Origin of the sequence: Nostoc sp. (assembly GCF_036919815.1) — a bacterium.
Taxonomy (GTDB): Bacteria; Cyanobacteriota; Cyanobacteriia; order Cyanobacteriales; family Nostocaceae; genus Nostoc.
Genome location: NZ_JBALCE010000023.1, coordinates 56,695 through 114,365, shown reverse-complemented (window position 1 = coordinate 114,365; position 57,671 = coordinate 56,695). Strand labels below are relative to the sequence as shown.

Sequence of the window (57,671 nt, the reverse complement as noted above, 5' to 3'; positions counted from 1 at the left end):
GGCCAAGCACTTAAACCAAGCTGGCTCAAATAGGCATCATCCCCATTAAACACTTGCAACTCAGACTGATGCAATAGCTTGGCTTTGATGTTGTAATAGTTCTCTAAAGTCTGATGGCGACTAAGATGATCCGGTGTAAAAGTCGTCCAAACACCAATACGAGGAGCAAGAGAAACAGAAGATTCTATTTGATAGCTGCTAACTTCCGCAATCACCCAATCAATACAATTCTGGATTTTAGGTCGCACCTTTAGTGCGCTTCCAGCGCAACTTAGATTTTGGATTGCAGTTTCCCTCCCCGGCTGAGATAGGGCAACTTCACAAGCGGCGTAGCCAATATTACCGCAGGCGGGTGCATCTAATTCTGCTGCTTGGAAAATCGCAGCAATTAAAGCTGTGGTAGTAGTTTTGCCGTTAGTACCAGTAATTCCTACCCAAGGTAGCGAGCGCAAATTTCGCCAAGCGAGCTCCATTTCTCCAATGGTTTCAATACCTAACTGGCGTGCCTCAACTAATACCGGAATATCCCAAGGCACGCCAGGACTAACAACTATTAATTGGGGTAAATTATCACCATTCAATTCTAGGGATTGGCCTAGTTTAACGGTTATTTGCTCGGTGCCGAGTTCTTGTTGTTGTTGTAGGAGGGTTTCGGAGGTGTTGCCATCACTCAGCACTACCTCCCAACCTTCCCGTTTCAACAATCTCGCCGCAGCAACACCGGACTTTCCCAATCCAATCACAGAAGCTCTAGGCATAGATTGCAGCAGAAATCCCTGGTTAAGCATTCCCTATATTAGCGTTTGTTGGCAAAAATTAGACAACTTTTTGCTAACAAACGCTACAGATTTTTGACGATCGCCCCAAAATCAGCTAAAACACGGGCATGATTGCGAACTAGTCCCAACAGATGTAATCGATTACGCTTGACTTCTGGATCGGAGTCCATAACTAAAACGCTATCTGGGCCATCAAAGAAGTTACTAACTGTCGGAGCAATTTTTGTAAGTGCTGCTACTAACAGTTGATAATTTCGTGTCTGCTGTGCTGCTTGAGTTTGCGGTACTGATTCGATTAGGGCATTATACAAAGCTACCTCAGAGGGCTTTTGGAATAGTTCTGGACGCACTACGGTTGTGGGTTCTAGTTGTTTTGTATCCAAATCACCTTGGGCGGCTAATCGTGTGGAACGGTTAACAGTTTCGTAGATGTTATCTAAGGTACTATCGTTACGGATTTGTTGTAAGTATAAGGCGCGATCGCGTACATCCAATAAATCCTTTAATGTCCGTTCTGTGTATTCTGGATCATTTTCTCCCAAAACTGCATTTACCAAGTCGTAATCAATCTGTTTTTCTTCTTGCAGTTGACTACGGAGGCGCTGCAAAAAAAAGTCTTGCAAGGCTGTAATTAATAATTTTTTATCTTTGTGAAAAGCTTCTGAAAAATCTGTTACTACTTGCTCCAATAAAGTTGCTAAATCAAGTTTCAATCCACCATAGTTTTGCTCATTTATTCTCAAAGTCTTTGACCAAATAATCTTAATTACCGCATTGGCTGCCCGCTTCAAGGCGAAAGGATCAGAGGAACCGGAGGGAATTAAACCTAAACCAAAGATACTCACCAAAGTATCTAATCTATCTGCCAATCCGACAACCTGGCCAGTGAGTGTTCCAGGTGGGTTTCCGTCTGCTGTTGCTGGCAAGTAATGTTCAGAAATTGCCTTTGCTACTTCGGCATCTTCACCACTGGCTAAGGCATATTTTTCTCCCATGATACCTTGCAATTCTGGGAATTCATACACCATTTGTGTAACCAAATCTGCTTTACATAATAAAGCAGCACGTTGGATTCTTTGACTTTGATTTTCCTCTAATTCTAATTGACTGCTAATTTGCTCGGCAATGTTAACTACTCTATCTACCTTGGCACGCACCGAACCCAATTCTTCTTGGAAAGTGACTTTTTCTAACTGGGGTAAAAAGCTTTCTAAAGGCTTAGTTAAATCAGCTTCGTAGAAAAATCTCCCATCAGCTAATCTGGCACGAATTACCCTTTCATTCCCCACAGCAACAATTTCTGATTTATTGGGATCACCATTAGATATAGTGAGAAAATTGGGTAATAATTCTTGTTCAAGACTACCTGTTTTAAATACAGGGAAATAACGCTGATGAGTTACCATAACTTCCGTAATTACCTCAGTTGGTAATTCCAAAAATTCTGCTTCAAATTTACCGACAACTGCGGAAGGATATTCTACAAGGTTGGTTACTTCCGCTAACAAATCGGGATAAATTACTGTATATCCGCCTAAATTCTCTGCTACTGCATTTACTTGCTCTTTGATCAGATTTTTCCGTTCTTCTGGGTCAACGGTGACATAAGCAGACTTGAGGGCGGTAACATAATCAGTAGCTTGGGCAATTGTCACAGGTTCAGGATGTAAGACACGATGACCTTGGGAAATGCGATCGCTATTAATCGTTTTAGAACCATTCACTAATTCTAGAGGCAGCACTGTCTCATCTAACAAAGCTACCAGCCAGCGAATTGGTCGGGAAAACCTCGCATCCCCATTCCCCCAACGCATCAACCGCTTACCTTCTAAACCCCAAATCCACTGGGGAACAAGTTCTGTCAAAATTTCCGCCACAGGACGACCAGGAATTCTTTTTTGCACAAATACAAATTCCCCTTTGTCAGTGGGGCGAACAAACAGTGCATCCAGTTCCACACCTTGCTTTTTGGCAAAACCGGCTGCTGCTGCTGTTGGCTGACCATCTTTAAAGGCAGCTTGGGCTGGGGGGCCTTTAATTTCTTCTTCTCGATCTGGTTGCTGAGATGGTAGACCTTTAATTACTACCGCCAGCCGCCGGGGAGTACCGTACACCTCGACACTTTCACCCTTGAGGCTATTTGTTTCCAGGCTTTGGGGAATGCGCTGGTGCCATTGCACTAAAGCATCACTGAGAAAACTTGCAGGTAGTTCTTCTGTACCAACTTCTAATAGAAACCCAGGCATAGGATACTGTTTTCAACTTTGCGTAGCTCAACTTTATCAGTTATTATCTGGCGATCGCTCGTGATTTTTAGTCAGCCTTGCCAGATACACCTTTATCGATATAGTCGAGCTTAGATTTGTTAGATAAACTTGACATCTTATCCAAAAATTCACAAAAAAGTGTTTCTCTTCATTCATTTTTTACATTTACTACCGTAGTTTCATGCAGTATTTACTTATACATATTTGTATCGTAAATTTAGTGTTGTTTATAGATTGATATCTGCATGATTTCAATCAACTTTGGAGTTATAACAATGAAAAACATTTTTGCCAAAATTGCTACGATCGCAGCAACCAGTACTGCTCTTAGTGTAGGCATCGCTGCTGGTGCTAACAACCCAGCCCAAGCTGTTGATTTAAACTTTAACTGGCTAGGTAATGCCGGTTATTCAGCAGTAGGTTCATTCAGCTACGACGAGGCTACAGCACCGACAATTATTTCTGAAAGCGGTAGTGGAGCCACCAAATTTTTACAATCCTTGAATGTCTCCTTCTTAGACCCATCTAAAAATCTTCTGGGAACTTATAACACCGTTAATGGTGGGGTGTCACAATCTAATTTCTTCACTTTCAACTTTGATACTTCCACTCAGAAATTGTTTGGCCCCTTTGATATAGCTGGAGGAACGGGTGTAATTGGAGAATATTTCTTGCAGGGAAAGGTTGGCGACTCTTTGGCATTACGTCAGGATGTGAATCAACAGGGAACGTCAACACTAGTAGATCAAAATTCTGGTTCCATTCAAGTATCCAAAGTCCCTGAACCTGCTTCTATCGTCGGCTTACTGGCATTTGGGATGTTGGGTTTAGGTTCAACTTTGAAGAAAAAGCAAGCCTCTTGCTAGAAGGTAGGGCTTCCTAGTTAGAGGTTGCCAAATTTAGTTTAATGAATTTCTATTCTAGCCCCAATAGTTCAGTGAACTGGTGAGTTGCTCATTCAACCTTATCGGTTTGCGATCGCTCGAATACTTATTAACACAAGTATTCGAGTGATCAGAATCAAAAACATTTTCGCCAAAATCGCCCTTACCATTGCCTAGTCGTAGCCCGCACAACGGCCGCGCTCTGTTACCACCGCAGGCATCGCTAGGCAATAGCCCAGATCAAGCTATTGATTTCAAGTATAAAAAGGCAATATAACAGCTTCAAATACGAAGCTATACAGGACACTAGTCTTGAAAAGTTCGTGCTTTTGAACTGCTCAAAAAAGTAGGATGCTCACCATTGAATCCAATACTGATGAATTGGTTAAAAATACTTCATGTGCCACTTTACAAGCTGGAATGTGGGTTTCATACACGAGATTAAATATGATGCTAGAATCGCCTAAGTGTAAATTTAAGCATTAGATTCCCTTTTAAATTAGTGAAAACTTATCATGCGTATGGTAAGAAACTTAAATCAGTCAACAGTTGTCAGTGAACACTGGTAATTGGTAACTGATAACTAAATAATTAACGCGATGTGCAACTTATTCTTAGAACCCGACTTCCATTGCTCTTTCGCGGTGGGGAGAGGCTTTGATTCTTGCTCCCATTCCCTTATAGGTAAGAGGTTTGGCGTTAGGTTTGAGAGAAAGTTGCACACGGCGTTAATTAATAACTGATAACTGTTAAAATCCACCGATAAAAGTCTTAAATAGTCTTCATTGCAATTGTGATTTCAAAAAATCATAATCTGCTCACAACCTAAATTAAATAATAAAACTAGCAGCGTCTACTGAAATTAGCAATAAATCCGCTCATCTCAGGCTGTCTTCACAAAATTTACAAATAGCTCATGCACATTCTGATTTATTCCTACAACTATCATCCAGAACCGATTGGAATTGCTCCCTTAATGACTGAATTGGCAGAAGGCTTAGTAAAGCGAGGTCATCAAGTGCGGGTGATTACCGGAATGCCCAACTATCCTCAGCGTCAGATTTACGATGAATATCGGGGGAAATGGTACGTTAATGAACAAAAAAATGGCGTCACCATTCAACGAAGTTACCTGCGGATTCAGTCTAAACCCAACCTCGTGGATCGGCTTTTATTGGAGTTGAGTTTTGTTTTTACGAGCTTACCCCAAGCTTTTAAAGGCAGACGCCCTGACGTGATTATCTTAACAGTTCCCCCTCTATTAGGTACGTTGCCAGCAACAATATTTGGTTGGTTATATAACTGCCCAGTAGTTCTGAATGTGCAAGATATTCTACCAGAAGCTGCCGTGCGTATGGGGCTATTGAAAAATAAGTGGATGATCCAAACTCTTGCAGCCCTAGAGAAATTTGCATATCGGACTGCACACACTATTAGCGTCATCGCCGATGGGTTTCGGGAGAATTTAGTGAATAAGGGAGTACCTATTAATAAAATCGTTTGTATTCCCAATTGGGTGAATGTAAATTTCATCCGCCCCTTAGCGAAAGAGAACAACTCCTGGATATCTAGCCATCAACTCGATGGGAAATTTGTAGTACTTTATTCGGGTAACATTGCTCTAACCCAAGGTTTAGAGACAGTAATAGAAGCAGCTGTTTGCTTACGTCATATCAAAGATATTGTCTTTGTGATTGTTGGCGAATCAATAGCATTGCAAAGATTGCACGAATATTGTCTATTAAATAGAGCAGATAATGTTTTGCTGCTACCGTTGCAGCCGCGAGAAAAACTACCCGAAATGCTAGCAGCAGCTGATATCGGGCTAATTGTGCAAAAGCGCAATGTGATTTCGTTCAATATGCCTTCAAAAATACCACTGCTGTTGGCGAGTGGTAGCCCAATTGTGGGTTCAGTTCCCGCCACTGGTACTGCTGCTAAAGCAATCCAACTCAGTGGTGGTGGGATAATTGTTGAGCCAGAATCACCCGATGCAATGGCTGCTGCGGTGCATGATTTATATGTTAATCCTGCTTTAGGGGCGAGGCTAGGTAAGACAGGAAGACAGTTTGCTGAAGAAAACTATTCCTTAGAACAAGCACTTGATCGGTATGAGTGGCTATTTTCTGATATTGTTGCTAACCGAAAATCAACTGTGGGTATTTTACCGAAATTGAATTCTCAAAAATCAGTTGTGGATGGTTGAAGAGATTGGGGATTGCTGACTCGGCGACACAGACAAAACCCTGATTGGGATAAATTAAATCACCCATTCGGGTGAGTTAAAAATCAACCGATCGGATGACCTAAGTGTAGGAAGTTGAGAGTGCTCAAAAATACGACTCTAGAGAATACTGATTGATGATTGCACGTCGTTTTTGGTGAGGATAAATGAAACTCGCAACCTTAATTAATAAAGTAGTTCTCCTACCATGCGAGTACTCCGTTGGAGAACTCGTAGAGTAGCCGCTACGCGACTGGCTCCTGTATTCGATGCAATTGAGAACCACCATACAGCTATTAATCAGCTCCGGCGTAGCGTCTGTCCTTCTCCCAAAGGGAGAGGCTAGCGCCAAGGGAGAAAAGAAGGCATCGCTCCATAGGCTTTTCTTTCCTAAAATCACTATTCAGTACTACTCAAGAGGGATAAACTCATCTGTAATTTATACTAAGCTTTTCTCCTATGTGGTTATAATGCAAGTAAGCGCTTACAAACGCTCATGGAAAACTTAGGATCAAGGACGGTACAAACTCGTGTCCGGTTGATAAAGCCAGCAACCGCAGGTTTAAACGGAGAAATAGCTCGTGTTGCTGCGGTCAATGAGATGATATTATTTGGTGATTTGCAGAATAAAGAGCAACTACTAGCTGCTGTGATTACCGAAGCGATCGCTTTACAAAACCAAGCTTTAGCCCGTGACAACGAGTGGACTCAAAATCTATACACTGACCTTTTTCTCGGCTCTAAGTCCTGGGTTTATACTGACTAAAAAGGTTTTATAAATTACAATTTAAAAAATGCTCGGAGTTAAGGAATGTACAAATTAACCATAATGTGCTGAACGAGATGTGTGCGTTTGAGGTGGTAGACATTGTGAGCGATCGCCCGAATACCCAAATATATTTGTCACCAATATAGAGAAAAAAGGCTAAAAAACTATTCAAATAATGCTTTTTTAGCCAAAAAAAGTAGATTGCCCAAGTTTAAATCCACAAAACCAGAAAATGATGACCCATTCTGAGTTCCCTGACTCTCGTGTTCCCGTTGAAATAGAACAGCCTGCTGTTACCGATTCTAGTCAAGAGTTGCAACCATTACCACAGCGATCGCCTAAGCGACCTCAAAAGCGGCCTTGGCCTCTAATCTTGGGAATCATCCTGTTAATTGCAGGTGTTGGTTTTGGTTGGCGCTGGTGGCAAACTAGTAATGATAGCAAAGCAGCCGATGCTGCTGGAGGAGCTGCTCAACCGGCAATTCCCGTCAAGCTAGCAACTGTGGAAACTCAAACTGTGCAGGAGAGTTCGGAGTTTATTGGCTCCTTAGAGGCATCACTATCTGTACCAATCAAGCCACAGGTTGAAGGGCGCATTACCCAGATTCTCATCAAAGAGGGCACCCGTGTTCAACAAGGGCAAGTCATTATTAGCCTGCAAAGTGATGATGTCCAAGCCCAGCTACGACAAAAACAAGCAGGACTAGAACAAGCACAGGCAAATCTTGCCGAACTCAAAGCCGGGACTCGAAGAGAAGTAGTTTTGCAAGCCAAAGCCCAGTTAGATCAAGCCCAAGCAAAATATCAAGATGCCGTATCTGGATCGCTACCACAGCAAATTCAGCAGGCTGAAGCTCAAGTTAATTCCGCCCAATCCGATTTAGTATTAGCACAAGCACGAGCAACGCGATACCAACAATTAACAAAAGAAGGGGCAACTTCCCAAGATAGCCTAGATGAATATGTCAAAAACAAAGGTAGTGCTCAAGCGGCGCTGGTTGCAGCTCAGAAAAACTTAGAGCAACTTCGCAAAAGCAGAACTGCTAATATCCAGCAGTTAGGTGCTGCCTTAGAACAACAGAAACAAAACTATCGGCAGCAGGTGAACGGCAACCGCTCAGAAGATATTGCCCAAGGGCGATCGCAAGTCAGCCAAGCAGCAGCTCAAGTCCAGTCGGCTCAAGTTCAAGTGCAATACACAAAAGTCCTAGCTCCATTCACAGGTATTGTTGGTAACATCCCAGTCAGGGTAGGACAGTATGTGGGACAAGGGGATCAACTGACCACATTGACCAAAAACGACTCTTTAGAACTGAATATATCCATTCCGCTAAATCAAGCCAGAAAGTTGCGCTTGGGATTACCTGTGCAAATACTGGATGTCCAAGGGAAACCCACAGCAACGGGTAAGATCAGTTTTATCTCCCCAAATGCTAGTTCAGATTCGCAGACAGTTTTGGTGAAAGCCAACTTTGGCAATTCCAGAAATCGACTACTTAATCTTCAGTCACTGCAAACCAAAGTGATCTGGAACGAACATCCGGGAATCTTAATTCCAGTTACAGCAGTATCTCGTTTGGGTGGGGAGACTTTTGTATTTGTGGCTGGAGCGCCGACGGAAAAGCCTAAATCTGAAGCGCCACAGGAAAAGCTTAAAGCTGGAGCGCCAGCACAAAACGCTAAAGCTGGAGCGCCATCTTTAGTAGCTCAACAAAAGTCCGTGAAATTGGGAGTGATTGAGGGAAATAATTATCAAGTTATCGAAGGACTAAAAACTGGGGACAAAATTGTTGTTTCCGGTATTCTCAGCCTCACCAATGGCGCTGCCATCACTCCTGCACCTAATGAAGCGGATAGTCCGAAGTCTTGACGTTTGTACCAATCGATAAGCTGTTCGTCATCTAGTTTTACAAGGCAATCTAAAGCAGCAAACAGTTTCAGTGCGCTAAATTATCAAATTTAGATGCGCGTCAGCTGAACTACTAATACTCAGGTTCTATCTAGCTTTTTTCTAATGATGTTTACTGTCAAATAGACATAGGAGTGAAAAAGAATTGTTTTGACGTAGCAGTGCCACGTCAAGACAAGGGTTCTGGGTAACGCATATTTAATTTCACCAGATCAGGACTTACGCAAAAAAGTTCTGAAGTAGCGGTAATACCCTGCGGGTTCGCGTAGCGTTCCGTAGGAAAGCTAAAGCTACATGAATTACCGCTACGACAAATAAGGTTTTTGAGACAATTTTGCGTAAGTCCTACAGATGTCAAATTGATTAGGTAATTTGGTCAAACAAATTAATGCAGTTGTCTGTACTAGGCTAATGTACTTTTAATTTGCATAACTAGGGCGGGCTTTTCGGCCCACCCCACAAGAGTTTTACTTCTAGGTAATATGCAACTTTTATCTCCAACAGCTTATCGCCAAGGAGAATCAATGCTTAGTTCACCTGGAACCAAAGCTTAATAAATGAAGGCCGAGGGATTAACCACGACCCCAGTCGCGCTCGCGCTCATAGCGGCGATTATTCTCGCGTTCATAGCGGCGATTATTCTCGCGCTCATAGCGGCGATTATTTTCGCGCTCATAGCGGCGATTATTCTCACGCTCATAGCGGCGATTATTTTCGCGCTCATAGCGGCGATTATTCTCACGCTCATAGCGGCGGTTATTGTCATCAATGTTACGAAGCTCATAATTAGCATCTCTGTAATGACGACTCTCACGTTCGTAGTTATCATCATCGTTGCGATGATAGCTGTAGTTATCTGACTCAGCAAGATAAGACACTGGTGCATCTGCATCAGCTTTTAGAGAAATAGCCAAAGCTGATGCAGATGCTATCAAGCCGGCCAGAAAAATAGAGGTAAAGCGGTTCATGATGTGAGTCGAAAATTGTTGATAGTAATTTATGCAAGTCCAGTCTGTTTAGGAAGAGCAGATTCCACAAGTCTTTGAATCAATCCTATCAGTATTGAGTAACTCAAAAAGTTTTCTTGGGTGCGGTGATTGAGAAAAGTTTTGTCGTCTGTGATACTTTTTCACTTTCCACAGGGAGCATCTCAATGAGTGTAAAAAGCCTTGTACAACCTCACCCCAACCCTCTCCTTGGTAAGGAGAGGGAGCAAGAATCTTGTTTATAAGAAAAGAACCTTACCCCGGCGAAATTTATCAACTCATCGAAAGATAGCCCGAAATACTATCCTGATATTGATAATAATATTTACTCTAGAATGTTAGAATTCTGTAGGCAAGGAGATGCTTATGCAGTGGTTTATTTGAGCAATCTTAGTCCACTGAGGGTAACTAAGACTGTGGAACCTTCATGTCCAATAACGCCAATGGGTAGGTTAATATTTCCTAAAAAGTTGCCCACCAAAAGCAACATAATGAAACCCAACGCTACGACTATATTCTGTTTGACTATGGATTGCGATCGCCTACCCAAATGCATCGCCACGGCAATTTTTTCTAACCTGTCTGCCATCAGTACTATATCTGCGGTTTCCAATGCCACATCACTTCCAGATATTCCCATCGCTATACCTACAGATGCTTGCGCTAAGGCTGGTGCATCATTAATCCCATCGCCTACCATTGCCACAGTTTGATATTGTTGCTGTAGACGGCGGATCACATCCAGCTTATCTTCTGGTAGAAGTTGAGCATATACCCGAGCAATTCCGACTGCTTTGGCGACACTGTGAGCAGTTTCCTGGTTATCCCCAGTTAACATGACAATTTGCTCAATTCCCAGTTTCTTTAAGCGGGTAATAGTTGCGGCTGCTTGCGATCTTACATGATCTGCGATCGCAATTACACCCATCACCTCAAATTCGGCTCCCCTCGTCGCTTGCGGGGTGGGGTTCTTCGCTACCCAAACTACAGTTTTACCTTCTTGCTCTAAAGATTGAGCCATTTCTCGCAATTCTTCAGGTAAATTTGCGACATACTTTTGCACAAAAACGGCATTCCCCACAATTATCTGTTGTTCTTGGGCGATTCCGACAATTCCTTGTCCCGCTATGGCTTGCACTTGAACTGCACCAACCCAATTTAAATTACCAGCCGCCTGTACAATTGCCTTACCGATGGGATGTTCTGAAGATGATTCCACACTAGCTGCGGCTTTTAATACATCATCTCTAGTGTATCCACTAGCTGAAATTACCTGAAATACCTGCAACTGTCCTGTTGTGAGAGTACCAGTTTTATCAAATGCGATCGCTCTAACTTTGCCAATCTTCTCCAACTGCGCCCCATTTTTAAACAAAATCCCCTGTCTTGCACCATTGGCGATTCCTGAAAGCAGCGTGGGCATAATTGCCGCCATCAGCGCACAGGGAGAAGCTACCACCAGGAAGGTAAGGGCACGATAAATCGTTATTTCCCAATCCCAACCCCAAAGAAATGGCGGTAAAGTTGCCAGTAATATCCCAGCTACTACAATGACTTTGGCATATCCCTTCTCAAAGCGATCGATAAACTCTTGCGAAGGAGGGGCTTCTGTCTGCGCTTGTTCTACTAAGCGAATCACACGCTGAATTAAACTGCTTTGGGCTGGTTTGTGTACCTTAATTTGCAACGCACCATAGCCGTTGAGTGTGCCGGCAAATACTTCTGCACCGATTGTTTTCTCTACAGGTAAAGACTCGCCTGTAATCGCAGCTTGATTGAGGGTGCTGTAACCTGATAAAATTATCCCATCAGTAGGAATTAGCTCTCCCGGTTTGACGACAATCTCATCACCCACTTTTAGCTGACTGATGGAAACTTCCTCTTCTCTTCCCTGATCCCAAACCCTTGCTGTATCGGGTGTCAAACTCATCAAACTGCGAATACTCCGCTCAGTTCGCTGCATTGCATAGCCTTCTAATGCGCCACTGATGGCAAATATCAGAATTAAAATTGCCCCATCAATAATTAAATGATATTCTCTTCGCCATAAGCCCAGGCTAGCTGCACCAATCGCCGCCACAATCATCAGCAAATCTACATCGAGTTCTTTTTCTTTGAAGAGGGTAGTTAATCCTTCTCGCGCACTTTCGTAACCACCAATTACATAAGCAGCAGGTAGCAGTAGCAACGCCAATCCCAAAGCACCGAGATGTAAGGCGAACCATCCGAGAAATAGCAGTAAGCCACACAAAAGGGCGGCTACGGTATCTGCGTGTTCTCTGGTGAATTGGGTGAAACGTTGGGGGTAGAGCATCAGAGGTGATTTAACAGGGACTCTTTCAGGATAAACCTTGACATTGATGTTAATGTCAAGGTTTATAATGATTTTTAAACGCAGAGGGGCGCTGAGGGAAGCGCAAAGGTACGCGAAGTTAAATATTTATCTGGGTTTTTGGAGTATTTTTCAGGAGCGGGATGTGGGTAAATGGGAGGATTTAACTGTTAGCTTTAAAATTGCACTAGGAGAAAAAAATCTATGTTAAAGCGAATTTATATTGATAACTTTCGTGGCTTGGTAAATTTTGAGATGAATTTTGACTCGATTAACCTGTTTCTTGGTGGTAATGGGACAGGTAAATCATCTGTTTTTGAAGTCTTGCGGAAAATTCAACTTTTTATAAGTGGTGACGACAAAGTAGAAGGAATTTTTAAATCTGCTGACTGTACTCGCTGGCAGACTTCGCCAGTTCAGCGTTTTGAGCTAGAAATTGCTGGAAATGGTGGTAGTTATAAATATGAATTTGCTATTAGACATAATCAAGAGAAAAGTCATGTTGAATATGAGCGTCTCTGGTTTAATAATCAAGCTTTGCTGAAGTCTGAGGAAGGCGAAATTAAAATTTTCCAAGATGATTATGAAGAAGTAGTGAAAACCTCATTACCTTCACGATTCCAATTAGTAGGATCTTTACTATACTTATTTACGGTAGATAGTGCTACAAAGTTGGACTGGTTCACAAAACGTATGCAGCGATTCATTATTGTACAAATTATTCCTAGTCTTATGCTTAATCGAGGGAGTTTAGATGAAAATGCGCCGCCATCTCTCCAGGCGGCTTGTGAAGAGTTACAAAGACTTTTGCCGTTATTAAATAACTTATGAATGCTGGTTGCTTAACTATTAAAGAACTTACTGATGCAGTTGGCGGCAGTTTAACTCCGCGCATGGTGCGACATTACCATCAATTGGGACTACTACCGCAACCAGTGCGATCGCCTAGCAATTATCGTCTCTACAACCAAAAAGATGTCCTTCGCTTGCAACGGATTGTCGCACTCAAGCAACAAGGCTTTCAGCTAAACCATATCCGTCAGATTTTGGAGGTGGAACCAGAAGCCGACACAAATCTTAACCTCATGGGACAACTTCAGCAGCAATATCGAGCGGTGATGCAACAAATTTCCCAACTACGGCAAACGGCATCAGCATTAGAAGGATTATTGGGGCGCGATCGCCATTGTCAAATTATCCAGGCGGAAGTTTTGGCACAACTCAAGTTACTGGATGTGGAAACTCAAGCCGGATTGGGGGGATTAGAAAATCTCTGGAGTGGCTTGGATGCCGAAATTCATACCCACTCGGAAGCTTTTACAGAATCGCTACAACGCTTACTACCTGATTTGTCTAACCGTTCAGAAATTGAACAACACTTAATTTCTCAGTTGGTTTTGGCTTGTGGCGATGTCAGTTTGGTGTCCTTTATCAAATTAAGTCGAGATGCGATCGCTGCTAGTCGAGAAGCCCTATCTTCAAGCTGTCAAATTGTTGTCGATACTCAAACGGTTGCAGCTGCGTTGGATCAAACCCGATTATTTCACTTGGGATGCCACATTGAAACCTTAATTGATAATCCCCATATTACCACCGCCACAGAAGCAGAACTTGCCTTTTGGCAACATCAAGAATGGCGATCAAAATTGCAGCAGGTAAATCAGGGTTGTGTGCTAGTAGTTGGTTATGCTCCCTCAGTACTTCTGGAAGCATCAATTGCGATCGCCAACCAGAAAATTCAGCCTGCATTAGTAATTGGAATGCCCATTGGCTTTAGCCATGCTCCCGCAGCCAAGCGACAACTGATGCAACAAGGGATACCTTTTATTACAGTTGAAGGAACTTTGGGAGGTGGCGCTTTAGCTGCAACTGCCCTAAATGCCTTGGTGGAGTCACTGATTGATAAGCCAGATTGTCATTGTTATCTCAAAGATGTAGAACCCTTGTAGAGACGTAGCACTGTTACGTCTGTGAAAATAATATTGTTAAATAATATTGAATTTAGTACACTTTACCAGTTTTAGTAATTCAATAATTCATAATTGTGGCCATAAGCTAGGAACTTGGTATAAGTTGTAATATAAATTAGAAAAATTTATAGTAAACAGACTTTGGCAATTTAGAGTATAAATTATCATGCTATACAAGTTAGAGTGGAGTATAAAAAAATACAAGTGCGTTGAAATAATTAGAAGTAAAGATAACTCAGATGTATAATTAGCGCGTCTCCTCCATAATCTTTAAAAAGATTGCGATTTAGGATTGGTAGGCTTTCTATTTTTTACTTTAATAAAGGGCATATGTGGCAACAAGAAAAAAAAGATACTTCGATAGTCAGGCTGGTATTATGGATTGCCTTAGCTACAACACCGATGGCAGCAACTCTGGTGGTATCTGCACCGATGCTGGCAAAATCTAAACCTGAAGCTCCCTCTTTTGCACTGCCGCAAACAGTGCAGAATGGGACGACAGTGCGGATTGACGGTTCAAATAGCTTGACTGCAATCAACCAAAGGCTGAAAGAAAGTTTTGAAAAACAGTTTTCCGGCACAAAGGTTGAAATTGCTGCTAACGGCACTGGTACGGCACTGAAAGATTTGCTAGGTGGCAAAATTGACATCGCAGCAATCGGGCGTGGTTTAACACCAGCAGAAAAAGCCCAAGGACTAGAGCAAGTTCGCTTGCGCCGTGAGAAGATTGCGATCGTGGTTGGTGCAGATAATCCTTTCAAGCAAAGCTTAACCAGTAAGCAATTCGCCCGGATTTTCCGGGGACAAATTACAAATTGGTCACAACTGGGAGGACCTCCAGGGAAGATTCGGCTAATCGATCACCCGAAGACGAGTGATACTCGTGATACTTTTCGTGCTTATCCAGCCTTCAAAACTGCTGAGTTTGCTACAGGACCCAATGCTACCCAACTAACTAAGGATAATACCGCCGAAATCATCAAACAACTGGGCAAAGACGGCATCAGCTATGTGTTAGCTAATCAGGTGTCGAAGTTGAAAGGTGTGCGAGTTCTGCAATTACATCAAACCTTGCCAAATGATCCTAAATATCCTTTCTCGCAACCTTTAGTTTACGTTTACAAAAAAAATCCCAGCTTAAGCATAGTAGATTTTCTCGGCTTCACCCTTGCACCCTCAGGACAGCAAGCTATAGAACAAGCTAGAACTACTGACGCAGAGGCGATCGCAGCCAGCGTATCACAACCTGCTGCTGCACCTTTTCCCAGTGCCCAGACGACACCGACTGCTACAGCTTCCCCTAGTGCCCAGAAAACACCTGCATTTGCCGAACAGCCCTTTGTGGCTGCTCCTGTAGAAAAGAGTCCAATTGTAGACAAGCAAACACCATTATGGTTGCTGCTACCTTTCTTTTTTATTAGTCTAGCTGGAGGGTTACTATGGTGGGTTCTAGGAAAACGCCCATTGGCCACTGAGAAAACAGACAACTTACCAGAATCAAATCCTCGTCCACCCAGCAGAGAAGATGAAGAAACGCCGGTGTTCAATGCCAGCACACCTGCCTCCCTCAACGGAGCGATACTTGAGGAGCAGCCAGTGCCGCACTTCCAAGAGCATGAAACCCGCGATCGCACTCCTTTCAACATCTATGCTCAAACAGAATCTGACCTGACCCAGAACGCTACTCAGGGGACATCAAATTTTCTACAAGAGGTAACTAATGGCAGCTCTAACCTCCATGAAGGCACAACCTCATCTGTAGGTAATGGATCAGAAAATCACAATTTGGGAGCCGCAGCTTTAACTGGTGGTGCGGCTCTAGCAACGGGTATCGGGGCGAGTACCTGGTCTGCCTTTAGCAACAAAGAAACAGAAACAGATGCGATTGATGAGACAGGGGAGTTAAATAATTATGCGGATATGAACCCTCCTGAGTCTGATCAAGTTGCATGGGACATAGAAGCCCCAGCAGCTGTAGTAAATACTTCATATCCTCACCGGGCTAATATTCCAGAAGAAGCAGCTGATGTGGAATTGCCTTCATCTGAGGTGACAGATTCACTCCCGGAATTACCAGATGTGCCAGAAGTAACATCTGATTTTGGATACTGGGACACAGAAGTTAGTGAAGATCAGATAGATGAGCAACTTCAGGCAGAGTTCAACTGGCTAGATAGTATCACCTCAACTGAAGATGAAGATACAGCCTTAGTAGATGAATTGCCTTTAACAGCTGATTTGGAACTGTCAGAGGCAGAAACAGCTTCACTATTCGATTTGCCAGAAAATGAATTGAATGTGGTGGCGGACGATGCCGAACCTAGTCTGAATTTGCTAGATGAAAAATCTCAAGGAGAGCCGACTGTTGGGGAAGGTGACTCCACAGATTTAGCCGCAGCAGCAGGGATTGAAGCCTGGGCTACCACTTTGGCATCAGATGCTCAAGGAGAAACTGAAACTACGGTTGACAATTTGCCGATTGCAGCTGAAACAGCTATAGATTTGGTAGATGCCCAAGAAGAGAGCAGTATTCTGCTCATACCGCATACTTATACATCGGCTGATGTCTCTTGGGAGATTTCCGAAACCAAGAAAGCAGCGCTGCACCAACAAGGCGGCTCTCAATTGGTAGTGCGGCTCTACGATGTAACTGGGATTGATTTGAGTTATCAAAGTCCGCAGCTTGTACAGCAGTATGAATGTGAAGAGACAGCACACGATCGCTTTGTGGAAATTCCCGTCAGCGATCGCGATTACATAGCTGAAATTGGCTATGTCGCTGATGGCGAACACTGGTTATTCATCGCCCGTTCCGCGATCGTTCGTGTCTTCAGTCCTGTTCATCCAGATCCCACAGTTGAAAATGTAGCGTTAACAAGCCAAACAGCTATCGACTTGGTAGATGTAGATGAAGAGAGCAGTATTGTGTTAACATCCCGCACTCCCCAGTCGGCTAATGTCTCTTGGGAGATTTCCGAAACCAAGAAAGCAGCGCTGCACCAACAAGGCGGCTCTCAATTGGTAGTGCGGCTCTACGATGTAACTGGCATTGACTTGAGTTATCAAAGTCCCCAGATTGTACAAGAGTATGAATGTGAAGAGACAGCACACGATCGCTTTGTGGAAATTCCGATCAGCGATCGCGATTACATAGCTGAAATTGGCTATGTCGCTTATGGCGAACACTGGTTATTCATCGCCCGTTCCGCGATCGTTCGTGTCTTCAGTCCTGTTCATCCAGATCCCACAGTTGATCATCTGCCGATTGGGGATGAAACAGATATTGATTGGGGAGATGCAGATGAAGAGAGCAGTATTCTGCTTACACCGCATACTTATACATCTGCTCATGTCTCTTGGGAGATTTCCGAAACCAAGAAAGCAGCGCTGCAACAACAGGGTGGCTCTCAATTAGTAGTGCGGCTCTACGATGTAACTGGAATTGATTTGAGTTATCAAAGTCCGCAACTTGTACAGCAGTATGAATGTGAAGATACAGCATCCGATCGCTTTATGGAAATTCCCGTCAGCGATCGCGATTACATAGCTGAAATTGGCTATATCGCTGATGGCGCTCGTTGGTTATTCATCGCCCGTTCAGCGCTGGTTCGTGTCTTCAGTGCTGTTCATCCAGATCCCACCGTTGAAAATGCAGCGTTAACAAGCGAAATAGCTATTGGCTTAGTAGATGTAGAACAAGAGATCAGTGAACAAGAGAGCCATATTGTCCTCACACCGCGCACTCCCCAGTGGGCTGATGTCTCTTGGGAGATTTCCGAAACCAAGAAAGCAGCGCTGCAAGAACAGGGCGGCTCTCAATTGGTAGTGCGGCTCTACGATGTAACTGGGATTGACTTGAGTTATCAAAGTCCGCAGCTTGTACAGCAGTATGAATGTGAAGAGAGAGTATCCGATCGCTTTGTGGAAATTCCCGTCAGCGATCGCGATTACATAGCCGAAATTGGCTATATCGCTGATGGCGCTCGTTGGTTATTTATCGCCCGTTCCGCGAATGTTCGGATCTTCAGTGCTGTTCATCCAGATCCCACCGTTGAAAATGCAGCGTTAACAAGCGAAACAGCTATTGGCTTAGTAGATGTAGAAGAACAGATCAGTGAACAAGAGAGCAATATTGTCCTCACACCTCGTACTCCCAAATGGGCTTATGTCTCTTGGTACATTTCCAAGGCTGAGAACGAAACGTTGCAACAACAGGGCGGCTCCCAATTGGTAGTGCGGCTCTACGATGTGACTGGGATTGACTTGAGTTATCAAAGTCCGCAGCTTGTACAGCAGTATGAATGTGAAGAGGTAGCATCCGATCGCTTTGTGGCTATTCCCGTCAGCGATCATGACTACATGATTGAAATTGGCTATATTGCTGATAGCGATGCCTACGGCGGTAAACTACGCTGGTTATTTATCGCCCGTTCCGCGATCGTTCGGGTCTTCAGTCATCCCCACGGAGATTTCTGGTTTGTGGCCGATGCTGAGTTGATTATTCACGGAGCAACCCAACCAAACACAACCGTAAACATTGGTGGTCATACTATCAAAATCAAACCCGATGGTACTTTCCACTTACGTTTCCCCTTTTCAGATGGTTTAATGGATTATCTGATCACGGTAGCTGCTGATGGGGAATCCACTAGAACTATCCATAAAAAGTTCTCCCAGGAAACTTCAGAGAGCTAGCAATTATCCTGAGTTACCCCTCTAACCCTATTTTCCCTTTTAGGGGGAAATAGGGAGAGGGTTAATCAGCAGATTTTATCTATATAACGCTCTTTTATTACTCTGAAAAAATAAAATATTTGTAGGTTGGGTTTCACTGCCGTACCCTACTCTTAAAGCTTGCTACAACTAAACGTACATTGATAGATTTTATTATAACTAATCTCACCCGAACTTAATATTACAAGTAGCAAACCAGCTACCATCTAAGCAATTTTAGAAAATTCTCAAAACAGACCTGATGATCACAACGCCAAACACGATTTAAATCCCTACGATAACCGCAAAGGCAATGGTCGCAAAATTGATTTAGAAATTGATTTTATGGTAGCTTATACCGGATAGGTGAGAAATTGATTAAAAGTTCTGTTTTGTGTTGACAAGTATATAGTTCATTATATCTGGTGCAAGAATGGGTATAGATTACCAAAATGACTTGCATTGATTAATCGAACGCGAGGTGCTATTCTAACCACCTCGCAACACATACCGCTTAGTGATGGTAAAACGCTAATGACGATTAAACAAGCACAAAATTGTTTTTGCTTAGTGACAATCCAGCAGATAATTGTGCAAATTTTACCTGAGTAAACCCAGATGCACTACCATCCTGGTCAAAGAACAGTCCACCTGTAGCACTGTTATAAATAAATCGTTGATTGCTTGTCGTTGCAGATGTTCCAATGGTAAACTGACTTGTCTGAAGTGAACCTGATGATAATCCCCCACCAAATTCATAAGTAAATAGCTGAATTACTTCATTAGTGGCGTTGAAGTCATAAAGACTATCAACACCTCTTTCGTGATTATATAAAATAAAGGTATCAGTCCCATCTCCTCCATAGAGGGTATCATTATTAGAATAACTTATCAGAATATCATTGCCAAAATCACCATAGAGGGTGTTATTGCCTGAATAGCTAGCACTCAAGTGATCGTTACCTGCACCGCCAATAATTGTATCATTGCCACGATTACCCCCATCTATCGTATCGTTGCCACTGTTTCCCACAATCTTGTCATCGTAGCTGTCTGTACCCCAGATATATAATCGTTCGATATTTTTATAGCTAACCTGATTCGTGCCTCCTGTAATTGATCCAGTGTTAGTATTAGCATTGAAAGTCGTTGTGATTCCTCCGTTAGCACTCCTATAATTGATCAACAACACATCGTCACCTTTACCCCCGTCTATCGTATCTTTGCCATAGCCCGCAGACAGCGTATCGTTCCCACTGTTCCCTACAATATTGTCATCGTAGTCTGTACCCCTGATATCTAATCGTTCGATATTCTTGTAGCTAACCTGATTCGTGCCTACTGTAATTGATCCAATGTTAGTAGCAGCATTAAAAGTCGTTGTGATTCCTCCGTTAACATTGGTATTAATGGACAACAAATCGTCACCTTTACCCCCATCGATCGTATCATTGCCACTAGTGCCACCAGAAAGCGTATCGTTGCCATTGCTCCCCACAATATTGTCATCGTCAGCTGTACCTAAGATATTTAATCGTTCAATATTCTTGTAACTAACTTGATTTGTACCCGCCGTAATTGATCCAGTGTTAGTATTAGCATTGAAAGTCGTTGTGATTCCTACGGGAACATTGCTGTAATCGACGGACAATAAATCGTTACCTTTCCCCCCATCGATTGTATCATTGCCACTAGTGCCACCAGAAAGCGTATCGTTGCCATTGCTCCCCACAATATTGTCATCGTAGGCTGTACCTAAGATATTTAATCGTTCAATATTCTTGTAACTAACTTGATTCGTACCCGCCGTAATTGATCCAATGTTAGTAGTAGCATTGAAAGTCGTTGTGATTCCTTTGCTAGCATTGGTGTAATCGACGGACAACAAATCGTCACCCTTACCCCCATCGACCGTTTGAGTCACTAAAGAAGAGGGGGTAGTATTATCTGGGGCGCTTGTATAAAAGGAGTCATTGCCATCGCCCCCAGAGAGCAGATTATTGCCTTCTGAATTCTTAACATTCAAGTAATCATCACCAGTGCCACCGTTGAGAGTGTTATTGCCTATTGTATAACTAGCATTTAAGGTATCGTTCCCAGCGTCTCCGTTCAAGGTGTTATTGCCAGAGCCATAAAATCTAGTACTATATCCACTTCCATCGCCGTAGTAACCAGAAACTTCAAGATAATCATTCGCAGTGCCACCGTTGAGGGTGTTATTGCCTGTTGAATAGTTAGCAGTCAATATATCATCACCAATACCACCGTTGAGGGTATTATTGCCTGTTGAATAGTCAGCTCTCAATATATCGTCCCCAGCGCCACCATTGAGGGTGTTATTGCCAGAGATAGGATTGCCAAATGAAATATCGCGGCGTCCGTAGATGTTACCAGAGGCTAACAGATAATCATTTCCATCACCACCATTCAACAGGTTATTGCCTTCTGAATATTTAACATTCAAAGTATCATCACCAGCACCACCAATGAGAGTATCACTGCCCGTACCACCCCTCAAAAAGTCGTTGCCACTTTTGCCGTCGATTTTGTCATTACCCCCCTGACCATTGATCACATCATCTGAGTTGTCAAAGCCATTAACATTATTGGAGAGGTCATTAAGGAAGGTGACTGTATTCTTGTTGAAGATAGTGCTTTGGGTCGAGTTGGCATTGAAGACATCAAAGCTGTCCGTGATGCTATTTTGCCCAGAAAAGAGGATATTGCTTAAGTCTACAGTGGCTCCTGTAGATTTGCTAAGATTATGCAGGTTTTCCAGGGCAAAGTTTTGCAGGATGACTGTGGGAATAAACCCCACTTCACCTTCAAAAGTAATTTTTAAATTGCTGCCATTCTGGGTCAGCAGCAGATTTCGGGTACTGATGTCATCGACCAAAAATCTTAGGGTGTCCACTTCGGCAATGGCTGCTGCCGAGGGATTTATAGCCTTACCTATGCCACCAAAATCAGTGATGGTAACACTGTCGTTGTAGTGGATGTCGTAAAAATCGTTGCCGCCTCCACCAGTCAAGGTGTCATTGCCACTGCCCGCTAGGGTATCGTTACCGTTGGTTCCAATGATATTTGCCATAACTTTTATCTACCTAAATCGATTTTTTCAATAATTTCTGTTTACAAATTGCTGTTCGTGCAACAACGCCTTTAGAACAGCTCCTTATTTCCTTCATCTCTATGAAGTATTTTTATGCAAATCTCCTGATCTTTTTTATTAGTGCAGTTCTAGCGGGGGTATAAGATTTGTTTGGCCGAGTTTCTTGTCTACATTTTGCTGCTCATGTTCAGGGATGCTTCCAGATGAACGATGTACAAAAAATTGCTGAGGTGGTAGCATTTATGCCGAGTGATGAAGCACGATGGATAACTGGGCAAAATATCCGGGTACTTGGGAGTACTGGGAGTGTTAGTCCCCAATCCCCAATCCCTAATTCTATTTTTTCCATAATCATTCTCTATTTTGTGGCATAAATTTAGTGAATGCGGGTGATATGTATATAGCAGGATTGATCACTAGAGATTAACTTATGAGTAACTCCACTTATCAGCCAGACTATTTCACTTTAACATTGCCGATTTCCCCATCAGCTCGCATAACTGCCCAGCAATTTGCTAACCAGCAGCCAAATTCTGAAAAAGCAGAGCAAGTCCGGCTGAATACGTTGGCTGTGTGGGTGGTGAATGACTATTTGGAAATGATGGATATTCCTACTGATCTCCAAGCTAGTGACAGCTGGAACCCCGTTATGCGCCTTTGTGGGAATGTAGCTGACTTAGAAGTGCCATCAGTTGGCCGTCTGGAGTGTCGCCCTGTGCATCTGCATCAGCAGATATGCTGCATTCCTCCAGAAACCTGGGAAGAACGGGTGGGTTATTTGGTAGTTCAATTTGATGAATCGCTCCAAGAAGCTCGGCTGCTTGGTTTTATCCCTAGTGTCGCAACTGAAACACTGCCTTTAGAACAACTGCAACCGTTAGATGCCTTTATCGACCACCTGTGGCAACTGCGCCAATCCCCAGTTAGTTCACTGGTGAATTTAAGCCAGTGGTTTGCTGATATATTTGAGACAGGTTGGCAGACTATTGAATCCCTGTGGAACGTGCCAGAACTCAGACTAACTTATGCCTTTCGCAGTCCTGAAACTGTGCAACTAAATGCCCTTAAGCGACCAGAATCAATTACTAAACGCGCCAAACTGATTGATTTAGGTATCCAAATTCTCAACCAACCCGTGATGTTGATTGTGGAAATCAGCCCCGAAAAGGAGCAACAAACCAGTATTCATCTGCAATTGCACGCCACTGGGAATCAAATCTACTTGCCGCCCGGAGTTTATCTCACCGTTTTAGATAGTTCGGGAACAGTATTTCTAGAGGCTCAATCTAGAAAATCAGACAACTACATTCAGTTACAGTTTCGCGGTGAACCTAGAGAGCAATTTAGCGTTAGAGTAGCCATGAATGATACCAGCATTACCGAACATTTTCGGATTTGAAACATCTAGCTATTTTCCCTCTTTCTCGGTAATTTATAAGTGGTAATTGGTTAATTAAAAATTCAGAATTAAAAATTCAAGTCGGCTTTTAGGGATTTTGAAAGAAGTCTGTAAACGCTTCTGAAGCTTGCGATTAGACATTAGAACAGGGCGTGATTTTTTATAGGGAGATAGCGACGCATGGGTAAGTTAGTGGTTCTGAAATTCGGAGAGGGTAGTTTTGAGCAGGGGTTTCCTGTGACTCTCCAAATTGGTGAAGAACACCAGCACGCTACAACAGAAATCACGGGGAAGTTACCTTCATTCCCGGAAATGCCGCTCTATTATAGTCATTGGCAGTCTAGTTATCGGCAGATAGGCAATCGTTATCGCCTCCATGCTGATAAAATGCAGGTGACGAATGTATCGATGATTCAAGACTGCGAAAACACTTCCCATATTTTGCGGGCACGCTTTAATACCTGGCTGCGAGCAGAGGAGTTTCGCCCTTTGAGGGAAAAATGGTTAGAAAGATTGTCGTCCAGCGAAGAACTGCGGGTGATTCTGCAAACAGAAAATAGGCAATTGCAGCTATTACCCTGGCATCTGTGGGACTTGTTAGAACGCTACCCGAAAGCTGAAATCGCCCTTTCTTCACCATCTTACGATCGCATTCACAAGCCACGCACTTTAAATCAATTAGTCAACATTTTAGCAATTGTAGGCAATAGTCAGGGGATTGACACCCAAGCCGATCAAGCATTACTACAACAGTGTAGTAATGCAGAGGTCAGCTTTTTAGTAGAACCACAACGTCAGCAATTGACTGATCATCTTTGGGGAAAAAACTGGGATATTCTCTTTTTTGCTGGGCACAGTTCCAGTCAGGGAAATGGAGAAAGCGGGCGAATTTATCTGAATAAAACTGATAGCCTCACCATTGGCGAGTTAAAGTACGCTCTCAGGAAAGCGATTGAAAACGGCTTGCAACTAGCTATATTCAACTCCTGTGATGGATTGGGATTGGCGCAAGAATTGGCTGATTTGCAAATTCCTCAGATAATCGTCATGCGCGAACCAGTCCCAGATCAGGTTGCCAAGGAGTTCTTAAAGTATTTTCTCCAAGGCTTTGCCGGTGGCGAGTCTTTTTATAAGTCGGTACGCCAAGCGCGGGAACGGTTGCAAGGACTTGAGGATCGATTTCCCTGTGCAACTTGGCTACCAGTGATTTGCCAAAATCCTGCGCAGATACCACCCACTTGGGATGAATTAAGGTCTAGAAAAATTGAAGATATACCGAATTTAGCTTTGTCTACCAGACGCAGATTTCAGACAACTTTGTTATCCAGTTTAGCGATTACAGCCTTGGTTTTTGGGGCGAGATTGGTGGGATTTGTGGAAAGTTCAGAGATTCAAGCCTTTGACCTGATGATGCGATCGCGTCCTGCGGAGGGGCTTGATCCCCGACTGCTGGTAATTACAATTGACGATGATGATTTGGCAATTCAAAGACAAAATAACGAGTCGTTGATTGGAGCTTCCATTTCCGAAAAATCTCTTAATAAACTCCTGGCAAAACTGAATCAATACCAACCCCGCGCGATCGGCTTAGATATCTACCGTGATTTTAAAGCCAAACAACCAGATTTAATTACTCGTCTTCAACAAACTCAGAATTTGGTTGGCGTATGTAAAGGGAGCGATGGCACTGTAAATATTAAAGGCATTAAGCCACCACCAGAAATCCCCCCAGGCAACCTGGGATTCAGTGACTTTATTCATGATCCTGATGGAGTTATCCGTCGGCATCTCCTGTTCATGAGGCAGGAGGCGACATCATTTTGTCCTGCTCCTTTTGCATTTAGTTTAGAACTGGCCTTTCTCTATCTACGCCCTTCAGAAATTCAACCAAAGTTCACTCCTGATGGTAATTTGCAGCTGGGTAAAACTATTTTTCCAAATTTGAAATCTCGCACTGGCGGCTATCAAAAGATTGATGCTAATGGCGGTCAAATCTTACTTAACTACCGTTCCTCAAAACAAATAGCCGAACAGGTGAAGCTAACCGAATTTTTATCTAATCCGGTTAACCCCAATGCGATCAAAGACAGGATTGTTTTGATTGGTGTGGTGGCAAAGGGGGATTCTCCAGACACCTGGCCTACACCCTATGGCGCTCCTTTAGATGAGCAAATGCCAGGAGTATTAGTACAAGCGCATATGATCAGCCAGATCCTTAGTGCTGTCCAGGATGGGCGGCCGTTGCTGCGGGTTTGGTCATTGTGGGTTGAGGTGGTCTGGATTTGGGGCTGGTCTTTGGTCGGGGGAGTCCTGGTTTGGCGAAAGCTTTCGTTCCCCTGGTTGATATTGGCAGTCAGTATTAGCTTTAGTGTTCTGTATCTAGTTTGCTTTGGTCTGCTAATTTCGGGTGCTTGGGTGCCGTTTGTACCGTCGGCTTTGTCGTTGGTAGCTATGGTTGGCTTGATGTCAATTTATAATTCCAAAACAGAAGTTCGGGTGATGAATAGAGAAGGTTGAATAAATATACTTAACCAAATCGGATTGCAATTAGGACTTACGCAAAATATCTCTCAAACTCTGATTTCTCTGTGTCGCGCCAGTTGCTATAACTCTTGGAACCCCCGCAACGCACTGGCTTCTCTGCGCCTCTGTGGTAGCCTGCGGCAAGCTGAAGCGTCTACGTTTATTCCGTAACTTGTGCGTAAGTCCTACTTAACCAAATCGGATTGCAATAACTCTTTCACAATCTAAAATCAGATAAGGTAAAGTTTTTATGAAGTCAAATTCACCAGCGATAAAACTGTTTTTAGTAGTAGCTTTTAGCTGCACCAGTTTACTAGTTAGCCTGACTCCATTACTGGCGAAACCAAGAGTTGGTTCTTCACTTAGCGATGCCCTTCTCTACGAGAGGCTACGCCAACGACAGGCTCAGGGTAAGACCTACGGTGGGCTACGCCTACGCTCTGATCCTAAAAAGACCCTTGCTCAAGCCACAACCTTTAATCTACCTCCACTTCCACCTGGTTCCGCTCCTGGAGGTCGCGTTCGTGGTGGAGCAAAGCGCGGAGGATGTCTAGTTGCTAAACCTGATCTGACTGCTTTAGCGCCCTTCAGTCAGGAAGCTAACTCAGTAATCAATGTTTGGGGAAAGACAATGGTAGACCACCCAAGTTGGTTTTTCTATGTGCCATATACCAAAGATTTGCCCTACGAAGTTGAATTTGTGCTGCAAGATCAGGACTCTAACCAGATTTACGAAAAAGCGATCGCTCTACCAGATAAACCAGGAGTCATCCGGGTTTCTTTGCCTCCCACTGCTCCCGCTTTGGCAGTAGACAAACAATATCACTGGTTTTTCACCATTAACTGTGACAAGGAAAAGAATTCTCCCCCGACTTTCCTTGAAGGGGTAATACAACGAGTCCAACTGAATCCAACCATAGTTAAAGAGCTACAAACCACAGAACCTCTAAAGCGCTATGCTATCTATGCCCAAAACGGGATATGGTACGAGGCACTAACGATACTGGCTCAACTGCGTCAGAATAATCCTCAAGATGCAGCACTGCAAGCAGAGTGGCGGAATTTGTTAAGCAGCATCCGCTTAGATGATATTGCCGCAGAACCGATTCTCTCTGACAAACCTTAGAGGATGTTTGAAAAGTCATGATTGATGTATCAAATATTTTTTACCCCACCCTAACCCTCCCCTTTATAAGGGGAGGGAACCGAATTTTTCTTGTTTCCTTCTCAAGAAAACTCAAGAGGGACAAGGCTCTGCCTTATAAAGGGGAGGGAACTAAATTTTTCTTGTTTCCACCCTTTACAAGGGGGGATTAAGGGGGGTAACAATTCGATTAAAATCACAACATATCACTTTTCAAACAACATCTTAGAGGATGTCGCAATTACCGATTATTTTAACTAATCTTCTTTTGGCAAGATATCATCAATCGGTCGCTCCTGATTAATATCAGAACTTTCTGCTTTCCAATTATCATCTGCTTCAGGAGATTCAGAAACCATCACAAACTCAGTTTCTTGTGGATGATTATTTCCCCATTTATCTAAGACATCTTTAATTAACACTTCTTGCAACCAAATCTTAGCGACAACAGTTAGGGGTAGCGCCAGAAATAATCCTAAAAAGCCAAAGAAAGTAACGAAAAATAGCTGGGCAATTAAGGTTATAGCGGGTAGCAATGAGACTTGACGCGCCATGACAACGGGCGTGATGAAATTACTTTCAGCCTGTTGAATAAAAAAGTACAGAATCAAGACAGCCACGGCTTTCCAAGGTTGATCCAAGAAGGCGATCGCCATTGCTGGTATGACACTCATCGTTGGGCCGAGATTGGGAATCAAGTTGAAAAATCCTGCCAAAACGGCTAAAGCTAGTGCTGCCTTTACACCCAAAATTGATAAGCCAATCAGACTCATCAGCCCCACTACACAGATGGCAATGAAAGCGCCTGTAATCCATCCTTCCAAAGAGACTTCACATTTATCTAAAATCCCATCTACCCGCCGCCGATAAAATGAGGGAAAAAGCCGCACAAAGACTTTCCGGTAAGCTACGGGATCGGCTAACATCATTCCTGTTAAAACCAACACTAGCAAAATCTTGAGGACAACTTCCAAAGAGCCAGAGACAAAGGCGAAGGAGTTTCCGAGTAGCCGATTGACGAAGGGCTGTACTTGTTGGATGAGGCTATTGATATCTGGGATGTAGGGAACTAACTGGTTAGGAATACGAGTTCTCAGGGCATCAAGCCAACCATTAAAGCGCTCAAACCCTTTAGGAACCTGATTGGTTAGTTCTTGAAACTGCTGTGCAAAAGGTGGCACAATTAGCCAGAAAAAACCCGCGATACCTGCCAAAAAGATAGCCACTGACAGGATGACGGCGAATCCACGCTTCATCCCAAAGCGTTGGAAGCGTTTCGCTAGCCGATTTAAGGTAGTGGCTAACACAACTGCGGCAAACATCAGCAAAAGCACTTCCCGAATTTGCCACAGGATGTATAAAGAAAGAAGGATGGCGATTAAGCCGATCCATTGACCGAGTTTCACAGGCTGACTCCCAACGGTTGGCGAGATGCAATTTTTTGGTAATTCAGCTAGATTAGCCGATTTTAGTAGGTTGTGCGTAAATAGTTTGAGTTAATTTTGGTTCTGTGCTTGGAATCGCCACAGTAGCGCGATCGCTATAATCACAATCGGCAACAATATTATAATTAGCGCGTTGGTTGCTGTCGCTGGAATTGATAGACTTGGCCCTGCATACTTAATCAATACCGATAACAAAGCTGAGAGTAAAAGCAGTTTCAGAACCAATCCTAGTTGATTTTCCATAAAAGTACGGCAATACAAATTTTTCTGGTATACACGATTTGGGGCTGTACCGCCCAGTTTCTACAATAAACCTACAGATACAATCCTTTCCAACTTTCTCTAGGAAATGCGAACGCTTTTTTACGTCAAACTCAACCAGCCAAAAACTTGTTCCCCCGTCAGTTCCAACTCAATGCCCTCCAGAATAGGTAATTTATCAGCACCTTCGTATAATTCCACTCGCTGTCCAGGAAAAATCCCTATCACACTTTCGTCTTCTGGGTTGATTAACCAGCCGAGTTCAGTACCATTGCGTGAACAATGCAATAATTTACTCAATACTTTTGTAAACTTTTGGTCTGGGGACAGAATCTCAATTGCCCAGTCGGGATGAATTTCAAAGCGATTAACAATTCTGCCTGGAGTTTTAGGAATTCTATCCCAACGAAACACAGACACATCAGGGACGATTGCAGCGCCGCCGAAGGTGCAACGCAGTTCTGGGAAAGCTACAGCAATTTTTTGGCTTCTAGCTATACTGTTAATTGTTTCGCAAAAAGTAGCTTGGAGTAAGCTATGTTCACCTTGAGGCATTGGTTTTTGAATAATTTCCCCGTTAATAAAGTCTGATGCTGGTTCAGTTTCCGGCAATTTGAGGAACTCGTCTAAAGTTAGTTGGGGTTGAGTTGCGATCGCCATAAGTAAAGAGTATGGAGAGGATAGTTTTATTATGGGCGTGCGATCGCCCAATATAGTTCGGGTAAGGCAAGAGACGCGATAAATCGCCGTCTTTACAACAATCAGTTCTTTGTAGAGATGGCGATTTATCGCGTCTTTGTAATATATAATTTTCGTCAAAAAACCTTATCCAAAGCGTATTGAGCGATCGCCATAAGCAAATAGCATAGAGAGGATGGTCTAATTATGGGCGAATGTGCGATCGCCTTGCATCTTTCGTTTCTGACAGGCGCTAGAAATTATATTTTTGGCAAACCTACAAGGCGATTAACTTGGACAAATACATCACCAAAGGCTAGGGGGACAATAGAACCTGTGGTTAATGTCAGTTCTGTTGTGTATTGCCCATTTTTTAAGTCTCTAAATACTTGCAACTGAGAATTTTTGAGATTGACAACCCAATATTGAACAATGCCTTTAATCGCTAATCGCTACTGAGGAGATACAGTTGTAAAATTATATATCCCTCAGTCAGGAGCATTGTGATGTTTCGGCATTTAGTACGTGCATTAATTCTTACGATAGTTCTAAGTAGCTTTTTGAATCTGACAGCCTCTACTGCCTTTGCACAACAGATATATGAACCAACAAATGAGTCGCTATCAAAGCATGAAGTTCCAGAGTGGTTCAAAGATGCTAAACTCGGCATTTTCATTCACTGGGGCGTCTACTCTGTACCTGGTTGGGCACCACTGACTGGTGAACAAAACAAGGTAGTTGCAGAACGCGGTTGGGAATATTGGTTCCAGCACAACCCTTATGCTGAATGGTACTACAACTCCATGAAACTTGAAGGCAGTGATACCTATAACTATCACCGTGCGACCTACGGTAAAAATTTCACCTATGACGACTTCATCCCCACCTTCAACGCAGCCATCACAAAGTGGAATCCATCCCAATGGGCAAAACTGTTTTCTCAAGTAGGTGCGCGGTACGTTGTGCTGACGACCAAACATCATGATGGCTTCCTGTTATGGCCTAGCAAAACCACAAACCAGTCAAGAGGAGTGGCGGCGCGAGATATTGTGGGCGAACTGACACAAGCCGTTCGTAAACAAGGTATGCGTATGGGTCTGTACTACTCCGGCGGTATTGATTGGTCTAAACAAGATACAACGGTGACAGACTTTAACACCTTGGTCGCAGCCATTATCCAAGAAAAAGCTTACGCTGAATATGCTAACGCTCACTGGCGCGAACTCATAGACCGCTATCAGCCGTCTATCTTATGGAATGACCTTGGCTACCCTGTTGGTCAGGCGAACGGGATTATGGCTTACTTTTATAATCACGTAGCTAACGGTGTCGTTAATGACCGCTTTGATTTAGGTGGGCAATTCGGTTTACACTTCGACTTCTCCACACCTGAATACAGTCAACTCAAACAAATCGAACCAAAGAAATGGGAAAGCACAAGGGGTTTAGGTTACTCGTTTGGTTACAACCAGAATGATACCGACTTGAACATGATTTCAGTAGATGAACTGGTTGACTCATTCGTTGACATTGTTAGTAAAAACGGCAACTTACTGCTCAACATTGGCCCAAATGCCGATGGTTCAATCTCCAAACTGCAAACTGAACGGTTGCTCGGCTTAGGCAAGTGGCTAGATGTAAATGGTGAAGCCATCTTTGGCTCGCGCTATTGGATACGCTCAGAAGATGTATCCACTCAAGGCATCCGAGTGCGCTACACCACAAATAAAGGTAATTTGTATGCTGTCTTGCTTGATACTCCCATGAGTCAGACGCTGACAATCCCAAGACTAATTCTGCCGAAAAATACAAAGATTACAATGCTAGGGGCAAAAGGTAAACTTGGGTGGCAACAGTACGGACAGAATTTAGTTGTCACGCTACCGGATATGTGTGTGGGGAAAAAATCACCAGCCTACACATTGAAAATCAGCCAGATACCTCTTTCCTGAAGCTCGGATATTACAGCACTTCCGGCAGCTATGAGGTACATCCTCAAAGCTGAAAGCTATGCTAGGAAAGGGCAAGGAGAAAAACTGTATTGCATAATAGCGGGAAGCGCTGTAACGCTAATTCACCAGTTAGCACTCAAGAGAAAAAAGCTAATCATGCGTAAAGGCTGCGATCGCACCCATCGGGTAAGGCAATGCTCTGATGGTAGAGTCTGTATTGTATCTGCGATCGCGCTCTGATTAATTATTGGCGACGTGTCTTTTTTGCCAACAAGTGATTCTAAATACCAACTCAATCCCCCCGCATACAACAATTTACTTGGAGTAATGTAGAGTTTTGGTTCAGTAAGTTTAATTTGATTTGCAGGTAAAAAACCTGTTTTTGATTTCCGCTCATCATAACGCCAAACAGCAACTGTACCAACAGCTGCGCCACCAATAGCACCTAAAGGAAGAATAGCACCGCTTTTAGAACAACTGAAAGGGGGACGCAAACTCCGATTAAATAGCTATGCCTACGGTGGTCACTGACTTGTGCCGAGCGCAGTCGTTCGCGGAGCGTCTAGAGAGGTAGCTTTGTCAAAACGCGCCAACGCGCCAATAATAAAATTTTGTCAGCCGGAGACCGAAATATGCTGTTTGTCCAAAGAGAATTTACAGAATTTAGTTTGGAGTAATTTAAGCACGCCATCGGAGTATTTGACCCTTGACAGGGTTCACAAATTCTCGTCCTTGGGCGACAGATCGAGCATACTCCCGCTTTAACTGGTAGTACCACTGCGCTTGCATATCTGAATCCTTAATCAGTCGCAGCACAGGATCATATTTCAGACCAATCTGCTGCTTTTCCACAACCGTCCGGTCTTGACCAATGAAAGTCCGCGCCAAAATATGCAGCAGTGGCTTGAAAAATCCTACCCAAGGAAGTGTCCAGTAAAGAGCAAAAGTTACCTCAGTTTCTGTGTCTGAAATGGGTGTAACTGCCGTTAAATTAACGACTCGATGGTTGCCAATGGTGGTTTCTTCTATTCTGACTCCAGGTAAACGAAAAGAAATCTCCGTTTCCGGCACACCACCGCCAATCAGCCAGTATAATCTACCCCCATTCGCTGGTAATCGGTGTCGTCGCATCGTGAAGCCGTAGGGTGAAGGGTCGAATTGCTTCACTTCTTCATGCAGTTGCTCATTTCGCCACCACCAAGCGCGATGAACATAAGGTGAATGGGCAGGGTCCATCAAACCTACTACTGCATGATCTATAAAACAGGGGAATCTCATCACCTCTACAAACTGGGGCGATGATCGCTCATCAAATCCTGGAATTACCGCAATCTCCATCTCAGAAGCAGGTTGAGGGTTATCGGCATCAGCCATATATATCCAGATATTCCCTTGGGCTTCCCGAATTGTGTATGATTGGACATCGAAGCGACTCAAATCCATCTGCTGTTCTTCCACAAGAGAGGGGATCGCAGTACAGCGCCCAGCCGAGTTAAAGCGCCAACCGTGGTAACAGCATTCCACTTCCTGCCCATCGAATCTACCACAACTCAAGGGGACACCACGATGAGGACAAATGTCTGTCATCGCAGACACTTTGCCATCCTGGTCACGAATTAACAGCACCGGTTCTCCCAAAAAAATGCGGCTGATCATCATACCTGGCTTGATCTGATTACTAGGCAGAGCATAGTACCAAGTATTACGTAATACAAAATTATCGTTATTTTTCATCACTAATTGCGTCTGCCTTTGACACAACGAAAGTCCTGGTTTGCGAAAAGGAAAGTTGAAAACATTCTTTCAGGTTTTTAATTGCTGTAAGTAAATTCAATTGATACACTTTTTCGTCGTGTTTGTAATTATCTCAGATTTAGGTTGCTCTGGGAGGATTGCAGGTTTGAAGTTGCATTATTCGCCAGAAATTTGGACAAATACCGTTCTTTTGCGTGGGCCATCCAACTCAAAAAACAACACAGATTGCCAGGTTCCCAAAGCTAATTTACCATCCACAATGGGAATTATCTCACTAGTGGTCAGCATCATTGCCATTAAGTGAGAGTGAGCATTAATCGGCTCATTTTCCGGGACATCTCTTAAATGCAAGTCATTATGCAAGTAACAGTCTGATTCAGGTGCTAATTTTTGCAAGAACACTTTTATATCTTCTAACAATCTGACTTCATTTTCGTTAATAGCTAAAGCTGTTGTTGTGTGTCGAGAAAATATTAAAACTTGCCCATTTTTAATTGATGTTAAAGCAAGAAAATCTTTTATTTGTGGTGTGATATTATGAATATTAATTTTTGGCTCAGTTTCAATTTCAATTAACTTATTAATAATTGGCATCTGTTCAATTTTCTATTTGGGATTGCAAAGGAGGTACGCCACCACAGTCTAACGCCCTGATAAATTAAATATCAACAGACGCGATTAATCGCGTCTCTACTCCTAACTCATAACTATATTTTGTAACCCTTGCACTAATCTTTCTATACCTTCTTTTGCCGTCTCTTTTTGCAGCGCACCATAGGCAACGCGTAGGTAGCATCCGTCATCCATGCCAAAGGTTGTACCTGGAATGACTGCTACTTTATGTTCCTGGATTAGTCTTTTAACTAACTCCAAAGCATCCATCTGGGTATTAACTTTGAGAAAAAAATAGAAAGCGCCATTGGCGGGTGTAATGCTACATAAACCTTGTAGGCGGTTAAGGGAGTCGAGTACTACTTGCCGCACTTGGGACAACGCACCTATATTACTCTTCAAATACTCCTCTTTTGCCTGCAATGCCCCTAAAGCTGCATATTGAGAAATGACTGGCGGACAAATCAAAATCGTATCCTGCACTTTTTTGACGGCGACAAGTAAGTGTTGGGGAATTACCATGTAGCCAATGCGCCAACTGGCAAAGCCGTATGCTTTGGAAAGGCTAAAGAGAGAAATAGTGTACTCGCTACTATTCCCAAATGCACCAGGGGAAACGTGTTTTACCCCGTTATAGGTAAAGTATTCATAAGCTTCATCGCTAATGTGGTAAATGCCGCGCGTACCACAAATTTGATTTACTTGGCGCAATGCTGCTTCTGAATAGACAACTCCAGTCGGATTATTTGGTGAAATTGTGACTATAGCCCGTGTTTTGGGTGTAATTGCTTGAACGATCGCATCTTTTCGCAGTTGGTAATTTTCATCCGTCGCCACTAACACCGCACGACAACCAGCCATTGCGATCGCCATTTCGTGGTTGAAATAGTACGGCGTATTCAGAATAATTTCATCGCCTGGGTTAGTGATCGCAAGAATGGCATTCATAAATCCCATATTGCTCCCTGCTGTCACAACGATGCAGTTCTCCCCATTGATTTCAATGCCGTTGAAGGCTGACAGTTTTCCTGCAAGGGCTGTCAGCAACGGGGGAATTCCCTCAATTGATTTGTATAAATTATTAGCGGGTTCGGCGAAGAATTTGGCTAAAAATTCTCTGGCTGACGGTGGTGGGTTGTAAGAAACAACACCTTGTCCTAGAGAGATTGTTCCAGGAGAGTTTTTAATCAGTTCCCCAACCACAGGAATAATTGGCGACTGTACCCCCTGCATCCGAGAGGTTAAGGATTCCATATTTCCTTAAGTGACATTGTAAGCCTACACTGACCTTTCCTGCGGAAGGCTACCGCGAACGGTACAGTGTAGGTATTTTACCAAAATGATTAACCGGATTTGCGATCGCCCAAAAATTTAGTCAATCGAAATCTGTTGAGGCCCAGTGGCTTTGCCATTATGTGCGTCTGTTGTGGTGCTGGTGTAATTATTTGAGCGGATCTGTTGATCCAGCCAGCCTTTAACAGGATCGTCTGCCAGATTAAGCCGAAGCACACCAGAGAATAACCCACCCACAAATGAGACTGGATGCTGGATAAATTCTCTGAATAGAGGTGATAATTCATCAATGAACATTTAGAGACTCCTGGCGATGCCGTAAAAAATTATTAGTTCTTAATTGATCGTAACTTGTTCAGCGATATCTGGTCGATGGTAACAAAAAATACAATAGAATGGGAGAATTCTGTCTGACTACTTAGTTTTAAGATTGCAAAATGTAAAGGGAATTATCCGCCTGCCATTCTGTGTGTAAGATAGCGTAGTATACTACATCATGTCCGTAATAGCTAGCATTCTTTTGGTACTTCATCCCTACCTTTTGAATCACCCGCACTGAAGCGATGTTTTCTGGATGAGCGACCGCGACTATCCGATCTAGCTTCACTTCACCAAATCCAAACTTTAAAGTTGCAAGAGATGCTTCAGTTGCCAGTCCCGTGTTCCAATAGGACTTGTCAAACACATAGCCAAGCTCAACTTCCGGTGTATTTTCCAGAAAATCAAGTCCACAACGGCCAATCATTGTACCAGTTTCTTTGTGTATTACTGCCCACATTCCAAAGTTGTGTTGTTGCCATTGTTGGATATGTTTGCTTAAACTTGCCTGGGTTTGTTCCCTTGTTCTTGGCGACAGATACCTCATGATTTCTGCATCGCTGTAGAGGCGAAATAGATAATCAAAGTCGTTTAGAGAGAAGCGCCTTAGTTGCAACCGAGCAGTTTCTATCTCCATAATTACTTGTTTAGCACTAACCAGAATTTTTTTTAATCTTCAGTTTTTGTCCAAAGTCCAAAACTTAAGAAACAATTATTTGAAGTTTCTTCACTGCTTTTTGAATTAGTCGATTACTTTTGGTCGCAATGCTAGGCTGTTTTAGCTGTTGGGGCCTTTTCTCCGGTTCCTTAAGAAAACGATAGTATAAAAACTCATCTCTGTAACAAATGTCGACATCTTCGCCTTGACATAAACGGGCGAAATCACTAGAAGAATAGTTCATGTAGTGAATGCGATGAATTGGTTTTAATTCATCTTGGTTGTACAGGATATTATGAATATTTACAAAACGGTCTGAGTTAGCACAGTTACCTGTTTTGTCTTGACCATTAGGACTGAGGGTAAAATTAAATAAGGCAAGATTTGATTTCCATGTCAAATAATTAAATAAATGTGCATCATCCCACCATGCAGTTAGCCATTCAACTTCTCTATCTTCAATTAATAATTTTTCATATAAATCTAAATCTTTTTCTGGAAATAACCCTGATTTAGAACCAAAAAAATCAGAGCAATGAAGTCTAGGACGGATGTCTTTTTCATAACCAATCTTGGACTTTTCTAAAAGCGGAATATTTAATGGTACTTTTGTGCGTTTTTTAGTGTGTATCCAGTCATCAAACACAAAATCGTATGCGTTTAATTTTTCAAAAATATCATCAACTGGCTTCATTAGAAGGCTGTCAGCATCAGAAAATATAAACCTATCAAAATGCCCGTTAAAAACACACATTTTTCTTTGTAAGTGACCTGATGACCACCAATTACGTGAGATTTTGGAAGTGCTAGCACCTGGATGAACTGCCCAAACTTGGTGAGCAAAGTCTTCCCAGAACTGTATTGTCTCCCAATTCTCAAAAATGCTGACGTTTTTTCTAGACTTGACTTCTTTTTGAACTAAGTCTAATCTCTGATCATAGGGAATAATACAAACAGGAATATCTGGGCTAACATTAACCTCAATACTATTCAACAATGCCACTAATTGATCATAAACGACATCATTTGCAAGTGTATAAATCCCGAAAGATTCCATAAGATAATATCCTGATTTTGATATTTAGTTTATTTGTGACGCTTCTGGCGCGATCGCCCAAGGAAGTTGAGAGATCCTTCCTCACCATAACCCTTATAATTATAAATAGCGCTTTTGGGCAAGTCAATGAATTCCGTGTCTTACGAAATTTTCTTAAAAGCGCCCAATTCCACAATTAATTTCATCATTATTACTTGATGAATATTGATTAAAATTTATGTCAGGCGTTCCCCTCGAAAAAGCTTTAAAATAATTTGTAATGACGCTCTCTACGTTCGCGCAGCGTGTCGCAGACAGACGCTGCGCGTAGCTTGTCCTCCGCAGGAGTACGCAGACTCGCTCTCGGTGACGTTCGCGGGGCGTCTGGTAGAGAAGACAGTAATTCGTAATGAGGCTCTCTACGTTCGCGCAGCGTGTCGTTCGCGGTAGCGTTGCGTAGCAAAGACAGACGCTGCACTTAGTACAAGAGGCTCTGTTACCACGCGAACGCGGACTCATTAACGTAATTAAGTTTTGTAACGGTGATGATTTAGAATAGCTGATAACTCCTGAGTTGCTCAAAATGGAAGCAACTTCATCCAGGTCTTGAGAACTATAGGGTCTTAGTTGCAGTCTTGCGGTTTCTATCTCAGGCATGGTATTAGAGTTGCAGTCCAAATGCTACTTTAAACAAGCGTATTATTTTACAAACATCAATATAATGCTCTTATTATGAGCATGTACCAATTTCTCAAAAAATCTTATACGCAAGACCGTCGCCCTGAAAATGACTGGCGGTTGTTTTTGCGTTTAGTGCCTTACGCCCGCCGTAACAGACGACTGTTAACGCTCTCGTTGTGCCTACTCGTACCGATCGCGCTAGCTAATGCCGTACAACCGTTGTTGATTGGCCAAGTTATCTCCCTGATTCGCAATGAACCAAGCGCTTACGAATTTCTCAGGAATCGCCCCTTGTCGCAAGGGCTAAATATCCTAGAGGGATTATTGGTAATTGCGATCGCAATCCAATTGATGTTGACAATTTTCCAAGGTTATATAGTCCAAAAGCTAGGGCAACAAATCACCGCAGCAATTCGCCAAGACTTATTTCAACATGTGACATCTCTAGCAGTAAGCTTTTTTGACCGCACACCCATAGGTAAATTAATTACCAGAATCACCAGCGATGTGGAAGTGTTAGGCGATGTCTTTTCTACTGGGGCAATTGGCATTGTATCCGATTTTTTTTCGATGCTGGTGATTTTGAGTCTAATGCTTTCGATTCAATGGCAACTCGCTTGCTTACTGCTATTGATGTTGTTCCCAATTACCTGGGTAATTGTTTACATTCAGCAACAGTACCGCAAAGCCAATTACAAAGGGCGGGAAGAACTTTCGATCCTGAATTCACAGCTACAAGAAAATGTAGTTGGGATTAATATCGTGCAGTTGTTCCGTAGAGAAAAATTTAATGCCGAATTGTTTCGTGCCACGAACCAGCGCTACACTCAGCAAATGGATCAAACCATCTTTTATGATTCATTTGTTTCAGCAACCTTAGAATGGATTGGACTGATTGCGATCGCAGGTGTTTTGGTGGTGGGTGGTTCGTTGCTGTTGGAAAAAAACTTGACTTTCGGTAATTTATCTGCATTTATCTTGTATGCCCAGCGATTATTTGACCCTTTAAGGGCTTTTGCGGAAAAATTTACGGTAATTCAAGCTGGTTTCACTGCCATTGAACGCGTAGGCGATATATTAGATGAACCGATCGAAATCCGCGATCGCGCTAATGTCCGTTTCTCAATATTTGATGCTAAATTTGGCTACATAGACGAGATAGTTGCAAATCTAGAATCCCCACAGCTTACTTACCCGCCAGAACTGGGAGAAATTCGCTTTGATCATGTCTGGTTTGCTTACAAAAATGATGATTACGTAATTAAAGACTTAGATTTTACGATTCATCCTGGTGAAAAAGTGGCATTAGTCGGCCCCACAGGTGCGGGTAAAACCTCGATCATCCGTCTATTGTGCCGCCTCTACGAACCCACCCAAGGACGCATTCTCATAGATGGCGTTGATATTCGGGAAGTACCACAGGCAGAACTACGGCGTTACATGGCTGTAATTTTCCAAGAAGGCTTTTTGTTTGCTGGCGATGTTAAAAGCAACATTTCTTTAGGAGATGGCTATACCATTGAACAGATTCAACAAGCAGCAGAGCAAACCAACATTGCCCATTTTATCGAAGAACTACCCCAAGGCTATGATACTCAACTTCGAGAACGGGGTACAAATATTTCTAGTGGTCAAAAGCAACTTTTAGCCTTTGCGCGGGCTGCCATTCGTAATCCCCAAATTTTGGTACTAGATGAAGCTACCGCTAGTTTAGATGTTGGCACAGAAGCTTTAGTTCAAGAGGCATTAAACCAGCTTTTACTCAGACGTACCGCCATTATTATCGCTCACCGCCTGTCTACGATTCGGAATGTAGACCGGATTTTTGTTTTGAAGCGTGGCGAATTAACCGAACAGGGAAGTCATGATCAACTGCTGCGCCAAGGAGGGCTTTATGCCACTTTACATAACTTGCAGATGTTGGGAAGTTAGGATATTTTCAGAATAATCGTAAGTGGAAAATAGCGATCAAGAAAGTTGGACTCCAATTCATACTGAATTCTGACTCCTGAGTTCTGAAAAAATGCAAAACTTCATCCTGTCTCTAGCTTCCCTCTCCAATATATCGGAGAGGGATTGAGGGTGAGCTAAATCAGAGAGATAAATTATATGTTATTTAATTCTGATTCCTTAGAATCTCAAGGTGCGAGAAAAAGTCAAGGTATTATTTAGGTTGAAACGCTGTATACTTCCCTCCTAAACCTTCTACAATCGTGCGTGTATTGGCAATTAACATTCCTTGGTAAGTCTCACCCTCTGTTCCTTTTTCGCCCAAACCATCAGCAAACAATTCTCGGTCTGAAACCTTAACCTTTGCTTCTTTTGCTACAGCCTCTATGAGTTTCGGGTTAATTGTCGCCTCTGCAAAAATCGTCGGAACACCCTCTTTTTTAATATCATTTGCTAGTACGCCTATGCGTGCCGGTGTGGGCGCTTCCTCTGTGCTAATACCAAGTTGCGATAGATAGTATTATTTGCTCAAAAGTTAGTCCAGTAGCGGTCTTGATTCCAAACAAGACTAACTTTGGCAACTTGGTATAATACCCCCTAGCGACCCTTCAAATATTAAAGTAAAGCCTGTATTCATTACTGAATCAGGCAATTGATGTTTTTTACTAAATTTGCACGCAGAACTTCAGTTTAATTACTGAATAGTGAATCCTTCCGGTCTGATCGCATCTTCCAAATCAACCCCCATCAGGTTAACTCCCTGGATGTTTGCATTTGTGAGATTTGTCTTTTCCAAGTCTGCGCCCTGTAGGTTAGCCGTTTGCAGGTTTGCTCCCAGCAGGTTAGCTTTCTCTAGGTCTGCATCAAAAAGGTTTGCTCCCAAAAGGTTTGCTCCCGAAAGGTTGACCTTGCCTAAATCTGCTCCTTGAAAGTTAGCCCCTTGTAGGTTTGTTTGCTGTAAGTTAGCCCTTTCTAAGTCTGCATCTTGTAAGTTAGCACCCTCCAAGTTTGCTGCTTGCAGGTTTGCGTCCTTGAGCGTTGCTCCAGTCAGGTTACACCCGACACATTCATTGGTTTGTAATAAACGTCTAACGTTTGCTGCTACAGACACTATTGGGGATACAACCGGAGATATTACTGGGGAAGTTAAAGACTCCATTGGTGATGTAACCGGAGATATTTCTGGAGCTAGTTTAGATTTGGTAGGTATGGATGGTGTTAGTGTTAAAGCTCTAACGCTGGGCTGGTCAAGCAGAGAAAATCCTGCTATAAGTACCAGAAATACTGCTGTGACGATCCATTGAGTTAATTTTTTGGAATTTGATTGATTCATTGGTTCCTTCCTATGATGATTCCTAGTGGTGTGCTTGCTTTTATAGGAGACATCAATAATGTGCCTTATTCTCACTTTAGATAAATTGATTGATAACAGCAAATATTATATTGATTCAAATTGATAAACTCAAGTGATTAATGTTTTGGGATGGGAAATGATTAGCTGATTTTTTGGTTATATCAGGGACATAGCACCCATCAAGAACATAGTAGCTTCTCCTTAGACATCGCATCCCCAGGTAACAGGTTTTCAGAGCAGGTACCTTCGTAGACATTACCTAATTAGAAAGCATTGCCAGACTAGGTAAAAGTCGATATGTTTCACTTTTAATCAAAATAGACAGTCCCAAGTAAATTAAGACAAACGGGAAGATTTTCCGACCATAGCGAGTTAAAACGGGAGCCATCAGAGGATTACGAGTCAGGTTGTAAGAGAGTAAGCACCACACCCCAACAGTTAAATAGCAAGCACACAGAATTACACCCAAACTTGGAAGATTGCTACTGGCAAACAATGGTACATAAATTCCAATGTTGTTTCCTCCATTGGCAATGGTGACAGCAGAAACGCGGTAGGTTTGCGGATCGCGTATGGTTGCAAATAGTGATTTTTTCTGGCGTCCAGATTTGGTAGCAGAGGTTAAGTCAACTGACACAGCTTGCACTGTCTCTCCCTCTTGTTCTCGACTCATGAGATTACTGATACCAATAGCGACGGGAAGCAAACCTAGCAAACCAATCCAGGTGGTTGGAATAATTAGACCGCCGAAGAAACCAGGGAGACTAGCAAACACTAAGGCAGTGAATCCCAGAAATTCACCGATAACAATATGCTTAGGACGAAAGCTGCGATTGACTTTTCCGAAGAAAGCTGTCAAATATAAATTGTCGTCAAAGGTAGTTGCAAAAGCGACAGAGATTCCAATAATTAATGTACTAATTAGCCAACTCATAATTGTTGCTCACGATAATTCAATGCTGTTTGTCCTAAGTCCTTCTCTGCTCCTCAATGTGAGGGCATAGAAGGAGATTTTGTGACCGTTTTACCTAACGACAACCGATCGAGGTTCGCTAGTCATCAGCCATTTCCCCAGTTTTTAGAGGCATCGCCTCTAATCAAATTGGTGATTTTTATCTCAGCAAGGTACCTTGGGAGCTCATGGACTCAATAATATGGCTTTCAACGAAATAAAAGCAAATACTCTTGTTTCTTAAAAGGATAAATAAAAGTGATTGATAACTTGACTATCTGTTTTGGGTTTCTCCTTCCCATGTTCTGTATCGGAACGAGAGAATACCTAATATTGAGCTATTGTTTGAGAAGCTTTTGTGCGTAGTTTACCGCACTTCTCTTCTTAGGCTGCGCCAACGGCAGGCTACCTCTCGTAGAGACGCTCCGCGTAGCTTGTCCTCCGCCAGGAGTACGACTGCGCTCGGCACAAGTCAGTGACCACCGTAGGTCTTACCCTGAGCCTGTCGTTGGCGTAGCCTCTCGTAGAGAAGGGCATCGCTCTTATTGAATAGATGCTAAGTAGTTTTCTGTAGGTAAATTTTCAGATATTCTTGACCGCTAGCGTTCAACATCGGTTAATATGACTAATCGCGCTCTGGCTTCAGTTGGAAAATTTACAGTAATGTTTGGTATTTAACTTGTAATTATGCTAACCAGTGTTGACCGTTTATTATTTGTCCGGCGAGTCCCGATTTTTAAGGAATTGCGGGATGATTTTATTGTGCGGCTGACTTCAGTAATGAACGAATTGTCATTTCCAGCTAATTACACCATCTTTCGACAGGGAGAAGAAGGGCGATCGCTCTATATTGTGGTATCAGGTCGAGTTAAAGTTCACATTGGGAATAAACAACTTGCAGAGGTGGAACAGGGAAAATACTTCGGGGAGATGGCAGTATTTGATACTCAACCTCGTTCCGCCACCGCAACGACTTTGGAACATTGTGAATTTTTAGAACTGACGCAAGAACAACTTTATGATGCGATCGAAGAAACTCCCGAAATTGCGGTGAATATCATTCGTGAGTTATCCCGTCTGATTCGCAGGTTGAATGACGATATGAATGTAACGAATCCTCCACGAACAAATCCGGGGGTTTTTAGCAGGGAGTGAGAAATAGCGGTTTGCTTCTTGTGGAGGTAGAAAAATATTACTAAGTACAGTTTGGCGTAAGACTGTAGCGTATATAGCAAGCTTTTTGTGCTTTTCTAACTATCGAACTCACGTTAATTTATAGCAACTTATTAAGAATAATATCGACAAAATACCTTATTGGGGTAAGATTTTACAGTTATTTATCACTTTTAACAGATAGATGTGAAATCAATATGAGTATTATTCAAGAACAAGCGACAACTTCTTGTTATGAGAGGTTAGAACGTTCTAAACCTCTAGAAATTCTCGACTCATCCAGCAAAGTTAATAAATGGAATAATAAATGGATCTTAAGCAATATACTTGATAGAGGTCAAGAACATTTTGTTTTTGATGACATGAAATTGCTACTAATAAAGTTCACTGATAACGAATTTCAAGGAACTTTATCCTATTACATTACCTCCAAAGGTTGGAGAACAGGAACAACTCAAATGCCGGGAATACGGATAGTTATAAAGGACTCTAAGGGAATCGGTTTTGCTAACTGGTCTATTGATGATATTCAGGTAAGTTGTGCAGATAATCATCAGTATCGAGAACATCAGGCAAGTTTTAATCTTTATACTTTTGAAACCATTTTTAAAGGTGAAAGAGATATTAATAATGGCAGTGTTTACAAATGTTAGTAAAAGGTAGTTATTTTTTCTTAAACAAGGGTCTGAGTAATATTTTCAGACGACGCATGGCGGCAAAATTGGTGAAATGCTGTACTAAGAGAATCTCTATACGAGGTTACTTGGTGCTAGCTTAAATCGACGTTGTTGAATATGCTACTTTCAGACATTCTTTAAGAAACTGTTGGGGAATTTCTCCACTTTCTCCCCAATGCAGATGAACATAAGAAGCATGAACATTTGCAGGTAAACCCCATCCCTCGCATCCCATATTTTCCTCACAATCATAGCGAGAAGTTTCAAATAGAGGCTCAGTGGGAGTTAAAGTTAAATGGGAACGATGAAACTCATGTCCATAAACAGTTGTATTTGCCTTCACTAACAGATTATCTTGCAAAGCTACTGCACGACGATAGCCCAAAGTTAAACGCCCACCCATTACAGCAGATGTCGGTAAAACTCCCACCATCGACCAAGATTTACTCTCAAAATCGATAATTTGCTCAGACAAATACATCAATCCTCCGCATTCGGCAATTGTAGGCATTCCATTAAGAATTGCTGTTTTTACTGCATCACGAACGCTGTTATTTTCTGCTAATTGCTGGGCAAAAACTTCTGGGAAACCTCCCCCAAAATACATTCCCTGCACATCTTTTGGGATGCCAGCATCTTCTAAGGGACTCCAGAAAACCAGTTCTGCGCCAAGCTGTTGCAGCAAATCGAGATTATCTTGGTAGTAAAAATTAAAAGCGCGATCGCGGGCTACTGCAATCCTGACTGATGACGAGGGAGATGTAGCTTTAGCTTCCCGCAGGGTGGGGGATAAGGGAGAATAGGGAAGCGGTTCGGATTTTAACAAAGGTAATAAGCGTTGCCAATCGAAGCAAGTATCTCCTAAATCGGCGAGGCGATCAATTATAGCGTTGAGTTCGGGAAGTTCTGCTGTGGGTACTAAACCCAAATGGCGATCGGGAATTGTGATGTTATCTTGGCGCCGCAGTACGCCGAGAATAGGCAATTGTAAGGGTTCTAGGGAATCTTTGAGCAGAGAGAGGTGGCGATCGCTCCCGACGCGATTTAATACTACCCCAGCTATTTTAATTCGGGGATCAAAAGAGCAGTAGCCGTGAGCGATCGCAGCTACAGAACCAGATAAACGACTGCAATCAATCACCAACACCACTGGTAAAGCTAAAAGCCGCGCGATGTGTGCAGTACTGGCAAAGTCAGTTAATTTTTGCTTATCTTGCCCATGCCCCATACTTCGGCTTCGCTCAGTACAAGTGCCCCATGCCCCATGCCCAATTCCATCAAATAACCCCATTACCCCTTCTACTAGAGCATATTCACTCAGTTGGCTATGAAGGGCAAAACATTGTTGAACATAAGCTTCCGAAGTCAATACTGGGTCTAAATTGCGACAAGCACGACCAGTTACGTGTTGATGAAACATCGGATCAATGTAGTCTGGGCCTACCTTGAAAGATTGCACCAGGCGATCGCGACGGCGTAAAGATGCTAAAAGGGTGAGCGTGACTGTTGTCTTACCCACTCCACTACGTTCCCCGGCAATGACTAAAGACATAAATAACAATTCAAAATTCAAAAAAAGAATAAACCAGCCAATTAGGGGAGTTAGATTAAAAAAGTCTGTCTAATAATTATACTTAGAGATTAGCCGAGATCGGATAACAATTAGCCACCAGAAGAGGAGTCTTTTATGATAATTGTCCATCATCTTAACAACTCGCGATCGCAGCGTGTGCTGTGGTTGCTCGAAGAATTAGGTATCGAATACGAGATCAAATTCTATGAACGCGATCCAAAGACGATGCTGGCACCAGAGTCGCTGCGCCAAGTCCATCCCCTCGGCAAGTCACCAGTGATTACAGATGCAGACCTGACGATCGCTGAGTCGGGCGCAATCATCGAATACCTAGTTGATCGCTACGGCAATGGTCGGTTAGTTCCAGCATCCGGTACACCGGAGCATCTGCGCTATACATATTGGCTACATTACGCCGAAGGCTCTGCAATGCCATTGCTGGTCATGCAGGTAGTATTGAACAATTTCGGGGCAGGGGACAGCAGTGTAGTTAGCGGATTCATCGCGCCCCAGATCAAACTTCACTTTGACTATATAGAAGGTGAACTCGGTAAAAGTACGTGGTTTGCGGGCGAAGAATTTACCGCCGCCGATATTCAAATGAGTTTTCCCCTGGAACAAATCGCCATGATCCCCAAAGAGGTCGAGAGTCGGACAAAGCTCAAGGAATTTGTCGAGCGTATTCATGCGCGGCCTGCTTACAAACGTGCGCTTGAGCGTGGAGGCACATACGACTTATCCTTTCAATAATTTGGGGAAAGCAACAACAAAAGATATCGGTGAAATTAATTATGCGTTACCTGAAATCCTTGTAGAGACGCGAAATAGGACTCGGCTTCGTCGCGCTGCGCTAACGCATCTCTACATTCTTTTTCACCAAATATATAAAGTATTTGATAACCCAACGCGATGTGCAACTTATTCTTGGAACCCCACTTCCATTCCTCTCCCCCACACGGAGAGAGGCTTTGAATCTTACTCCCCAACGCTAGTAGGGAAGCGGTTGGGGGTTAAGTTTGAGAGAAAGTCGCACACGGCGTAACCCAATAGGCTTGGGTTAAGGCTAAAAACTAAAACTAGTGTAGGTTGGGTATGAGGACCGAAACCCAACATTATCAACCATTTGTTGGGTTTCACTATTGCTCTACCCAACAAAGCTATTTTTCACAAAGCCAAGCGTATTAGGCTAAAACCAAGGAAAATAGAAAAACCCTCCAGATTATTGAAATATCCAAAAATCTAAAGAGCTTGTGTTTGATTTTCCGAATTTTGGTAACTTTTATTCTTTCCAGGGGAAGCTAATTATTTGTTTCCAATTTGAAAATATTCGCTGTCACTCCCAGACTTTCTTCAAAAAGTGACTCACGCCCCCAACGTTGCACCTGCTGACTCAGCAATGCTTCCGCCTTTTGTTCCGAAAGTGAAGTCACTTGTTGAAACAGACCGGCGGATTGGGCACCACCGTGAGTTTCCATCCGCATACAGCCACCAGTTTCCGAGCAAATTACTGTACCACAGTCTGCCTGCGGATTTGTCGAACTGAGGCGCAGGGCAATCAAGTCACCCATAATCTCACCCACATCAGCAAGGGGAACACCCGCTAATTCGGCTTCCACTTGCCGTTGGTCTTTGGCAACGAAGGCAATGCGAGTGATGTCGTAATCTCCGGTTTCCTTTTGATAGGAAACTGGCTGCCATTCTAGACGACTTGCCAGCCAACCCAAAAACAGCAATGCTTGTGCGGGATTGCCTTTTTCGTAATCAATCGTTACTCGGTCAATTTCCTTCAAGGCAGCCCGACGGTGAGGAGAATCGTAGGCTTCAGCTGTTAATTCTTGCCATGCTGAAAGGCGACGCCAGTTTAGGTCAGCTAAGGGAACGCCACTTTCTACCAACTCTTGTAGGTGGAGTAAATCACTTTCTGGCTCGTTAAAGCGGCAAGAATCCACAATAACATTGTTGGATACTGCTGCTAACCGTTTGAATAGACTGTTGTTTGGGTCTGGTGTTGCTTTCCACCAGACAAACTTTGGTAAGCCACCAATTAACAATGCTGGAATCATCCCCCCGATCCGTTCCAAGGCAGCAGCAGTTCCACTGAGAGTTATATATTCGCAGCAGATTAGTGTGCTTGACGATTGCTTTTGGATGGGGCAATAGGCAGAAACTTGAGCCTTAACGCCTTCATCTTCGCCAGCAATGGGAAACAGTGCAATGATGCGGCAGGGGTTGCGGAGGGCGATTTCATCGGCAATTCTGGGGCTTGGGGCATTTAAGCTGGGAATACTAGCAGAACTATTATCCCCTGTAGCCGCGTTTCCTTGACGTTTGGCGAATTCTTCTCTCAAGATAGCCAGGGTTTCAGGTGTTGCTATTCCAGTATGTGGCAGTGCATATTTTCTCTGCACTTGCCGCAGCCCAGCTTCCATCTGAGGCCCTAAAATCCCGTCAAGTGGTCCGTTGTAAAATCCCAAAGTAGCCAAAAGATACTGGGTTTCTTCCGGTTCGTAAACCACTAAGGTAAATGTAGTCGCGCGAGTAGCAGCAGGAAGCCCACCGGTCTCGCCACTAATGCCGTAGCTTTGCCAAATTTGATTCAGTTCCGCATCTAATTCGTTAAGCGAAATATCTTTTGGTGCCTGAAGTGAAAAAATTGTAGACGCTTGGGGAGCCATAAGGAATTTTGGATTTTGGATTTTGGATTTTGGATTTTGGATTTTGGATTTGAGATTTTGGATTAAGAACTGGTAATTTGGTAATTAATAATAGGTAATAGTTTTTCATTTTCCCTATTACCTATTCCAAATTTCGCCCTCCCCAATCTAAACTCTAAAATCTAAAATCTAAAATTTTAGAGTCTGCGCCAGCGACGGCCATCTTGGTTAATTAAGAATTCTGCTTCTGCTGGTTCCCAAGTGCCGGCTTCGTACTGGGGAATAGTATTTGCGTCGGCGGGTGCATCCCAAACGGAAAGGGCTGGCGTTACTACTTGCCAAGCTGCTTCTACTTCGTCCGCACGGGTGAATAATGTTTGATCGCCCATCATACAATCAAGGAATAGGCGATCGTAGGCATCGGATGTTGCTTGGATGCCAAAGGAACCATAACTAAAGTCCATGTCAACGGAACGGGTGCGGAATTCTGCCCCCGGCATTTTCACATCAAAACGCAGGGAAATTCCTTCATTCGGCTGAATCCGCATGGTCAAAATGTTGGCGTTTGTCTGTTGGGCGGCAGATTGGAACATTCGAGACGGAACTTCGCGGAAGTGAATGGAAATCTCACTGACTTTTTTCGGCATCCGCTTTCCGGTACGTAAGTAGAAAGGAACACCTTTCCAGCGCCAGTTATCCACCAAAAACTTCATCGCTACGTAGGTGGGTGTGGTGGAGTTGGGATCAACGCCTGGTTCTGTTCGATACCCCGGCACTGCTTGACCCTTCATCCAGCCAGCACTATACTGCCCGCGTACTGCTGAACCTGAGAGATTGTGAACATCAGCTAAACGAGTAGCTTGAAGTACTTTCACTTTTTCTGTGCGGATGCTGTCGGCATCCATTGCGTTGGGTGCTTCCATCGCCGTTAAACAGTAAAGTTGCATGAGGTGATTTTGCAACATATCCCGTAGTGCGCCGGCACTTTCATAATAACCAGCCCGGTCTTCCACTCCTACGGTTTCTGCGACGGTAATTTGCACATGGTCAACAAAATGACGATTCCACAACGGCTCAAAAATCGCATTGGCAAAGCGAAACACCAGCAAATTCTGGACTGTTTCTTTACCTAAGTAGTGGTCAATGCGATATACTTGGTTTTCTTTGCAAAATTTCTGTACCACTTGGTTAAGACTCTGGGCAGATGCCAAATCCCGACCAAAGGGTTTTTCAACTACTAGACGATGTTTGTAGGGATCTTCTAGCATCCCAGCACTTCCTAGCTGCTTAATCGCTTCGGGAAAGAATGAGGGGGCAACTGAGAGGTAAAACATCCGATTCCCTCGCGTGCCCCGTTTTTCGTCTAATTCACTCAATAAGCTTTTGAGTTTCTGGTAGCCTTCGGGATTGTCTATATCCCCAGGACAGTAGAACAAACCTTGAGAGAAGTCTTTCCAAAGTTCCCCTAAATCGACATCAGGATGTGCCTCTTCCATGCCTTTTTGCATCTGTTCACGGAAGTACTCGTGGCTCCACTCTCGACGTGCCACACCGACAATGGTAGTTTCTTGTGGAATACGCCGTTCTCGCCGCAATTTGTAAAGTGCTGGTACTAGTTTGCGCCAGGTGAGATCACCAGAAGCGCCAAAAATGACTATAATCTGGGGTTCGGGCATCCTTTGTTGTTGCAGACCAACGCGCAAGGGATTTTCTAGCAGACTAACCATAACAATTTTGGATTTTGGATTTTGGATTTTGGATTTTGAGATTGGGCATGGGGCATGGGGCATTGGGCATGGGGCATTGGGCATGGGGCATTGGGCATACACTTTCTTTATTCCCTTGTTCTCCTTGTCTCCCTTGCCCCCTTGTCCCCTTTGTCTCCCTTGCCCCCAATACCCAGCCCCTACACTGGCGACAATACCTTGATCTTTTCTTCTAAAGAGTTCATCAAGGACTGGAAGGGCTGGATGAACTTGTCAATACCTTCGACTAACAGTTCATCCATTACGGCATCGAGGTCGATGTTGATGTCGGGATCTTTGAGGTTTTCGATCAGCGTGTAAGCTTTATCTACATCTGTTTCTAAGCGATCGCTTACGTTACAATGATCGGCACAAGCTTTAATCGTCGCTGGTGGTACGGTGTTAACGGTATCTCGGCCGATCAACTCTTCGATATACATCACGTCTCTGTAGTTGGGGTCTTTGGTGCTGGTGCTAGCCCAAAGTAGCCGTTGTACTGTCGCTCCTTTTGCTACCAAAGCTTGCCAACGCTCGCTTCTAATGATTTTCTTGTATTCTTGGTACGCAATCTTCGCGTTAGCGATCGCTACTTTCCCTTTAACAGCCCTGAGCCTTGCTTCCACGGCAATATCATCAACGCCTTTTTTCAACTTAGCATCAATTTTGCCGTCAATGTTGCTATCAATCCGGCTGAGGAAGAAGCTAGCGACTGAAGAAATTCTACTGATGTCCTTACCCTGGGCTACCCGTTTTTCTAAGCCCCGAATATAAGTCCAAGCTGTGTTGATGTAGCTTTCTACAGAAAACAGTAGCGTAATATTGACATTAATACCATCAACGATCGCCTGTTCCACTGCTGGTAAGCCTGCTTCTGTACCAGGAATTTTAATCATCAAATTTTCCCGACCAATTTCTTGGAAATAGCGCCGGGCTTCGGCTATGGTTGCTTCAGTATCTTCGGCGATGCTTGGTGGTACTTCCATACTCACATAACCATCTAGTCTATTCGAGGCTTCATAAACTGGGCGTAAAATATCACAGGCGTTACGGATATCTGCAAAAACTAGGGATTCGTAAATTGTCTGTATCGGTAAGCCAGCCCGAACTCCGGCTTCGATATCGGCATCATAAATGACATTACCAGCGATCGCTTTTTCAAAGATAGCGGGGTTAGAGGTAATCCCAGAGATGCCTTGATTTTCAACCAGGTCTTTGAGTTCGCCTGATTGAATAATGTCACGGGTCAAATTATCAATCCAGATACTTTGACCGTATTGGGTAATTTCTAGTAGATGATTAGTAACCATAGCTCTAATTTGTTTCACTCCTGTATAGTGATGTTTCTAAGTGAGTTGGCAAAACCCATCAAAATTTGATGGTGACTTTTGAATTGTGGCGTTGCCAATCACTTATCGCATCGGCCAGCTGAGATAATTTTTAATTGATCTTCAAAAAGTGCTATTCTCCATTCCCAATCCTAAATCACCATGATTAACTTTTAATTAATGCCAGATGCGACTACAGCACGGCATCAATAAGCTCCCCTTCTAAAACGTCTAAAACCCTTACGTAACACTAATTACGAATTACCTTCTAGTGTCCGTTTTGAATAAAAGACTCCACCTTGGCTACATCCTCTTTGCTACCAATAATTAAAGGCGTGCGCTGATGCAGTTTTTTCGGAACCACATCTAAGATATCCATCAGTCCTGTAGTAGCACGACCACCTGCTTGCTCAATCAAAAAGGCCAGAGGAGCGGTTTCATAAAGCAAGCGCAATTTACCTTCTGGGTTTTGAATTGTGCCTGGGTAGAGAAAGACGCCGCCTTGAACCAAAAGTCTATGGATGTCGCTGACCATTGCGCCGCTATAACGAGCCGTATACCCTTGTGTGCGATGAACGTAGCGGATGTATTCTCGAATCGATTCTTCCCACTGCCAAAAGTTACCTTCGTTGACGCTGTACACAGAACCGTGGGTAGGAATGCGGATATTTTCTTCTGTGAGAATAAACTCTCCTAAGCTGGGATCAAGGACAAAGGAATGAACGCCCTTACCTATAGTATAGACCAGCATTGTGCAGGGGCCATATAGGATGTATCCGGCAGCGAGTTGCTTACGTCCATTGGTGAGGAGGTCAGTTGCCTTGCGATCGCTATCAGTTCCTTCTTGTTGGCGAATGGCGAAAATGGAACCTAAGCTGAGATTAATATCAGTGTTGGATGATCCATCAATGGGATCATACAGCAGAGTATAGCGCCCAATGGGACAATTTTCCGGGATGTAATAGGGATTTTCCATTTCCTCAGAAGCGAGGCGACAGACTAAGCCGCTTTGCTTAAACACTGAGATAAACACATCATTGGCATAGATATCCATCTTTTTGACGGATTCTCCTTGCACATTAACTTCCCCAGTAAATCCGAGAACGCCTTCCATTAAACCAGCGCGACTCATCCGACGAGCGACCAGTTTGCCGGCTAGGGCGATGCGATTCATCAGCGCACTTAAATCTTGTGCATCTGGCGAAAAACTCTGAAGTTGCTGGAGGACGTGACGGGATAAGGTTGTACAATCACGATCTAGGGATTTGTCTGTTGCCTCGTAGGTAGATAAGTCTAAAGATTCTGGCGCTTGAGTCATTTTTGTGTTATCAGCAGTTACTAGCTGTTAGTTGGGTTTTAGTTGTGTATGGCAACTTATAGTAGTTGCTGCCTCTATCTTAGAAAGGTAATTTGAGAACTTAGATGCGACTTTAGATAAACTAAAGAAATGAATTTTTAGTGACCCCTGCACCCAGAGCCGAGATACGTAGTTGCTTGTCGTAGACATTGCCAGTATTGAGTCCATGATTTACCTAAATAAAGTAAGTACAAAAAGTAATAAAGGCAACCAAAAACTAAGTATTATGTGCAGCCTGAGCTACCCTGAAGTTATGGGAAAACAGATTTAAAATTATCATTTGCGATTGAGAACTGCTTATGTTCAACTACAATCCATTACAATGCCTACCTTCATCAGCAGAATTGCCAGATTCTGATGAAACTCCTGTGGATAACGAACTGCAAATATAAATTCCCAACTTATTGTTAGCGATATTAGCTGCTATTTGGCAAGCCCGTGATGATTGGTTTTTTGGGATAAACATGGGAATTTATTACACACCCAATAAACCTGCCATTGTCCCCGACGGGTTTCTCAGTTTGGGTGTAGAACGTTTTGTTGGAGAAAATGGGCGTTCTATTTATGTATTTTCGGAAGAAGATGGCATTTCTCCAATTTTATAGTTAGAAATTGTTTCCCAAACTTCCAATTTTGAATACGAACAAAAGAAAGTAGATTATGCCTAATTAGGCATTTTGTATTATGTAATTTATGCACCAACCCGCTTACGTCGTAAGCGTCAGCGTTTAGAAATTTATCGGTTAGTTAATGGTGAATATATTTTACAACCAGGCGATAAAATCTGGATGCCAGAAATTGGTTTAGGTATTGGACGTGAACGGGGAACACACCAAAGAATCACGCGAGAATGGTTGTATTGGTATGATGAAAATGGTAATAGATACTCAACACCAGAAGAAGTAACAATTGAGCAACAGCAACAACTAGAGCAAACTCAACAACAACTTCAGGAACTTTTAGCTAGATTACAACAAAAGGGAATCAACCCGAATAATCTCTAAATAATTGACGTTGGCGGAAAAGTTGATCTTTAAGTAAGATCCCCCCGCCTACGGCGACCCCCTTAAAAAGGGGGTAAAAGATAGTTATGAGCAAGCTTTTTTAAGGGGGGTTGGGGGATCTTCGAGGAATAAACACCTTAACCGAACCGTATTGCAAAAAAATCATGATTTTAAGAAAAAAATCGTGACTTTAAGAAAAAAATCATGATTTTAAGAAAAAAGTCGTGATTTTAAGGAAAAAGTCGTGATTTTAAGACGCAAAGTTTAGATATAAGACGCAATAAGTTGAAAAAGCAGCGTGAGGGTCTCTAAAATCCAAAATATTCCGATAAATCTCAATTTTTTAACTTAATTGCCATAATGCACACTAGACTACAAAACTTAAAAAGCAAGATGTCAAGCCACCTTGCGGCATTGCATCGGTGTCGTCTCAGAACAACCACAGCAACATCAGCAGACAAATCATTGAGTAGTGCATAAAAAATCCGGCATTGCTGAATCCAGGGATGATTCTTGTGGGGTGGTCATCCTGCCATTAGTGTCAACTTAAGCTAAAAGTCCTTTAAAACCTCGTTTCCAGTCTCTGGCTGGAAATGCACCTCATTGCGGCTCTGCCGCCAGCAAGGGAGGCGGAGCCTCTAGAACGGCATTTCCAGTCGGAGACTGGGAACGAGATAATCTGTAAAAGCTGCTTCTAGACTGGACAGTAATGCAAATATACAATCCTAGATTCTACTTTGGTGGAAAAAAATTACTTACTGATATTAATAAACGAGCAAAATTAAGCTATTTTACGGTTACCGTGTAAGATTTAATTTACGTAAGTTGGAATTTGAAATAAACCTAATACAAAATATATGCCAGTAGGAAATGACTTTCTAACACAGTTAAAAAAAGTAAGAGTTGTTAAAAGTACAATAACTCGTACAGTCAGGGATTTAATGGCAGACTTTCAGAATGCGAAAATTCTAATACCACGTTATCAGCGAACTTTTGTATGGGACAGCCCAAAGCAGTGCCGATTTATTGAATCTATTTTTATGGATATTCCAATTCCACCTTTATTCTTTCTAGAAAAATCCAGTAATGTGACGGGCGAAAAAATCTATGAAATAATTGACGGAGTTCAAAGAGTGACTACTCTTGGTAACTTTATAAATGGAAGTCTCAAACTCTCAGGTCTTGAAAGTTTACCAGATTTAAACCAAACCGCTTTTCCAGCACTTGAACCCAGTATAAGTAGTCTGTTTTGTGAACGCCAAATCAATATCATTATCATTGAAAGTGATACCCACCCAGAAATACAATTTGAAGTATTTGGAAGACTCAATCAAGGGTCAGTTTCTCTTAATGCTCAAGAATTAAGAAACTGTATGTTTCATGGAGAATTTAATGATTTCTTGTTCGAGTGCAGTCGTATTCCCAATTATAGAAAAATATTAGAGCCTTTCTCAAAATTCCACCAAGTAAAAGAGGGAAAAGCAGACAAAAATAGAATGCTTGATGTTGAGTTAATCTTGCGATTCTTTAGTCTATATGAATCATATAACCCAGAAACAAATCAGTACGAAGAGGCAAGAGGTGAAACACTTAATGCTTATATGAGAGAAAGGATAAAAAATAGTAGTGATGATGGCTCCGTTTCAAAATATAAAAACAAAGAAGAGCTTGAATCTTTACTTAAAAAAGTAGTTTTAATGATTCAAATGACTTTCAATGGAAACCAATTCAAAAACTTTAGTGTAAAAAAGGATAAAGCCGATTTTTCTTTATCTCTAAACCAAGCAGTTTTTGACATTCAAATGCTAGGTTTTGCTGGTTATAGCGAAGCAAAGATAGAGGGTAAAACAGAAATAATTTATAATGCTTTTCTTGATCTCTGTTCTTACGATCGCAATTTTATAGATGCTGTTTCACGCTCAACAGGGTCTAAGCTGAATGAACGTCTAACAATTTGGAAAAATAAACTTAATCTGATTATGGAGAATCCAGAGCCATACTTAAAAAAGCTAGAACAGAAGCAGCAACACTTCCATTCTGATCCATCCTGTAGTTCTTCAGGTCAAACAATTGAGACAATTGAAGAAGCTGATTTCGTGGATGGTAAGCTTTACCATCGATTTTATACTCCATCAAAACCAATATCTCCTAAAATCAGCCCTAATACAGGTGTGAAATTTTTTGTAGCTGGTGAAGAACACGACATAGGTAATGTAAATGACACAATTAAGTATGTGATTGATGCATATTTCACCACCAGAATTAAGGACGATAATGATGCAATTACCCGTCTAGCTGATTTAGAATTTATCGGAACACCTGGGCAACTGCGTTCTAGAGGAAGTATCGGAACATCTGAACAACTGAGTTCTAAAGTAAATAAAAAAACTAAAACGTTTAGATCACTGCATCTTGAGAACAGTGATTCAGAAGAATTATATATTGATATGAGTGGCTCTGATAAGGAAAATTTGGAAAATTTGAAATCTATGGCATCACTTTTTAGCTTTATGAGCGACTTTAGATTCATATAGTAAATACCTTATAGTCATTCCCAGGTGGATGAAGTACATATCAAAACCTCACGCCCAACCCCTCTCCGAACTCACGGAGAGAGGAGATAAAGCACCGCTTTATCGGGGTGAAGTTAAGCTGTACTTCACTCTTATTAGGAAACGCCAGTTCTCTTTAACTGTATCAAGCTCCACAAATTACAGAAATGTTACTGCTTTTTAAATAAATAAACATCTTCCTGTTGATAAATCAATTTAAATCCTTGGTTGTTTTTGAGTTGATTGGGTAATTCTGGATTAAATTCAAGTTTATTGCTCCGATTTTTAGTTCGGACATCAAGTAATACATATTCAATACTTTCATTACTTATATCATCAGGTTTCCTGTCTATATTAATTAGATTAATAATTTGGCGTTGGCTCAAATGAGGAGCAATTCTTGATGTCGTTAAAACGCTTCCTTTAGTTTGAACCAAACTTACTGCTGTATGGAGAGAGTTAAGATTTGACAGACTGGATAGATAACGTGTGATGAAAAATTCGTACTTAGCCAGCACCAAAAATGCAATCATAGCCCAAACTATTAAAAAACGCGGTTTTAGCCAACGTCTTTTTTTGTCTTCCTGATACTGCCATATTGAACGCAACAACCAAACAATTAAAAATGGGGAAATCGTTAAAGAATAATGGCTAATTAAGTCTCGCTGTGGGGAATAATCAGAAAGAATATTCAGCAACAACACTGGTAAAGCTGGTATTATTGTCATTATGTGTCGCCAGTGTAATCCAATAATTACTGGCAACAAAAGTAATAAATAATAAAATAGTGTTTCAGATGCAAAGAATTTTCCTAAAATCAAGCTAGGATTAGTAATAATATTCCAGATGATTTCTTTGGGAGAATCACCTAGAGAACTATAAAATATAACCCCACCGGCTTGACCACCTCGGAGCATGGGGACGAGATAACCAACAGTCATTAAGTACCAAACTACACCTGTTACGATACAAGCAATTCCATACATACGTCGATGCTGGCTAAACCACAGCCAGACTCCAAAAGCAATTACGGTTAAACTTAAAATATCTTTGCAACTTAGGACTAAAGCAATAGCTATAATTAACTGCCAAGTTCGATTGCTAATTCCTGCCCGCATAGCCCATAACAAGGCAGGGACAGCAATTGCTTCTGGACGGAAATCAGTAAAAAAGTTGATATTAAATAAAGAAGGATAGAGTAGGTAGGAAATAGAAATTGCTCGTGCATAAATTATCGATAAGCCTGCTTGCAAACTTAAGGCATATATGGGTACACATCCTATTGCTAAAGCGATCGCCTGGACTGCAAATAGCCAATGTACATCGGGATAAATTTTGTAAAGTGGCACGATTAGATATAAGATAAAAGCTGCATGATCTCCAATCATGTGAAAGCCAAAGAATGATGAAATTGGAGGTAGTCCTTGGCTTGCTAGATATATCCATTGATCGAAGGCAGCTAGATCTAAAGCAGTTGATTGAAATAACTCATGTCGTAAGCTGCTAAAGATAAATAAGATTAAGGCACTTACGGCGATCATCCAACAGATATAAATAAGCCCGCCTTTATTTTTCACACGATTTAATTTTATTGGTAGATATCATTAGGATTATTTCACAAATAAACATAGGAGTAAAAAAGAATGTAGAGACGT

41 protein-coding genes and 2 pseudogenes (1 of these 43 running past the window's edge) are annotated in these 57,671 nt (G+C 42.6%); 18 read left to right on the top strand and 25 right to left on the bottom strand.

Going from position 1 to position 57,671, the window contains the following annotated elements; translation table 11 throughout:
• Positions 1-758, bottom strand: partial view of a UDP-N-acetylmuramoyl-L-alanine--D-glutamate ligase gene (gene murD / locus V7K15_RS06930; RefSeq protein WP_334904219.1) — the 5' portion only. The gene continues 730 nt to the left of window position 1, outside the view; the window shows 758 of its 1,488 coding nt (coding positions 1-758); its start codon is at positions 756-758; the stop codon falls past the left edge of the window.
• An 83-nt stretch (positions 759-841) separates the two neighbouring features.
• A complete protein-coding gene (gene glyS, locus V7K15_RS06925; RefSeq protein WP_334904217.1) occupies positions 842-3,025 on the bottom strand; it encodes a glycine--tRNA ligase subunit beta in 2,184 nt (727 codons plus the stop codon).
• Positions 3,026-3,321: 296 nt separating this feature from the next.
• Between glyS and V7K15_RS06920 the strand changes: the two genes are divergently transcribed.
• The 4 genes from V7K15_RS06920 to V7K15_RS06905 all read left to right on the top strand — a co-directional run bounded on the left by V7K15_RS06920 (position 3,322) and on the right by V7K15_RS06905 (position 8,793).
• On the top strand, positions 3,322-3,912 hold the full coding sequence (locus V7K15_RS06920) for a PEP-CTERM sorting domain-containing protein (RefSeq protein WP_334904215.1): 591 nt from the start codon (positions 3,322-3,324) through the stop codon (positions 3,910-3,912).
• Positions 3,913-4,846: 934 nt separating this feature from the next.
• Positions 4,847-6,136 carry a glycosyltransferase family 4 protein gene (locus tag V7K15_RS06915; protein ID WP_334904213.1) on the top strand — a complete coding sequence of 430 codons (1,290 nt, stop codon included), beginning with the start codon at positions 4,847-4,849 and terminating at the stop codon, positions 6,134-6,136.
• Positions 6,137-6,650: 514 nt separating this feature from the next.
• Entirely contained in the window at positions 6,651-6,920 is a 270-nt protein-coding gene (locus V7K15_RS06910; RefSeq protein WP_334904212.1) for a hypothetical protein, read from the top strand.
• Between the two features lie 235 nt (positions 6,921-7,155).
• Positions 7,156-8,793, top strand: a complete 1,638-nt coding sequence (locus V7K15_RS06905) for an efflux RND transporter periplasmic adaptor subunit (RefSeq protein WP_334904211.1) — start codon at positions 7,156-7,158, stop codon at positions 8,791-8,793.
• 611 nt (positions 8,794-9,404) lie between these two features.
• Here the strand turns inward: V7K15_RS06905 and V7K15_RS06900 are convergent.
• Positions 9,405-9,800 carry a hypothetical protein gene (locus tag V7K15_RS06900; protein WP_334904210.1) on the bottom strand — a complete coding sequence of 132 codons (396 nt, stop codon included), beginning with the start codon at positions 9,798-9,800 and terminating at the stop codon, positions 9,405-9,407.
• Between the two features lie 394 nt (positions 9,801-10,194).
• Entirely contained in the window at positions 10,195-12,132 is a 1,938-nt protein-coding gene (locus V7K15_RS06895) for a heavy metal translocating P-type ATPase (RefSeq protein WP_334904208.1), read from the bottom strand.
• Positions 12,133-12,354: 222 nt separating this feature from the next.
• Between V7K15_RS06895 and V7K15_RS06890 the strand changes: the two genes are divergently transcribed.
• The 3 genes from V7K15_RS06890 (at position 12,355) to V7K15_RS06880 (ending at position 18,815) form a co-directional block, all read left to right on the top strand.
• On the top strand, positions 12,355-12,981 hold the full coding sequence (locus tag V7K15_RS06890) for an AAA family ATPase (RefSeq protein WP_334904207.1): 627 nt from the start codon (positions 12,355-12,357) through the stop codon (positions 12,979-12,981).
• Positions 12,978-14,099: a precorrin-8X methylmutase gene (locus tag V7K15_RS06885; protein ID WP_334904205.1), complete on the top strand. Its 1,122-nt coding sequence runs from the start codon at positions 12,978-12,980 to the stop codon at positions 14,097-14,099. Before V7K15_RS06890 ends, V7K15_RS06885 begins: the two co-directional genes overlap by 4 nt.
• A gap of 351 nt (positions 14,100-14,450) precedes the next feature.
• Positions 14,451-18,815: a DUF4912 domain-containing protein gene (locus V7K15_RS06880; protein ID WP_334904204.1), complete on the top strand. Its 4,365-nt coding sequence runs from the start codon at positions 14,451-14,453 to the stop codon at positions 18,813-18,815.
• Between the two features lie 559 nt (positions 18,816-19,374).
• Here V7K15_RS06880 and V7K15_RS06875 read toward each other — a convergent pair.
• Positions 19,375-21,924, bottom strand: a pseudogene (locus V7K15_RS06875) (beta strand repeat-containing protein); the annotation flags it as partial.
• A gap of 224 nt (positions 21,925-22,148) precedes the next feature.
• Between V7K15_RS06875 and V7K15_RS06870 the strand changes: the two are divergent.
• From V7K15_RS06870 to V7K15_RS06855, 4 genes are all read left to right on the top strand, one after another.
• Positions 22,149-22,319: a hypothetical protein gene (locus V7K15_RS06870; protein WP_334904200.1), complete on the top strand. Its 171-nt coding sequence runs from the start codon at positions 22,149-22,151 to the stop codon at positions 22,317-22,319.
• A gap of 56 nt (positions 22,320-22,375) precedes the next feature.
• Positions 22,376-23,344 (top strand): DUF1822 family protein, encoded by a 969-nt coding sequence (locus V7K15_RS06865; protein WP_334904198.1) that lies wholly within the window; start codon positions 22,376-22,378, stop codon positions 23,342-23,344.
• Positions 23,345-23,524: 180 nt separating this feature from the next.
• Positions 23,525-25,861 carry a CHASE2 domain-containing protein gene (locus V7K15_RS06860; protein WP_334904196.1) on the top strand — a complete coding sequence of 779 codons (2,337 nt, stop codon included), beginning with the start codon at positions 23,525-23,527 and terminating at the stop codon, positions 25,859-25,861.
• Positions 25,862-26,117: 256 nt separating this feature from the next.
• On the top strand, positions 26,118-26,993 hold the full coding sequence (locus tag V7K15_RS06855) for a DUF928 domain-containing protein (RefSeq protein ID WP_334904194.1): 876 nt from the start codon (positions 26,118-26,120) through the stop codon (positions 26,991-26,993).
• A 275-nt stretch (positions 26,994-27,268) separates the two neighbouring features.
• Here V7K15_RS06855 and V7K15_RS06850 read toward each other — a convergent pair whose 3' ends face one another.
• The 4 genes from V7K15_RS06850 to V7K15_RS06835 all read right to left on the bottom strand — a co-directional run bounded on the left by V7K15_RS06850 (position 27,269) and on the right by V7K15_RS06835 (position 29,790).
• A complete protein-coding gene (locus V7K15_RS06850) occupies positions 27,269-28,417 on the bottom strand; it encodes an AI-2E family transporter (protein ID WP_334904192.1) in 1,149 nt (382 codons plus the stop codon).
• Between the two features lie 90 nt (positions 28,418-28,507).
• Positions 28,508-28,699 (bottom strand): hypothetical protein, encoded by a 192-nt coding sequence (locus tag V7K15_RS06845; protein ID WP_334904190.1) that lies wholly within the window; start codon positions 28,697-28,699, stop codon positions 28,508-28,510.
• A 120-nt stretch (positions 28,700-28,819) separates the two neighbouring features.
• The gene (locus V7K15_RS06840) at positions 28,820-29,377 is read right to left on the bottom strand and encodes a Uma2 family endonuclease (protein ID WP_334904285.1); all 558 of its coding nucleotides are present in this window, start codon (positions 29,375-29,377) and stop codon (positions 28,820-28,822) included.
• Positions 29,378-29,655: 278 nt separating this feature from the next.
• The gene (locus V7K15_RS06835) at positions 29,656-29,790 is read right to left on the bottom strand and encodes a hypothetical protein (RefSeq protein ID WP_334904188.1); all 135 of its coding nucleotides are present in this window, start codon (positions 29,788-29,790) and stop codon (positions 29,656-29,658) included.
• Positions 29,791-29,901: 111 nt separating this feature from the next.
• Here V7K15_RS06835 and V7K15_RS06830 point away from each other — a divergent pair, with 111 nt between their 5' ends.
• Entirely contained in the window at positions 29,902-31,347 is a 1,446-nt protein-coding gene (locus tag V7K15_RS06830) for an alpha-L-fucosidase (RefSeq protein WP_334904186.1), read from the top strand.
• A 122-nt stretch (positions 31,348-31,469) separates the two neighbouring features.
• Here the strand turns inward: V7K15_RS06830 and V7K15_RS06825 are convergent, their stop codons facing one another.
• From V7K15_RS06825 to V7K15_RS06795, 7 genes are all read right to left on the bottom strand, one after another.
• Positions 31,470-31,841: a hypothetical protein gene (locus V7K15_RS06825; RefSeq protein ID WP_334904184.1), complete on the bottom strand. Its 372-nt coding sequence runs from the start codon at positions 31,839-31,841 to the stop codon at positions 31,470-31,472.
• Between the two features lie 184 nt (positions 31,842-32,025).
• The gene (locus V7K15_RS06820) at positions 32,026-33,081 is read right to left on the bottom strand and encodes an aromatic ring-hydroxylating dioxygenase subunit alpha (protein ID WP_334904182.1); all 1,056 of its coding nucleotides are present in this window, start codon (positions 33,079-33,081) and stop codon (positions 32,026-32,028) included.
• A 177-nt stretch (positions 33,082-33,258) separates the two neighbouring features.
• Positions 33,259-33,696: a secondary thiamine-phosphate synthase enzyme YjbQ gene (locus tag V7K15_RS06815; RefSeq protein WP_334904181.1), complete on the bottom strand. Its 438-nt coding sequence runs from the start codon at positions 33,694-33,696 to the stop codon at positions 33,259-33,261.
• A 102-nt stretch (positions 33,697-33,798) separates the two neighbouring features.
• Complete coding sequence (locus V7K15_RS06810) at positions 33,799-34,968, bottom strand: pyridoxal phosphate-dependent aminotransferase (RefSeq protein WP_334904179.1); 1,170 nt, start codon at positions 34,966-34,968, stop codon at positions 33,799-33,801.
• A 117-nt stretch (positions 34,969-35,085) separates the two neighbouring features.
• Complete coding sequence (locus V7K15_RS06805) at positions 35,086-35,304, bottom strand: hypothetical protein (protein ID WP_334791394.1); 219 nt, start codon at positions 35,302-35,304, stop codon at positions 35,086-35,088.
• 127 nt (positions 35,305-35,431) lie between these two features.
• On the bottom strand, positions 35,432-35,962 hold the full coding sequence (locus tag V7K15_RS06800) for a GNAT family N-acetyltransferase (RefSeq protein WP_334904177.1): 531 nt from the start codon (positions 35,960-35,962) through the stop codon (positions 35,432-35,434).
• Between the two features lie 64 nt (positions 35,963-36,026).
• A complete protein-coding gene (locus V7K15_RS06795; RefSeq protein ID WP_334904175.1) occupies positions 36,027-37,040 on the bottom strand; it encodes an Npun_R2821/Npun_R2822 family protein in 1,014 nt (337 codons plus the stop codon).
• Between the two features lie 711 nt (positions 37,041-37,751).
• Here V7K15_RS06795 and V7K15_RS06790 point away from each other — a divergent pair.
• Entirely contained in the window at positions 37,752-39,632 is a 1,881-nt protein-coding gene (locus V7K15_RS06790; RefSeq protein WP_334904173.1) for an ABC transporter ATP-binding protein, read from the top strand.
• Positions 39,633-39,864: 232 nt separating this feature from the next.
• Here V7K15_RS06790 and V7K15_RS06785 read toward each other — a convergent pair whose 3' ends face one another.
• From V7K15_RS06785 to V7K15_RS06775, 3 genes are all read right to left on the bottom strand, one after another.
• Positions 39,865-40,149, bottom strand: a complete 285-nt coding sequence (locus V7K15_RS06785; protein ID WP_334904283.1) for a metal ABC transporter solute-binding protein, Zn/Mn family — start codon at positions 40,147-40,149, stop codon at positions 39,865-39,867.
• 195 nt (positions 40,150-40,344) lie between these two features.
• Complete coding sequence (locus V7K15_RS06780; RefSeq protein WP_334904171.1) at positions 40,345-40,983, bottom strand: pentapeptide repeat-containing protein; 639 nt, start codon at positions 40,981-40,983, stop codon at positions 40,345-40,347.
• A 280-nt stretch (positions 40,984-41,263) separates the two neighbouring features.
• Positions 41,264-41,938 carry a cadmium resistance transporter gene (locus tag V7K15_RS06775; protein ID WP_334904169.1) on the bottom strand — a complete coding sequence of 225 codons (675 nt, stop codon included), beginning with the start codon at positions 41,936-41,938 and terminating at the stop codon, positions 41,264-41,266.
• Positions 41,939-42,643: 705 nt separating this feature from the next.
• Between V7K15_RS06775 and V7K15_RS06770 the strand changes: the two genes are divergently transcribed.
• On the top strand, positions 42,644-43,111 hold the full coding sequence (locus V7K15_RS06770; protein WP_334904167.1) for a Crp/Fnr family transcriptional regulator: 468 nt from the start codon (positions 42,644-42,646) through the stop codon (positions 43,109-43,111).
• A gap of 215 nt (positions 43,112-43,326) precedes the next feature.
• Positions 43,327-43,782 (top strand): hypothetical protein, encoded by a 456-nt coding sequence (locus V7K15_RS06765; RefSeq protein ID WP_334904165.1) that lies wholly within the window; start codon positions 43,327-43,329, stop codon positions 43,780-43,782.
• A gap of 121 nt (positions 43,783-43,903) precedes the next feature.
• On the opposite strand, the gene V7K15_RS06760 is transcribed toward V7K15_RS06765, so the two are convergent.
• Positions 43,904-45,358 (bottom strand): cobyrinate a,c-diamide synthase, encoded by a 1,455-nt coding sequence (locus V7K15_RS06760; RefSeq protein WP_334904163.1) that lies wholly within the window; start codon positions 45,356-45,358, stop codon positions 43,904-43,906.
• A gap of 135 nt (positions 45,359-45,493) precedes the next feature.
• Here V7K15_RS06760 and V7K15_RS06755 point away from each other — a divergent pair, with 135 nt between their 5' ends.
• Positions 45,494-46,129 carry a glutathione S-transferase family protein gene (locus tag V7K15_RS06755; RefSeq protein ID WP_334904161.1) on the top strand — a complete coding sequence of 212 codons (636 nt, stop codon included), beginning with the start codon at positions 45,494-45,496 and terminating at the stop codon, positions 46,127-46,129.
• Positions 46,130-46,677: 548 nt separating this feature from the next.
• On the opposite strand, the gene opcA is transcribed toward V7K15_RS06755, so the two are convergent.
• The 4 genes from opcA to fbp all read right to left on the bottom strand — a co-directional run bounded on the left by opcA (position 46,678) and on the right by fbp (position 52,421).
• Entirely contained in the window at positions 46,678-48,054 is a 1,377-nt protein-coding gene (opcA, locus tag V7K15_RS06750; protein ID WP_334904159.1) for a glucose-6-phosphate dehydrogenase assembly protein OpcA, read from the bottom strand.
• A 176-nt stretch (positions 48,055-48,230) separates the two neighbouring features.
• A complete protein-coding gene (gene zwf, locus V7K15_RS06745) occupies positions 48,231-49,760 on the bottom strand; it encodes a glucose-6-phosphate dehydrogenase (protein ID WP_334904281.1) in 1,530 nt (509 codons plus the stop codon).
• A 179-nt stretch (positions 49,761-49,939) separates the two neighbouring features.
• A complete protein-coding gene (tal, locus tag V7K15_RS06740) occupies positions 49,940-51,085 on the bottom strand; it encodes a transaldolase (protein WP_334904157.1) in 1,146 nt (381 codons plus the stop codon).
• Between the two features lie 286 nt (positions 51,086-51,371).
• A complete protein-coding gene (gene fbp, locus V7K15_RS06735) occupies positions 51,372-52,421 on the bottom strand; it encodes a class 1 fructose-bisphosphatase (RefSeq protein ID WP_334904155.1) in 1,050 nt (349 codons plus the stop codon).
• Between the two features lie 338 nt (positions 52,422-52,759).
• Here fbp and V7K15_RS06730 point away from each other — a divergent pair.
• Together V7K15_RS06730 and V7K15_RS06725 are read left to right on the top strand one after the other, a co-directional pair.
• Positions 52,760-53,464: pseudogene (locus V7K15_RS06730) on the top strand (Uma2 family endonuclease).
• A gap of 857 nt (positions 53,465-54,321) precedes the next feature.
• Positions 54,322-55,998 carry a DUF262 domain-containing protein gene (locus V7K15_RS06725; protein WP_334904153.1) on the top strand — a complete coding sequence of 559 codons (1,677 nt, stop codon included), beginning with the start codon at positions 54,322-54,324 and terminating at the stop codon, positions 55,996-55,998.
• A 188-nt stretch (positions 55,999-56,186) separates the two neighbouring features.
• Here V7K15_RS06725 and V7K15_RS06720 read toward each other — a convergent pair whose 3' ends face one another.
• Positions 56,187-57,593: a DUF2079 domain-containing protein gene (locus tag V7K15_RS06720; protein ID WP_334904151.1), complete on the bottom strand. Its 1,407-nt coding sequence runs from the start codon at positions 57,591-57,593 to the stop codon at positions 56,187-56,189.
• Positions 57,594-57,671: the final 78 nt, after the last annotated feature.

Bases quoted from the DNA above. Each gene is read 5' to 3' on its own strand.
- glyS (WP_334904217.1), bottom strand. From the start codon at position 3,025: ATGCCTGGGTTTCTATTAGAAGTTGGTACAGAAGAACTACCTGCAAGT.
- V7K15_RS06920 (WP_334904215.1), top strand. From the start codon at position 3,322: ATGAAAAACATTTTTGCCAAAATTGCTACGATCGCAGCAACCAGTACT.
- V7K15_RS06915 (WP_334904213.1), top strand. From the start codon at position 4,847: ATGCACATTCTGATTTATTCCTACAACTATCATCCAGAACCGATTGGA.
- V7K15_RS06910 (WP_334904212.1), top strand. From the start codon at position 6,651: ATGGAAAACTTAGGATCAAGGACGGTACAAACTCGTGTCCGGTTGATA.
- V7K15_RS06905 (WP_334904211.1), top strand. From the start codon at position 7,156: ATGATGACCCATTCTGAGTTCCCTGACTCTCGTGTTCCCGTTGAAATA.
- V7K15_RS06900 (WP_334904210.1), bottom strand. From the start codon at position 9,800: ATGAACCGCTTTACCTCTATTTTTCTGGCCGGCTTGATAGCATCTGCA.
- V7K15_RS06895 (WP_334904208.1), bottom strand. From the start codon at position 12,132: ATGCTCTACCCCCAACGTTTCACCCAATTCACCAGAGAACACGCAGAT.
- V7K15_RS06890 (WP_334904207.1), top strand. From the start codon at position 12,355: ATGTTAAAGCGAATTTATATTGATAACTTTCGTGGCTTGGTAAATTTT.
- V7K15_RS06885 (WP_334904205.1), top strand. From the start codon at position 12,978: ATGAATGCTGGTTGCTTAACTATTAAAGAACTTACTGATGCAGTTGGC.
- V7K15_RS06880 (WP_334904204.1), top strand. From the start codon at position 14,451: ATGTGGCAACAAGAAAAAAAAGATACTTCGATAGTCAGGCTGGTATTA.
- V7K15_RS06870 (WP_334904200.1), top strand. From the start codon at position 22,149: ATGAACGATGTACAAAAAATTGCTGAGGTGGTAGCATTTATGCCGAGT.
- V7K15_RS06865 (WP_334904198.1), top strand. From the start codon at position 22,376: ATGAGTAACTCCACTTATCAGCCAGACTATTTCACTTTAACATTGCCG.
- V7K15_RS06860 (WP_334904196.1), top strand. From the start codon at position 23,525: ATGGGTAAGTTAGTGGTTCTGAAATTCGGAGAGGGTAGTTTTGAGCAG.
- V7K15_RS06855 (WP_334904194.1), top strand. From the start codon at position 26,118: ATGAAGTCAAATTCACCAGCGATAAAACTGTTTTTAGTAGTAGCTTTT.
- V7K15_RS06845 (WP_334904190.1), bottom strand. From the start codon at position 28,699: ATGGAAAATCAACTAGGATTGGTTCTGAAACTGCTTTTACTCTCAGCT.
- V7K15_RS06840 (WP_334904285.1), bottom strand. From the start codon at position 29,377: ATGGCGATCGCAACTCAACCCCAACTAACTTTAGACGAGTTCCTCAAA.
- V7K15_RS06830 (WP_334904186.1), top strand. From the start codon at position 29,902: ATGTTTCGGCATTTAGTACGTGCATTAATTCTTACGATAGTTCTAAGT.
- V7K15_RS06820 (WP_334904182.1), bottom strand. From the start codon at position 33,081: ATGAAAAATAACGATAATTTTGTATTACGTAATACTTGGTACTATGCT.
- V7K15_RS06815 (WP_334904181.1), bottom strand. From the start codon at position 33,696: ATGCCAATTATTAATAAGTTAATTGAAATTGAAACTGAGCCAAAAATT.
- V7K15_RS06810 (WP_334904179.1), bottom strand. From the start codon at position 34,968: ATGGAATCCTTAACCTCTCGGATGCAGGGGGTACAGTCGCCAATTATT.
- V7K15_RS06805 (WP_334791394.1), bottom strand. From the start codon at position 35,304: ATGTTCATTGATGAATTATCACCTCTATTCAGAGAATTTATCCAGCAT.
- V7K15_RS06800 (WP_334904177.1), bottom strand. From the start codon at position 35,962: ATGGAGATAGAAACTGCTCGGTTGCAACTAAGGCGCTTCTCTCTAAAC.
- V7K15_RS06795 (WP_334904175.1), bottom strand. From the start codon at position 37,040: ATGGAATCTTTCGGGATTTATACACTTGCAAATGATGTCGTTTATGAT.
- V7K15_RS06790 (WP_334904173.1), top strand. From the start codon at position 37,752: ATGAGCATGTACCAATTTCTCAAAAAATCTTATACGCAAGACCGTCGC.
- V7K15_RS06780 (WP_334904171.1), bottom strand. From the start codon at position 40,983: ATGAATCAATCAAATTCCAAAAAATTAACTCAATGGATCGTCACAGCA.
- V7K15_RS06775 (WP_334904169.1), bottom strand. From the start codon at position 41,938: ATGAGTTGGCTAATTAGTACATTAATTATTGGAATCTCTGTCGCTTTT.
- V7K15_RS06770 (WP_334904167.1), top strand. From the start codon at position 42,644: ATGCTAACCAGTGTTGACCGTTTATTATTTGTCCGGCGAGTCCCGATT.
- V7K15_RS06765 (WP_334904165.1), top strand. From the start codon at position 43,327: ATGAGTATTATTCAAGAACAAGCGACAACTTCTTGTTATGAGAGGTTA.
- V7K15_RS06760 (WP_334904163.1), bottom strand. From the start codon at position 45,358: ATGTCTTTAGTCATTGCCGGGGAACGTAGTGGAGTGGGTAAGACAACA.
- V7K15_RS06755 (WP_334904161.1), top strand. From the start codon at position 45,494: ATGATAATTGTCCATCATCTTAACAACTCGCGATCGCAGCGTGTGCTG.
- opcA (WP_334904159.1), bottom strand. From the start codon at position 48,054: ATGGCTCCCCAAGCGTCTACAATTTTTTCACTTCAGGCACCAAAAGAT.
- zwf (WP_334904281.1), bottom strand. From the start codon at position 49,760: ATGGTTAGTCTGCTAGAAAATCCCTTGCGCGTTGGTCTGCAACAACAA.
- tal (WP_334904157.1), bottom strand. From the start codon at position 51,085: ATGGTTACTAATCATCTACTAGAAATTACCCAATACGGTCAAAGTATC.
- fbp (WP_334904155.1), bottom strand. From the start codon at position 52,421: ATGACTCAAGCGCCAGAATCTTTAGACTTATCTACCTACGAGGCAACA.
- V7K15_RS06725 (WP_334904153.1), top strand. From the start codon at position 54,322: ATGCCAGTAGGAAATGACTTTCTAACACAGTTAAAAAAAGTAAGAGTT.